Source organism: Anaerosolibacter carboniphilus (assembly GCF_014205875.1).
Lineage (GTDB): Bacteria > Bacillota > Clostridia > Peptostreptococcales > Thermotaleaceae > Anaerosolibacter > Anaerosolibacter carboniphilus.
Map to the genome: position 1 here is coordinate 57,672 of NZ_JACHEN010000015.1, position 57,671 is coordinate 115,342.

Sequence of the window (57,671 nt, forward strand, 5' to 3'; positions counted from 1 at the left end):
GGAGCATTCACTAGAACAACTGCAACAAGTTACTGTTGAGGAAGCCCTAAGGCATCCTAAATGGAATATGGGAAAGAAAATTACTATAGACTCAGCTACTCTCATGAATAAAGGTCTTGAGGTAATAGAAGCAAGATGGTTATTTGACATACCTATAGATCAAATCGAGGTAGTAGTTCATCCTCAAAGTATTATCCATTCTCTTGTAGAATATAAGGATAGCTCTATTCTTGCCCAGCTTGGTTGTCCTGATATGCGTGTACCGATTCAATATGCGTTAACATATCCTAAGCGTATTGAGAATAATTATGAGAAGATGGATTTTTATCGATTGGGTAATTTAAGCTTTGAAAAACCAAACTTAGAAAAGTTTCCGTCCCTTAGATTAGCTTATGACTCGCTAAAGGCTGGAGGAAGTATGCCTACAGTTTTAAATGGAGCCAACGAAGCGTTGGTAGAATTATTTTTACAGGGGAAAATTAATTTTTGCGATATACCAGCTATACTGGAAAAAATTCTTGAGAAACATACTATAGAGTATTCTCTAGACATAAATAAAATTATTGAGATTGATCTTTGGGCAAGATCATATGTTAAAAACATGATTAAATAGGTGGTGTGAATATGGGAACAATCATTGCAGCAGTATTGGTTTTTGGCCTGCTGGTTATATTTCATGAGTTGGGCCACTTTGCAGTAGCAAAGGCAGTAGGTATCAAAGTACATGAGTTTGCCGTAGGTATGGGACCCAAGCTATTAAGCGTGAAAGGAAAGGAAACTTCTTATTCTGTTAGGGCCCTTCCCATTGGAGGATATGTTAAAATGGAGGGGGAAGATGAAGCATCTTCTGATATAAGAAGCTTCAATAATAAGCCATTATGGGCAAGAATGTCAGTAATTTTGGCAGGTCCATTGATGAATTTTATCTTGGCCATATTACTGTTTATGATTATTTTCTATTCAATCGGGTTTCCAACTACCCAAATCGGTCAAGTTACGCCAGGGCTTCCAGCTGAATCAGCAGGAATAATTGCTGGAGATCGTATTGTTCGTATTGAAGATGAAAAAATTGATAGTTGGGATGAAATTGTTCAAATTATCAATGGAAGTAAAGATAAATCATTGAATATTGAATTGATCGATAAAGATGGAAAGCAAAAAAATATCATCGTGAAGCCGGTTATGAATCTTGAAACAAAGCAAGCAGTAATCGGGATAACGCCTATGCTGAAAAAATCCTTCGGTCAAGCAGCCAAAGCGAGTATAGATAGAACTTCCTTTGTATTAACAGGCATGTTAGACTATATTGGAAATCTCTTTAGAGGAAAAGCATCAACGGAGGATGTGGTTGGTCCTGTGGGGATTATTCATATTGTAGGGGAAGCTGCAAAGATAGGTATATTTAATGTATTACATATCGCTGCAGTCATTAGCATTAATTTGGGTATCGTTAATTTACTTCCGATACCAGCCCTTGATGGCGGACGTTTGATTTTCTTATCTTTTGAAGGCTTGAGTGGCAAACCCTTGGATCCAGAGAAAGAAGGCTTTATACATCTGGTAGGATTCATTCTCTTGATGGCTTTAATGGTTTTCATAGTATATAAGGATATCATTCGTTTTGATATTTTTTAGATAGGTGGTCGTTTTGATGTACGATAAAAGAAAAAAGACAAAAACTATACAATGTGGTAATGTTAAGATTGGTGGAGATGCACCCATAAGCATTCAATCTATGACAAATACAGATACTCGTAATGTTCAAGCAACAGTAAAACAAATTTTAGAGCTAGAAGAGGCTGGGTGTGAAATTGTAAGAGTGGCTATTCCGGATGAAGAAGCGGCGAATGCCATAAAGCAAATAAAATCACTAATACATATTCCTCTCGTTGCAGATATACATTTTGATTATCGCTTGGCCCTGTTAGCTATTGAAAATGGCATCGATAAGCTTCGATTGAATCCTGGAAATATCGGTGATATTGATCGGGTGCGTAAGGTTGTTGAACAAGGGAAGGAAAGGAATATCCCCATTAGAATTGGAGTAAACGCTGGATCTATTGACAAAAGAATCTTTGAAAAATATGGGGAAGTAAATGCTGAGGCCCTTGTTGAAAGTGCCATGGAGCATATTCAAATCTTAGAGCATTTAAATTTTGAAGATATGGTGATCTCTTTAAAGGCATCAGATATTAGACTCACTGTCGAAGCTTATAGATTGCTGTCGCAAAAGGTGAATTATCCCTTGCATATTGGTATTACAGAGGCGGGTACACTATGGGGTGGAACGGTCAAATCTTCTATCGGTATTGGCTCCCTTTTATTGGACGGGCTTGGAGATACCATAAGGGTATCCTTAACTGGAGATCCAGTGGAAGAAATAAAAGTCGCAAAGGAAATATTAAAATCGTTAAGACTAAGAAGTTTTGGTGTGAATTTAATTTCTTGTCCTACTTGTGGGAGATGCCAAATCGATCTGATTCAACTGGCCAATCGCATTGAGAAAAAGCTTATGCAAGTGGACAAGCCGATTACTGTAGCCATCATGGGTTGTGCAGTGAATGGGCCAGGAGAAGCTAGAGAGGCCGATATCGGTATCGCAGGAGGGAAATCATCAGCATTGCTCTTTAAAAAGGGAGAGATTATAAGAAAGTTGTCAGAAGATGAGATCGAGCAGGTTTTACTTGAGGAGATCGATAAATTATAATCAATAGATTTTAAAACGAATTCGAGTTTTGAGGGTGGTTTGGATGGAAAATATGCCGAATAGTGTTTTTAGTAATTTATCAGAAGATATTCAAGCAGCCGTTGATGGAAACATTGAAAAAATTAGATATAATCAAGAGAAAAAAAGGCTAGATATTGTTGTAACACCAAAGCAAATCGTCCATAAACAGAGTTTGGATAAGCTGAAAGAAAAAATTCATAGGAGTTTATCCTTTCTTGAAGAGATAAACTTCTTTACAGTATATAGGAATATAGGTATGGATCAAGAGAGTATTATCAGAGAGTATAAGGATAATATTCTTTTTGAATTGAATCAAAAACTACCATCCACTTTAGCATGGATGGAAAATGCTGAATTTCAACTAGATAATGATCTTTTATACATACGTATCGAGAGCGAATTAGGGGCCGAGAGTCTAAAAGAAAAAAAAGTGGATCAATTCATTGAGAGAATTTTTTCATACGAATTTGGTATTTCTATCAAGGCGATGCTTATCTACAAACCAGAGGAGACAATGGGAAGTAATGATGAGTATTTGAAACAAAAAGAGGAAGAAACCCAGAACTTGTTAAAAGGACTAATTCATCAGCAGGTAGAAAGAACAACTGCTCCTAAAAATACCAAAGAAAAAGGACAAAATACGGAAGGTACAATATTAGGAAAAAGAATAACTGACGGTAAAACGCCTATCTCAGAAATAACAGAAGAATCGGAGATCGCTTGTATAGAGGGGAAAATATTTAGTTTAGAAACAAGAGAACTAAAAAATAATAAGACACTGTTTACCTTATGTATTACAGATTATACAGGATCAATTGCTGCAAAAATATTTGCCAAGAAAGAACAGACCGAGGTTTTAAATGAAACGCTATCTGTAGGAAAATACATAAAGATTAAAGGGGAGGCAAGATATGACACCTTCTCAAGAGAATTGATTGTGATGGTAAATGATATCAACGAGGCATCTCCTTTAGTTAGAATGGATATGAGTGAGCATAAACGAATTGAATTACATGCCCATACCCAAATGAGTTCTATGGATGGTGTTTCATCAGCCTCTAGCCTAGTAAAAAGGGCTGCAAAATGGGGACATCCTGCCATTGCCATTACAGATCATGGCGTGGTTCAAGCTTTCCCAGAAGCCATGGAAGCTGGAAAAAAACATGGCGTTAAGGTGATCTATGGAGTAGAAGGATATTTGGTAAATGATGGAGCACCTATTGTATTGAACTGCAATGATAAATCCCTAGATCAATGTTATGTTGTCTTTGATATAGAAACAACAGGTCTATCAAGCAAACACGATAAAATAACAGAAATTGGTGCTGTAAAAGTTTTCGAGGGAAAGATTGTAGATCACTTTAATATGCTAGTAAATCCAGCTAGACCAATTCCACCAAACATTGTAGAACTTACAGGAATTACTGATGAAATGGTGAAAGATCAGCCTAAAATTGAAGAAGTACTTCCTGAGTTTTTAGAATTCGTAGGGGATAATCCTGTTGTAGCTCATAACGCAGGCTTTGATACTTCCTTTATCAAAGAAAACTGCCATGGATTAGGCATAAGTTTTGATAATCCTGTAGTGGATACATTATCCCTGGCTAAGATACTGATGCCAAAGCTTAAGAAATATAAATTAAATGTTATCGCTGCCGAGTTAGGCGTTGAACTAAAGAACCATCATCGTGCTGTAGATGACGCTGGTGCAACTGCCGAAATTTTTATTCGATTTTTGGAACTTTTGAAACAAAAGAGCATTACGATGCTCAAAGAAATAAATGAGCTATTTGCTAAGACTGCAGATATAAAAAAAATGGATACCTATCATATCATTATTCTTGTAAAGAACTACACTGGACTAAAGAATTTGTACAAAATAATATCTGCATCCCATATGGACTATTTTTATAAGCGACCACGGATTCCTAAGTCATTGTTGACACAGATGCGAGATGGTTTAATTATTGGGACAGCATGTGAAGCCGGAGAATTATATCGTGCCTTAACGAGTAATAAATCTAAGCGAGAGATAGACGAAATCGTTAAGTATTATGACTATTTGGAAATACAGCCCATTCGAAATAATACATTTCTAATCGATAAAGGCATTGTTAAAGATCAAGAAGAGTTAAAAGAAATCAATAGAAAAATTGTAGATCTAGGAACCGCGTTCCGCAAACCTGTGGTTGCCACTGGTGATGTTCATTTTCTTGATCCCCATGATGAAGCCTATCGAAGAATTCTAATGGCAGGACAAGGCTTTGATGATGCAGATGAGCAGACACCTTTGTATTTTAAGACAACCGACGAAATGCTAAAAGAATTTGAGTACTTGGGAAAGAATACAGCATTGGATGTAGTTATTAACTGTCCAAATGATATAGCGAATCAAGTCGATAGCATCATACCTATACCCGATGATACGTTTCCACCTATTATAGAAGGATCAGATGAGGACCTCAGAAGAATGTGCTATGAAAAGGCCACACGCATTTATGGTGATCCGCTTCCAGAATTGGTACAAAAAAGGTTGGATCGAGAATTAAACTCCATCATAAGTAATGGTTATGCTGTTATGTATATCATCGCACAGAAATTAGTTGCGAAGTCTCTACAAGACGGATATCTTGTAGGTTCAAGAGGTTCTGTTGGATCCTCCTTTGTGGCAACAATGAGTGATATTACAGAGGTAAACCCATTACCACCTCATTATGTCTGCCAGAACTGCAAGCATTCGGAATTTATAACCGATGGTTCCATTGGAAGTGGAGCGGATTTACCAGATAAAATTTGTCCAAATTGTCACAATCCTTATCTAAAAGACGGACATGATATACCTTTTGAAGTGTTCCTAGGATTCGAGGGTGATAAGGAGCCTGATATCGACTTAAACTTTGCTGGGGAATATCAGCCTACAGCCCACAAGTATACAGAAGAGCTCTTTGGAGAAGGCTACGTGTTCAGAGCTGGGACAATAGGTACCATTGCAGATAAGACAGCTTATGGATTTGTAAAAAAATATCATGAAGAAAAACAAATTTCACTGAATAATCGTGAAATCGAAAGATTAGCGAAGGGATGCACTGGGGTGAAAAGGACAACTGGACAACATCCGGGTGGTGTAATGGTTGTGCCAAATTATAAAGAAATCTATGATTTTTGTCCAATCCAATACCCTGCCAATGATGGATCATCTGGCATCATTACTACCCACTTTGATTATCATTCAATCAGTGGTAGGCTGCTAAAATTAGATATTTTAGGTCATGACGTACCTACAATTATTAGAATGCTTCAAGATATTACTGGGGTAGATCCTACCCAAATTCCTCTGGATGATAAGGATACAGTAAAGATATTTACAAGTCTTGAACCATTAAAAATTGTAGACGAGGAATTTGTATGTGAAGTAGGTAGTCTGGGTATTCCTGAATTTGGAACAAAATTCGTTCGACAAATGCTAGTTGACACGCAGCCATCAACCTTTGCTGAGTTGGTTCGAATAAGTGGTCTCTCTCATGGAACCGATGTGTGGTTGAACAATGCTCAAGACCTTGTCCGACAAGGCATTGCTGAGCTGAAAGATGTTATTTCAACAAGAGATGATATTATGAATTATCTCATATATAAAGGACTGCCACCCAAAACAGCTTTTAAAATTATGGAAAATGTAAGAAAAGGAAAAGGTCTTTCGCCAGAACACGAGGAAATTATGGCACAGAACAAAGTACCGAAGTGGTACATTGATTCATGTAATAAAATCAAGTATATGTTTCCTAAGGCCCATGCTGCTGCATATGTTATGATGTCCTTTAGAATTGCTTATTTTAAAGTACATCATCCATTGGCCTTTTATGCTACATATTTTACTACAAAAGCGGCAGATTTTGATGCAGATTTGATTGTAAGAGGAAAAGGAAAGATAAAAAATAAGATGAAGGAATTAGAGGCATTAGGGAACGCTATGTCACAAAAGGAAAAAGACTTGTTGACTGTACTTGAGGTGGCAAATGAGATGTATGCAAGGGATCTGCATTTTTTGCCTGTGGACATATACAAGTCCGATGCGGATCGATTTATGATTGTTGAGGATAAGCTTTTGCCTCCATTATGTGCACTGCAAGGGGTTGGAGAGAACGCTGCGAAAAGTATATGTGAAAGCCGAAGGGACGGGGAATTCATTTCTTTGGAGGACTTAAGAACGCGGGCAAAGGTAACAAAAACAGTTGTTGAAACTTTACAGAACCATGGATGCTTGAATGGACTACCGGATACTAATCAACTATCTTTATTTTAGCCTTGCATAACTTTTCTTTATATGCTATAATTTTACTGAAATAACAAGATGCGCGAAAAAGAGTGGGAGAAAACCCACTCTTTGCTATTATGCATGTACTTTTATTAGAGAATAAAGGATGTGGAATTACGGGAGAATAAAAATAATACATTTATTTATAAATAGTTCCAGTAGAGGAGGAAAATACAATGTCTAAAAAGCGAGTAGCTGATATTGTGGAAGAATTGGTGATGCCTGTAATTAAAGAAAAGAATTTAGAACTAGTTGATATAGAGTTTATTAAAGAAGGTAGAGATCGGTTTCTAAGGGTATATATTGACCATGCGGATGGAATTACTTTGGATGATTGTCAGGCAGTGAGTGAATATTTAAGTGAGCGTCTAGATGAAGTGGATCCCATCGAGGAAGCTTATTATTTAGAAGTATCATCAGCTGGTCTCGATAGAGAACTGAAGAAGGATTCAGATTTTGAAAAATTTAAAGGACGAATGGTTGAAGCCTATCTTTATCAAGCGGTGGACGGCAAAAAGGTAATTGAGGGCGAACTGCTTGGTTTGTTGGAAAATGCTGTAGCTATAAAAGTTAGTGAGCATGAAACACTTGAATTATCAAAGGATAAAATTGCGAAGGTAAAACTTGCTGTAATCATTTAATATAGGGAGGTAATAAAAAGTGAATGGAGAATTTATCGAAGCTCTTGACCAGATAGAGAAGGAGAAGGGCATATCCAAGGATATTCTTATTGATGCGATTGAAGCTGCGCTCATTTCTGGCTATAAGCGTAATTATGGTTCAGCGCAAAATGTAAAGGTGTATATCAATAGGGATACTGGGGAAGTCAGAGTGTTTTCATTAAAGGATGTCGTAGATGAAGTTGAAGATGAACTATTACATATTAGTCTCGAGGATGCAAAAAAAATAGATAGCAATTATGAGATTGGCGATGTAATAGAGAAGGAAGTAACCCCGAAAAACTTTGGTAGAATTGCTGCTCAGACTGCGAAACAGGTAGTAGTTCAAAGGATTAGAGAAGCTGAAAGAGGTATTATATTTGATGAATTTATTAACCGTGAAAGCGAAATTGTAACAGGTATCGTACAGAGAATTAGCAAAGGAAATGTCTTTGTAAATTTGGGAAAAACTGAAGCAATTTTAGCACCAGGAGAGCAAATTGAGGGTGAAACATATAAGCATAATGATCGAATTAAATCGTATATCGTTGAAGTAAAGAAAACGACAAAGGGCCCTCAAATTATGGTATCTAGAACTCATCCAGGCCTAGTGAAAAGATTATTTGAATTAGAAGTGCCTGAAATTCATGATGGTGTAGTAGAAATAAAAAGTGTAGCTAGGGAAGCCGGATCCAGATCAAAATTAGCTGTCCATTCTCATGATATGAATGTAGATCCAGTAGGAGCTTGTGTTGGACATAAGGGTGTTAGAGTACAAGCGATTGTTGATGAACTAAAAGGAGAAAAGATAGACATTATTAAATGGAGTGAAAATCCTGAGGAGTTTATTGCCAGTTCGTTAAGTCCATCAAAGGTGGTTAAGGTTGAAGTGAAAGATGACGAAAAATCTGCACTAGTTGTTGTACCTGATTTCCAATTATCACTTGCTATTGGCAAGGAAGGACAAAATGCTAGATTGGCAGCGAAGCTTACCGGTTGGAAAATTGACATAAAAAGTGAAACCCAGTATAAGGAATATATCCAACAGAAGAGTAGTAGTTAGAAAAAGGAGGTATTCCCCATGAAAGCAAGAAAAATACCCGTTAGACAGTGTATTGGTTGTATGGAGGGAAAACCCAAGAAAGAACTTATCCGCATTGTCAGAACGCCTGAAGGGGATATAAAAATTGATAAAACAGGTAAAGCAGCAGGAAGAGGGGCCTATATATGTGACAATGTAGAGTGTTTGAATAAGGTTCAGAAAAAGAAGGCATTAAATCGCGCCTTTCAACAGGACGTTGGAGATGAGATTTATAATAAGCTTCAAGAGGAGCTAAGACAAGATGGATAAAAAAATCTTATCTTTTTTCGGTTTGGCACAACGATCTGGGAACCTTATTACGGGAGAAGATACTTGCGAAATACACATCAAAAAGGGTCATGTTCGTTTGGTTATAGTTCCGCAGGATGCTTCCGAAAACACAAAAAAGAAGTTTAGAGATATGTGCGAGTTTAGAAAAATCCAGTATGTTGTTTTTGGGAGAAGAGAAGAACTTTCATCTGCTGTAGGAAAGTCAAATAGGGCAGTATATGCTATTAAAGATACTGCTTTTGCAAGTAAAATATACAGTCTAATTATGGAATCTATAGAAGATTTAAATTCTCTAGGGGGTGAATGAATATGTCAAAACTGAGAGTATATCAATTGGCCAAGGAATTGGGCATATCCAGCAAGGAAGTAATCGAAAAGTTAAGTGAATTTGGCGTGGAAGTAGCAAATCATATGAGTGCATTAGAGGAAGATGAGGCGAATATTATTATAGAACTTTATGGAGTAGACGACAAAAAAGCAAAAAAACCGAATAACAAGATGAATCATAAGCAAGATAATGAGCCGGTTGTAGAGAAGCAAAAGGAGACAATTCAAAAGGTTGAAGAGAAGAAGCATGTAGAGGATCATAAATTGATCCTAATTCCAGAAAAAGTGACAGTAAAAGATTTAGCAGAGAAGATTGGTAAGAACGTGTCTGAAGTAATGGGGAAACTTATCGCCTTGGGTGTATTTGCCACAATCAATCAAGAAATTGATTTTGACACTGCAGAACTAATCAGTACCGATTTTGGCATTGCCATTGAAAAAGAAGAAGTGAAAGAAGAAATTGAGATTGGTCTTGAGCAGGAAGAGGATAGACCAGAGGACTTAAAGGCGAGACCACCAGTTATTACAGTAATGGGACATGTTGACCATGGAAAAACATCATTATTGGATGCTATTCGAAATACAAACGTAACATCAAGAGAGGCTGGAGGTATAACACAGCACATAGGTGCTTCAGAGGTAGAAGTTCATGGAAATAAGATTGTTTTCCTTGATACCCCTGGACATGAGGCGTTTACGTCTATGAGAGCGCGGGGTGCCAGCATAACAGATATAGCAATTCTTGTGGTAGCCGCTGATGACGGGGTGATGCCTCAAACAAAGGAAGCCATCAACCATGCAAAAGCTGCAAACGTACCGATTATTGTTGCTATGAATAAGATAGATAAGCCAGGTATAAATTCAGACCGGGTGAAGCAGGAACTGTCTGACCATGGCATATTGATTGAAGAATGGGGCGGAGAAACAATTCTTGTGCCAGTTTCTGCTAAGACAGGAGAAGGCATCGAAACGCTATTGGAAATGATCTTATTAGCTGCAGAAATGCTTGAACTGAAAGCAAATCCCAAAAGGTACGCCACTGGAACGGTGATCGAAGCAAAGCTTGATAAGGGCAGAGGACCTGTGGCAACCATACTCATTCAAAATGGTACCTTAAAAGTTGGGGATTCTGTTGTGGCAGGATCATCCTACGGAAGAATAAGAGCGATGATTAATGACAAAGGAAAGCAAATAAAGAAGGCAGGTCCATCCACACCTGTAGAAATTCTAGGGCTTTCAGATGCACCTGAGGCTGGGGATTTATTCCATGCTGTAAAAGAAGATAAGATTGCAAGACAGATTGTAGAAAAGCGAAAAGCAAAAGATAGAGAAGAGAACTTAAATGCTACAGCAAAGGTGACTCTTGAAGATCTATTTAAGCATATCCAAGAGGGTAGTGTAAAAGAATTAAACATCATCGTGAAAGCAGATGTGCAAGGATCGGTTGAGGCTGTAAAACAATCATTGGTGAAGCTAAGCAATGAAGAGGTTAAAGTAAAGGTGATTCATGGTGGGGTTGGAACGATTACAGAGTCAGATATTAAGCTTGCATCTGCGTCCAATGCGATTATCATCGGTTTCAACGTACGACCTTCTACTGCTGTGGAAAACTTGGCAGAAAGGGAAAACATTGATTTAAGAACCTATAGAATTATTTATGAAGCTATTGCTGATGTTGAAGCCGCTATGAAGGGTATGCTTGATCCTGTGTATAAAGAAGTCGTATTAGGAAAAACTGAAATTAGAGCGACCTTCAAGGTACCTGGTATTGGAACCATTGGTGGGGCTTATGTGTTAGATGGGAAGATTACAAGAAATGCAAAAATCCGATTGATTAGGGATGGCATTGTTATTCATGAAGGTGAAATATCATCGTTAAAGCGATTTAAAGATGACGCCAAAGAAGTAGCAGCTGGTTACGAATGTGGTGTAGGAATCGCTAACTATAACGACCTTAAAGAAGGAGATATCGTAGAAGCCTTTATTATTGAAGAAGTGAAAAGAGTGTAATATGCTTTAGATAGGAAGGTGGCTCTGATATGGGTTATCCACGTACAAATAGAATCAGTGAAGAAATTAAGAAGTTGGTTAGTCATTTGATTATGAATGAATTAAAGGATCCAAGATTATCTCCATTGACAAGTGTTGTTGCTGTGGAGGTAACAAGAGACTTAAGGTATGCGAATATTTTCATAAGTGTATATGGGTCTCAGGAGGAGAAGGAAAATTCTTTGAAGGCTCTACAAAATGCTGGGGGATTTATTCGCAAAGAAATTGGGAAAAGTCTGAAACTTAGATACACACCGGAACCCCTATTCAAAATGGATCAATCTATTGAACAAGGAATGTATATCAACGATTTAATCAGTAAGGTAAATAAAAGGGATGCTGCAAATGACCGTGAACATGATGCGTGATAAAAAGTTTGTAGAAGCAATAGAAAAGGGAGAACATATACTCATTCTCCCTCATATTCTTCCCGATGGGGATACCATCGGATCTTCCTTGGCGCTTTTTTTGGCTTTTAAAAAAATGGGCAAAGATCCATGGATTTTATTAACAGATGATATTCCTTATAACTTAAGGTTTCTTCCTGTTCGGTATATTATAAGAGAAACAAGTAAAATACCAACACCAGATATCGTTATTAGTATTGATTGCAGTGATCTAGATCGATTAGGTACCAGAAGCCAGTATATACACAATGCAAACCGAAGTATAAATATTGATCATCATATTACCAATACATTATTTGCGGATCTCAATATTGTGGAACCTGAGGCGGCAGCCACTGGGGAAATCATTTATTCTCTTATTGAAGCAATGGGAATGGATATGGACTCCGAGATCGCTACCTGTCTGTATACTGCTATTTCTACAGATACAGGGAGCTTTAAATATAGTAATACAACATCAAGGACCCATGAGATTGCCGCAGATCTACTTAGGAATGGAATTGTTCTAAATGATATAACTACTGAGGTATATCAGAATAAGCCATCCTATCAGGTAAAGCTTCTCTCTGCCGTATTAAGCACCTTGGAATTTCATTATGAGGGACAGCTGGCAGTTTTACATGTTACTGAGGATATGCTAAACAACACAGGGGCTATCCCTGCTGATACAGATGGTCTCATTGAGTATGCACGGGACATAAAAGGGGTTGAAGTAGGCATCTTATTGAAGGAATTAAACCCTGGCGAAATCAAGGTAGGACTGCGGTCTAAATATCAAATAGATGTAAGTAAGATTGCAGGAGAGTTTGGTGGCGGTGGACATAGTAAAGCCTCCGGATGTACGATATATGGAAGTATTGAGGATGCAAAAAACAAACTAATACGTGCTTTAAACAATAAACTATAGGTGATTGAATGGACGGTATTATTAATATATTAAAACCACCCAAAATGACTTCACACGATGTTGTCTATGTTGTAAGAAAAACATTAAATATGAAAAAAGTAGGACACACAGGGACATTAGATCCTATGGCAGCTGGTGTCCTACCTGTATGCCTAGGAAAAGCCACAAGAGTTAGTCAATATTTGATGGATGATATGAAAAAATATCGTTGTGAGATGATTCTGGGACATAATACAGATACTTTAGATAGATGGGGAACTGTGATTAATTCTCGACCAGTGACCGTAGGAGAAGAGGATATTCGAAAAGCTTTTCAGCAGTTTAGGGGTGAGGTGTTACAAATTCCCCCTATGTACTCTGCCTTAAAGCAGAATGGAAAAAAACTCTATGAGCTGGCAAGAGAGGGAAAGACTGTGGATAGAGAGGCAAGGAAAATATTTATTGAGGAGATAGATATTTTACGGGTAGCTGGAGATACTATTCTGTTTGATGTAGTATGCTCTAAAGGGACATATGTAAGAACGTTGTGTGAGGATATTGGAAATTACTTAGAGTGTGGGGGATATATGTCTTTTCTGCTTCGCACAGGAAGTGGTCGTTTTAACCTTGCAAATGCGATGACATTGGAAACATTGCAAAAAGTAGAGACTGAAAAGATTAAAAGTGAGTATTTATTTGATGTTGACTATCCACTTACTCACATGTCTAGAATTGATGTAAGGACATCTTCGCTAAAATACCTTTTGAACGGAAATCATATTTATAGAAAAAACATGGTTGGTAATCCACAATTGATAGAGGATGCCATGGTAAGATTATATGTGGATAATCGGTTTATTGCCTTAGGAAGAGTAAAGCGTGATAGCGACCTTTATATTGATATTGATCGAGTTTTTAACTAAAGGGGAAAAAATATGGAAATTATCACTTCTCTAGAGAGAATAGATTTAAAATCTTATAAATGTGGTGTAGCGTTAGGAAGCTTTGATGGTATTCACATTGGACATCAGACACTACTCATGAACCTTGTGGATGTTTGTAGGAAGAACAAATTAAAGAGTGTTGTATATACCTTTACCAATCATCCCAGGAGCTTGACATCTAGTAATGGTGCTCCAAGTAGGATCTTGTCTGAGAAAAATAAATTTGATGTTTTTAGGGAATTTGATATTGATTATGTGATTTCCGTTGAATTTGACGACTTGCATAGAAATTTAGCTCCGGGAAAATTCATAGAAGATATTTTAATGAACAAGTTAAATATGGTATATGGGATTGTTGGATTTGATTATCGATTTGGATATAAAGCCCAGGGGGATATCAACCTATTGCTGGATTATCAGCGGCAATTCAAATATGAATTAAAGATCGTTGATGCTGTTAAGATTGAGGACGAGATCATCAGCAGTACAGCAATTAGAAAATTCATTAGTGATGGATTGATAAATAAAGCAAACCTTTTTTTAGGACGAAAATATAGTGTCCTTGGAAAGATCGTGAGAGGAAAGGGACTAGGACATCAATTGGGGTTTCCTACAGCAAATCTAAGTATTGATGAAGGCGTAGTTCTTCCAAAACCAGGTGTTTATTATACAAAGTGTATTATTGATCAAAAAATCTATTATAGTATTACCAGTGTAGGTTACAACCCTACGTTTGGAGAAAATCCCATAACGGTTGAGTCTCATATATTAGATTTTAATGATAATTTATATGGAAAAGAAATGGAGATTCAATTTTATCACTGTTGTAGGGGAGAAATGAAGTTTTCTGGTGTAGATGCTCTGGTGAAGCAAGTACAACATGATATCAAAACAGCCAAAATATACTTCAATATATAATTTTGTGTTTACATTTCTATTTGAATATGCTACCATTATATATTGTGAAGAACCATATGCTACGTAGTTCGAGACTCCGACGTATTACTTGGCTTATGGGGATAAAAAATAAGGAGGTGAAAATCATGGCTATGAATAAAGAAAACAAAATGGCGGTTATTAATTCTTATAAAGTCCATGAAAATGACACTGGTTCTCCAGAGGTTCAAATCGCATTATTGACTACAAGAATTAATGAGTTAAATGAACACTTGAAAATTCACAAGAAGGATCATCACTCACGTCGAGGTCTTTTAAAGATGGTTGGTAACAGAAGAAATCTTCTTAACTATCTAAAGGATAAGGATATCGCAAGATATAGAACAGTTATTGAAAAGTTAGGTTTAAGAAAGTAGTAATAATTGAGCGGGTTTATGTCCCGCTCTATTATTTTATAATACATAGTTTTATAATTTAAAAGGATTTTTCATATCAGTGTAGGAAATAATATTATTTGTGTAGAATATATTTCCTGTACTTATAAAATAAACATGTAAGGAGGTAAATAATGGAGAAGATTTTTAAAACAACAATTGGTAACAGACCCTTCGAAGTGACAATCGGTAAATATGCTGAGCAAGCCAGCGGGGCAGCCTTTGTTAGATATGGAGATACCGTTGTTTTAGTAACCGCGGTTGCTTCTTCTCAGCCCAAGGAAGGAATTGACTTTTTCCCTCTTAGTGTAGACTATGAAGAAAGATTATATTCTGTAGGCAAAATTCCAGGGGGATTTGTTAAAAGAGAAGGTAGACCTACAGAAAAGGCTATTTTAACATCGAGATTGATAGATCGACCGATTCGCCCACTTTTCCCAAAAGGGTACAGGAATGATGTACAGGTTGTGGCTACGGTTTTATCTGTTGATCAGGATTGTACGCCTGACGTTGTAGCAATGATTGGTTCTTCTATTGCCTTATCTATTTCTGACATACCTTTCAAAGGACCTACGGGCTCTGCAATCATTGGAATGGTCGATGGACAAATGGTGATTAATCCAACTGCTAAAGAAAGAGAAAAAAGCCAAATGCATTTGGTCGTTTCTGGTACTAAGGATGCTATTATGATGGTAGAAGCCGGAGCCAATGAGCTTTCAGAAGAGGTAATGCTAAATGCCATCATGTTTGCCCATGAAGAAATCAAAAAAGTCGTCAATTTTATCGAGGAGATTGTAGCAGAAGTAGGAAAGCCAAAGCAAGAACTTGTTCTTTTGGAAATAGATGCTGCAATTGAAGAAGAGGTAAGGTCTTTTGCTACGGAAAAAATGCTTCAGGCGATAAAAACAGTAGATAAAGTTGAACGAAATGAGAATATGGAAAATGTGAAGCAAGAAACTATGGAATATTTCCTGGAGAAGTACCCTGATAATGGAAAGGATATTTCTCAAACCTTATATCAAATTACAAAAGAACAAGTACGTAAAATGATTATAGAAGAAAAAATTAGACCTGATAATAGAAAGCCAGAGGAAATTCGTGAAATCACATGTGATGTTGGTATTCTACCAAGAACTCATGGAACAGGCTTATTTAAGAGAGGGCAAACACAAGTATTAACCGTTGCAACATTGGGTGCCATAGGAGATGCGCAAATTTTAGATGGTTTAGGCGAGGAAGAATCGAAGCGTTATATGCATCATTACAACTTCCCACCTTATAGTGTTGGGGAAGCAAGGTTCATGAGAGGACCAGGAAGAAGAGAAATAGGACATGGTGCTTTAGCAGAAAGAGCATTAGAACCTGTTATTCCTTCAGAATCAGATTTTCCTTATACAATTCGTTTAGTTTCTGAGGTTCTCAGTTCTAATGGAAGTACATCTCAAGGTTCGGTTTGCGGGAGTACACTGGCTTTACTAGATGCAGGGGTACCAATCAAATCTCCAGTTGCTGGGATTGCCATGGGTTTGATTAAAGATGATGATCAAATCTCAATTTTAAGTGATATTCAGGGGATGGAGGACTTCCTCGGAGATATGGACTTTAAAGTTGCTGGAACAGCGGAAGGAATTACTGCGATTCAGATGGATATTAAGATTGAAGGCATTAACAAGGAGATTTTAGAGAAAGCCTTAAAGCAGGCAAGAGATGGAAGATTCTACATTCTTGATAAGATGAATGCTACTATTTCTAAGCCAAGAGATGAAATCTCACCATATGCACCAAGAATTATCAAGACGATGATTCATCCAGATAAGATTCGAGAATTAATAGGTCCTGGTGGAAAAACAATCAATAAAATTATTGATGAAACTGGTGTTAAGATTGACATTGAAGATGATGGTAGAGTATTTATCACGGCTTCAAATGTTGAAGATGGAAATAAGGCATTAAAGATGGTAGAAGGTATTGTTAAGGAAGCTCAGGTTGGAGAGATTTATATGGGCAAAGTAATGCGCATTATGAATTTTGGAGCCTTTGTTGAAATCCTACCAGGAAAAGAAGGATTGGTACATATATCAAATATTGCAAAAGAGCGAACTGCAAAGGTAGAAGATGTATTAAATATTGGAGATGAAGTGCTTGTAAAGGTAATTGAAATTGACAAGCAGGGTAGAATTAACCTTTCTAGAAAAGATGCACTTCCTGATACTGAACAGCCTGAAACTCAAGACAAATAAAAAAACATAAACCAAATAGGTTTATGTTTTTTTTCTAGAAGTATGATTGATATGACTGCTAATTTGATAGAACAGTGTTTTTTCTTGATTATTTCGGAATACTAAATTATAATAATTAATATGTTTCTCAGAAAAGAACGCAGGAGGATAAGATGGTTGAAAGATATAGATTAAGTAATGGTGTAAGAGTCATTGTTGAACAAATTCCCCATGTTAAATCTGTTTCATTAGGGTTCTGGATTGGAGTAGGATCTATCCATGAAAATAGTAATAACAATGGTATTACGCATTTTATCGAGCATATGCTTTTCAAAGGTACGTCGAATAGAACAGCAAAACAAATTGCTGAGAGTATAGACAGCATCGGAGGCCAACTCAATGCTTTTACAAGCAAGGAGTGTACCTGTTATTATGCGAAGGTTTTGGATAGTCATCTGCCAATTGCTGTAGATGTATTGTCAGACATGTTATTCAATTCAACCTTCAGTGATGTAGAAATTGAAAAAGAGAAAAGTGTTGTATTAGAAGAAATCAATATGTATGAGGATTCACCAGAAGATCTTGTACATGATCTATTGGCAAAGGTGACATTTAATAACCATTCTTTAGGCTCCCCTATATTGGGAACGAGTCAAACTGTTAGCGAGTTTCAGCGTGAAATGCTTCTTGAATATATACAAAACAATTATACATCTGATAATATTGTTGTATCTGTGGCAGGAAACTTTGACCAAGAATTACTTTTCAGTTTATTGGAAGAAAAATTTATGAAGTATTCTAATCATATAAAAAAGCCTAATATACTTGAAGCACCTAGTTTTGGAAAGAATAGCGGACATCGATACAAGGATATTGAACAGTTACATTTTTGCATTGGATTCAAGGGCATACCCCAGGGGCATAGGGATTTATATCCATTATTAGTAATGAATAATGTTTTTGGCGGAAGTATGAGTTCAAGGCTATTTCAGAACATTAGAGAAGATAAGGGACTTGCATATTCTGTATTTTCATATCCGTCATCCTATAGTCAAATTGGTATGATGACAATTTATGCCGGTATAAACCCGAGTCAACTAATTGAGGTCACAAAGCTAATAAATGAAGAGATCTGCCATATAAAAGAAAAGGGATTGACTGAGGAAGAATTCTATAAATCAAAAGAACAACTTAAAGGAAATTATATTTTAGGATTGGAAAGCACCAGCAGTAGAATGACGTCCATAGGAAAATCAGAGCTACTTATGAACAGAGTTTATACGCAAAAAGAAGTCTTAGAGAAGATAGATGCTGTAACAATGGAAGATGTCTATCGTGTAACCCATGATATTTTTGATTCAGCATATGCTTCTGTTGCACTTGTTGGAAAAGTTGAGAGTGATAACGGCGTTTGTGAAATGCTTAAATTTTAAAGATATTAGCCTGTGCTAATGTCTTTTTCATATCTGTATAAACGATTTATATTGAATTTTAATATATGTTAGGGGGAGAACAAATGCATCAAATAAAAATTAAGATAAAGAGGGATGGAATAGCATTGCCGAAATATGAGACCAATAATGCATCAGGTATGGATCTACAAGCAGATTTATCAAGTGAAATAATCTTGAGACCAGGGGAACGAGCCCTTATACCCACAGGTATACATATAGAGCTTCCTGAGGGCCTTGAGGCCCAGGTTAGAGCAAGAAGCGGGTTGGCCATAAAGCACGGCATTGGTTTAATTAATGGGATCGGAACGATAGATAGTGACTATAGAGGGGAAATTAAGGTTCCAATAATCAATTGGGGAAATGAGGATTTTACGATTCAGAATGGTGATAGGATTGCCCAGCTGGTAATCTGTAAATATGAGAGGATTAATTGGATTCCAGTAGAGGACTTAAGTGAAACGAAAAGAGGCACAGGTGGCTTTGGTCATACAGGCAAATAAAAAGTGAATATTACCTCCAGCCATGCAATAAACATATAGTAAGGGCTTGTATTTAGAAAATTTTATTTTAAGCAGGCGAGTCGATATTTGAACGATTGTCGCATGGGAGATTAGAAGGAGGGAGAACCATGAAATTAAGCAAGCTTGGTGGAAAAGAAATCGTTAATTTAACAGATGGCGGTAGATTAGGAATTGTTGCTGAGTCTGATTTATTAATAGACGAGCGAAACGGGAAAATTAGATCTTTGCTAGTGCCAGATTTTAGGAATCAGTTATCGCTTTTTTCAGATCGAGGTTATATAGAAATTCCATGGAATTGTGTTAAGAAGATTGGCAATGATATGATTATCATCGAATTAGAAGAAGAAAAGCAAAATAGAAGAAAGTTTTCCCTATAATTAGATTTTCTTTCGGTCATACACCACCCCATTTTCCTCAACATAAAATATATATATAACAATATGTGCTCAAATTAAGTAGAAATTTTTATTAATATGTGCTAATATTAAGGTATATATTTGGTAAGGAGGAGGAAAATGAATATCATTATCCAAAAATTTGGTGGAACCTCTGTGGCAACAAAAGAACTAAGAGAAAAAGTAGCAAAAAAAGTAATTCTAAGCAAACAGGAAGGGAAAATACCCGTAGTAGTGGTCTCCGCCATAGGACGCAGTGGTGATCCTTATGCAACAGATACATTAATTGGATTAGCCAATCATGCGTTTAAAGAGCAGAGTAGTAGGGAACTTGATATGATTATGGCTTGTGGAGAAATAATTTCTGCTGTAATCATGGCAAATACGATAAAGGCTACAGGTTATGATGCCGTGGCGTTAACAGGCTTTCAAGCAGGTATTATTACAGATGAATACCATGGTGATGCAGAAGTAACCCGTGTGGATTGTGAGCCTATACTCAGTTTGTTAAAAGAGGGAAAGATTCCTGTGGTAACAGGGTTTCAAGGAGCAACTTTGACAGGAGACATTACAACGCTAGGCAGAGGAGGCAGTGATACAACGGCAGCACTTCTAGGAGAAGCTTTAGAAGCAGATGTTGTAGAAATCTACACAGATGTTGATGGTGTAATGACTGCAGATCCAAGACTTGTACCCGAGGCAAAAGTAATCGATACTATTTGCTATGACGAAATATATCAGATGGCTGAAGATGGGGCGAAAGTTGTACATCCGCGGGCTGTTGAAATAGCCCGAAGAGGTAATATAACTTTAAAAATCAAAAATACCTTCTCCGATGCACCAGGGACGATTATTAATGGAAAAATTGGATCCAAAGGGAACTCATACAGAAGTGGTAATGAAGGTGATTTGCTAACAGCTATAGCTCATAAAAATGGTATTACTCAGTTTACGGTTTTCTTTAATGGAGATTCAGTGGAAGAAAGTGAAAGATTTATGAATGAGTTGACTGATAATCATATCAGCATCGATTTGATTAACTTTTTCACAGATAGGAAAGTATTTACAGTTGAAGAGAAAAATGTAGAAAAGTTGGAGCAAATTCTAAATAAATTAGAATATAAATTCCAAGTAGCAAAGGATTGTAGTAAGATTACTGCCATAGGACATAAAATCCGTGGTGTGCCAGGTGTAATGGCTCGAATTGTCAAAGCCTTAGCTGGCCAAGGTGTTAAGATACTACAATCTTCAGACTCTCATACAACAATCTCATGTTTGGTCAGCCGGAAAGACATGGAAAAAGCAGTAAATGCACTGCATCAGGAATTTAATTTATCAAGATAAGGCAAAAAAACTACTATACGCAAAGTTTTCGTATAGTAGTTTTTTTTATGGTAAAAATATATATGAAAACAGTTAGCGTATCAATCTATCATTTATTATTATGTCCTCAACAGGCGTTCCAGATCATTTGTTTGTATACTTAATTATAGGAGTGTGAAATAATGTTTGAAAATGAAGAGAAAACACCAGCTGCACCTCCTGAAGTTTTGCCTGAGACTGAAGCTCCAATTACAGGACGTCCAAAGCTGAAGATAAAATCTACTTTAGAAAATGTCAAGAGTTTAGGAAACCATAATATACCTGAAATGCCTGGGAATATACATTATTTAACAATTATTGGGCATATTGAAGGCCATATGGTAGCACCGCCACAGAACAAATCTACAAAATATGAGCATATTATTCCACAATTAATCGCTGTGGAGGAGAATCCTAAGATACAAGGTCTTTTAACCATATTAAATACAGTAGGTGGAGATGTAGAAGCTGGACTTGCACTGGCTGAAATGATTTCTAGCTTAACGAAGCCTACTGTATCCATCGTATTAGGTGGAGGCCATAGCATTGGTGTTCCGCTAGCAACAGCGAGTAATTATTCTTTTATTGTCCCTACAGCTACAATGACGATTCACCCCATTCGAATGAATGGACTAGTCATTGGGGTGCCTCAAACCTTTAAATATTTTCAAAAAATGCAAGAAAGGATTATTCAATTTGTGACAAGAACCTCAAAGGTGTCCAGAGAAACATTCATTCAACTCATGAATGAGACAGATGAGATTGCAAATGACATTGGTACTATTTTAATTGGAAATGAAGCTGTTGATATAGGATTGATAGACGAAGTAGGGGGAATAAAAGAAGCCATGGCAAAGCTACAGGAATTAATTGAAGCAAGTAATGCGCAGAGAGTTGAATTAGCGGAAAGTCCTACGAATTTGCAATAGAATAATTCAATAGCATATGTTATAATATCAATGGTAAAGTGTTAATATCTAAGATTAGCACTTTATTTTTTTCGTTTCTGATCTAGATATTTGTAATTCTCTTGTCATGGATGTCTATTTTACGATTGAATCCTAGGGATCGTATTTCTGTACTTTTTCTAACAAATAACTGAGGTGAGTAAAGATGTCAAGAAAACAACGGAAAAAGGAACAAAACAAATCCCCTATTCCACATGAAATTTTTTCATTATTTATTATTTCTATTGGTATTTTAGTACTTATAAGTTTGCAAACGGAGTCTTCCGGAGAAATTGGCAAAATTATTAAATATACGCTGAAGGGGCTTCTGGCACAGCCTGCAAATTTATTGCCTTTTGTGATCATAGCTTTCGGATTATTTACGATGGCTGGAAAGTTGAAGTCTTTTGATCGGAAGCTGCGTTTTACAGTATTGGTTTTGTATTTATCTTATGTAATTCTTTACGGGGTGAATCATGTTGACCCTACGATTAAAGATCAATTAAGCTTTTCTAATCTTGGAAATGCATACGTTCAAGGAATTGAGGATCGGGGCAGCGGATTTATAGGAACCATATTAGGTTTGACTTTTCTTAAGCTGTTTGGTTTGAGCGGGAGCTATGTGATTGTCATTACCATTATGATGGCTTCTTTACTCATGTTGACAAACGTGTCTTTAGTAACAGTACTGGGGAATATAAAAAAGGGTGTGGTTGCTTTTTTCGTTACTTTAGGACAAGCAATTCTTGAATTTATACAGATTCATCCAGAAAAAGAAAAAAAGTCTAGTGGAAACAAAGAGAAAGCTATAATAGAAAAACAAAAGGAAGTTTTTATAAATGATCATGAAGAGCTTCCGATTGCAAAGAATGAGACGATGGATGCAAAAATAAAAATACTTGATTTTACAAGAAGGACAGAGCCAGAAGAGCGGGAAGTAGAAGGCCAGCAAATCCCCATGACTACGATAGAAAAAGTTGCGCAAAAACCTTCTGAAGAACTTAACGAGGAATCAATTGATCTACATATTCATCAGGCGGCAAAGGCGCCTATAGCTTATAAAATGCCTAGTCTGAATTTACTAGAAAATGGGAATTCAAGCAATAATAAAAATGATAAAAAAGAAATTCTAAATAAAGCGAAAGTATTAGAGGATACTTTACAAAATTTCGGGGTAGATGCAAAGGTAATGCAGGTGAGTAAAGGACCTACAATCACGAGATATGAAATCCAGCCTAGTCCTGGAGTGAAGGTAAGTAAGATTGTGAGTTTATCTGATGATATCGCCCTCAACCTAGCTGCTTCTCATATTCGAATCGAAGCCCCTATCCCAGGGAAAGCTGCGGTAGGGATAGAAATTCCTAATGATTCTGTTACTACCGTTACCGTAAAAGAGGTATTGGTGAGCGAACCTTTCTCAGAAAATGAATCGAAACTAACCTTTGTTCTGGGTAAGGACATTGCTGGAAACCCTATGGTATCTGATCTTGCCAAAATGCCCCACTTACTAATCGCTGGATCTACTGGTTCAGGGAAGAGTGTATGTGTAAATACGCTTATTACTAGCATATTATACAAAGCCTTACCAGATGAGGTGAAATTTTTGTTAATTGATCCGAAGGTTGTTGAACTGAATAATTATAATGGCATTCCCCACTTACTAATTCCTGTAGTGACAGATCCAAAGAAGGCGTCTACAGCACTTAATTGGGCAGTACAGGAAATGACCAATCGATATAAATCCTTTGCTCAAAATGGTGTTAGAGATATAACTGGTTATAATGAAAAAATGATGAAGGAAGGTAGAGAAAAGCTATCGAAGATTGTGATTATCATTGATGAGCTTGCAGATCTCATGATGGTGGCTCCTGGTCAAGTAGAAGATGCTATTTGTCGATTGGCACAGATGGCTAGAGCAGCCGGGATGCATCTCATTGTGGCGACTCAGAGGCCTTCTGTAGATGTTATCACAGGTGTGATTAAAGCGAATATACCTTCTAGAATTGCCTTTGCAGTATCCTCCCAAGCAGATTCAAGGACCATTCTTGACATGGGTGGTGCTGAAAAATTATTGGGTAAGGGCGACATGTTATTTTATCCTGTTGGGGCTTCTAAACCAAAACGTATTCAAGGAGCTTTTATATCAGACGCTGAAGTGGAAAGAGTTGTTTCGTTTGTTAAGGAACAAGCTGTAGAAGAAAACAATTATGAATTAGATATCATAGAAAAGATTGAAAATGATGATCCTGGTGAAGAAGATGTAGCAGATGAATTGCTAAAGGATGCCATAGAACTTGTTGTTCAAACGGAGCAGGCCTCCATATCCATGCTTCAGAGAAGATTTAGAATAGGATACAACAGAGCAGCCAGATTAATTGACGCTATGGAAGAGCGTGGAATTGTAGGACAGCATGAAGGAAGTAAGCCGAGACAGGTGCTTGTATCAAAAGAGGAGTTTGAAGATATTAAGAGTAGAAGCTAAGATTCTACTCTTAATATCTGTTCTATATTTTACCAAATTGGTACATAATACTTAAATGAAGAATGATAAGAAAATGAGGAATGTGTATGTTGAAACCAGTAACAGTAGAAAATGCATTGAATATGACCAATAGACTATTTATTGATGTAAGATCTCCTTCAGAATTTGCTGAGGCCACCATTCCAGGAGCAATAAATATCCCAATTTTAGACGATTATGAAAGAGCAAAAGTTGGCACAGTTTATCGGAAAGATAGTAAGGAAGATGCTACAACCGTTGGGCTCGATTTCGTAGCTTCAAAGCTCACAGGGATATATGAAAGGATAAAATATTATTCTGATATATATGATTCTATTATAATATTTTGTTGGCGAGGTGGAATGCGTAGCAAATCTGTGTGCAATTTTCTGAATATGATGAGTATTTCTAACACATATCAGTTGGCAGGCGGGTATAAAGCTTATCGTAAGCATGTGGTTGATTTTATCGATCATTCCATAGAAAAATATAAATTTATAATGATTCACGGGCTTACGGGTGTAGGGAAAACCCATATCCTAGAGCTACTACATCAATATGGACAGCCTGTATTGGATTTGGAAAGATTGGCGCAAAATAGTGGTTCTGTCTTTGGCGATATTGTTTTTGAAGGTTCTCCTCCCACACAGAAAAATTTTGAAGCTTTCATTTTTGATAATCTTTCTAAGCTTTGCAATAATTATGTTTTTGTGGAAAGTGAAAGCAAACGAATTGGAGGGGTTCATGTTCCAGAGTCTTTATACACTAGAATGTTGAGCGGTGCCCATGTGCTAATTGAAACATCTTTGCAAAATCGAGTAGACATTATATTAAGTGATTATGTGAATCAATTAGCCCATAAAAATGAAAAGATTATTGCAGCGATTCAGAATCTAAATAAAAGACTAGGAAATGATGTGGTAGCGGATTTGGTTCATAGGGTGAAAGCTAAGGAATACACATATGTAATTGAATATCTTATTGAATATTACTATGATCCTTTATATAAATACTCGATTGAAAAATATAGACCATATGATTTGACCATTGAATATGAAAATATTGAAGAAGTAGTACCGAAGCTAGAGCATTTTGTAACATATATTTAGTATTTAATATGAGAGGAGTTTTTATATGCCATTAAAAGTTTCCATAGAATCTTTAGGATGTGCTAAAAATTTAGTAGATTCAGAGATCATGATGGGTTTATTAAATAAGTACAACTATGAATTGACTGATAAAAAAGAAGTTGCTGAGATCATTATTGTAAATACCTGCGGATTTATTGAAGCAGCAAAGCAAGAATCTATTGATACAATCATAGCGTTAGGAAAATATAAAGAAGAAGGGAATTGTAAGATTCTTGTGGTGGCAGGCTGTTTAGGTGAGCGCTATGCAGACGAACTATTAGAAGAACTGCCAGAAGTAGATGCAATCATTGGAACAGGTAATTATCCAGAAATCATACAAATTATTGATGAAGCTTTAAGAGGAAATCGAGTTGCTAAATCTGGAAATATTAATGTTAAAATTTCAGAGGATTTGCCTAGGCTACTCGCAACCCCTAGATATTCTGCTTATCTTAAAATTGCAGATGGGTGCGATAATTGCTGTACCTATTGTATTATACCTAAATTGAGAGGCTCATACAGAAGCAGAGATATGGAAAGCATTATAAAAGAGGCTCAAGCGATGGTAGAGAGCGGGGTAAAAGAACTGATAATCATTGCTCAGGATACAACAAGATATGGTATTGATTTGTATGGTGAGTATAAGCTCACGGGGCTGCTCAGCCAGTTATGTACAATAGAGAATCTTAAATGGATTCGGATTTTATATTGCTATCCCGATGAAATCAGTGAAGAATTGATCGATATTATTGCAAGTGAAGAAAAAATCTGCAAATATCTCGACCTACCTATTCAACACTGCAGCAACGAAGTTCTTAAGCGAATGAATCGTAAAACAACGAAGGAACATATCATAACCGTTATTGAAAGGTTAAGAAAAAAAATTCCAGATATCGCATTAAGAACTTCTTTGATCGTAGGCTTCCCTGGAGAAACAGAAGAGCAATTTAGAGAGTTAGCATCCTTTGTTAGAGATATGGAATTTGATAAGCTTGGGGTATTTACTTATTCACAAGAGGAAGATACGCCAGCTGCAAAACTTAAAGATCAATTGGATGAAGCCATCAAGGAAACTAGACGAGATGAGATCATGCTTATTCAAAAAGATATATCATTGAAAAAAAATAGAGAGAAAATCGGTAAAATTTGTGATATACTTGTAGAAGAGAAACTTGAGGAAGAAAATGTTTATATCGGAAGAACTATTTATGATGCGCCAGAAATTGATGGAATTGTTTACTTTTCTTCAGCACTCCTCTTGAATCCTGGTGATTTTGTAAAGGTTAGAATCACGGATGCGCTTGAATACGATTTAACGGGAGAGATGATACTCAATGAATCTTGCAAATAAGCTTACAATTGCCAGAATTTTTTTAGTTCCAGTTTTTATGATTGTATTATTGAATAAGATTCCCTATGGGATGTATATTGCTGCAGCAATTTTCATGATTGCTGCTATTACAGATACTCTTGATGGCTATATAGCTAGAAGCAGGAATCAAATAACCAAGTTTGGAAAATTCATGGATCCATTAGCAGATAAGCTTTTAGTTACAGCGGCTTTGGTTTCTCTGGTGCAAATGGATAAACTGCCTGCATGGATTGTTGTTGTGATTATTTCAAGGGAATATATCATTAGTATATTTAGGGCAATTGCTGCTGCAGAGGGTATTGTTATTGCAGCCAGTTGGTGGGGAAAGCTGAAAACAATAAGCCAGATTGTTGCAATTATTGCGATACTTCTGGATAATTTTCCTTTTAGTCTTATCCACTTTCCATTTAGTAGCATAGCATTATGGGCAGCAGTACTGTTAACCATCATTTCAGGTGTAGACTATATTTATCTTAATCGTCAAGTATTAAAACAATAAATTAAAAAGCAGCATGGCTGCTTTTTTGCTATTTACAATAAACTTAAAGGAGACATGCATATGAATTGTTCAATTATTAGTATAGGCACAGAGCTTCTAATGGGACAAATCACGAATAGTAATTCTGTTTTCTTATCCCAAAAGCTTAATGAAATTGGGATAGATGTTTACTATCATTTTACTGTAGGCGATAATGCCAGCAGACTCAAGGAAACTTTAAAGTATGCTATGCAGTGGTCCGATATTATCATAACGACAGGGGGCCTTGGACCTACCCAGGACGACCTTACAAAAGAAACGATCGCCGAATTGTTTGACAAAAAAATGATATTACACAAACCAAGCTACGATAGACTATGTAGCTTCTTTACAAAAATTAATAGATATATGACTGAAAATAATCTAAAACAGGTATCTTTTCCTGAGGGTGCCGTTGTCTTACCAAATGATTTTGGTACAGCTCCTGGATTCATTGTTGAACATGAAGGAACTATTATCATATCTTTTCCAGGACCACCAAAAGAAATGACAAATATGTATGTTAATTATGCGGAAGCGCATTTACTTTCGAAAACAAAGGAAATTTTTTATTCAAAAATGTTAAGATTTTTTGGTATTGGCGAGTCCCAATTGGAGACAGAACTGATCGACTTGATTTCTAATCAAACAAATCCTACCATTGCGCCCTATGCAAAGGAGGGTGAAGTTGCTCTTAGGGTGACTGCGAAGGCTGGCGATAGACAACAAGCCATAGAACTGGTAGAAATGATGATTAAGCAGATTCGTGAGAAGGTGGGTAAATATATCTATAGCTATGATGATGAAGAAATGGTAGATGTAGTAGGTAAAGAATTAATGCGTAGAGATATTTCTATTTCGTTAGCAGAGTCATGCACTGGGGGGCTCATATGTTCTCAACTCACCGGTGTAGCTGGCATATCTCAGAGTTTTGACAGAGGAATTGTTACCTACAGCAATAAAGCGAAGGAAGAAGAATTAGGAGTTCAACTAGAGACCTTAAAAAAATATGGTGCAGTGAGCGAAGAAACGGCAAAGGAAATGGTTCTGGGATTACAGCGAATTACAGGTAGTGATATTTGCCTGGCTATTACAGGCATTGCAGGACCTGGCGGCGGAACAGAAGAAAAACCAGTAGGACTTGTTTACATTGCAGCTATGTATGGTGATCGCTTTATAACCCAGAAGTTAACGCTGGCTGGAGATCGAGACCGAATAAGAAAGTTGTCATTATTGCACGCCCTGGATATGATTAGAAAACTTATAAAATCCTAACATTCCTATTGACCCTAATATAGTTATCATGTATAATCGTATTAGAACATTTGTTCGTTAACATTTGAAAGGCAGGTGAAAACCAGATTTTGTATCTGGGATAGATATGCAAGAGAAATTAAAAGCATTGGAAATTGCAATGGGTCAGATAGAAAAACAGTTCGGTAAAGGTTCTATTATGAAGCTAGGTGAGGATACGTCAAGATTAAATGTAGAATCTATTTCTACTGGTTCACTAGATTTAGATATTGCTATTGGAATTGGTGGTATTCCAAGGGGAAGAATTATTGAGATTTATGGACCTGAGTCTTCTGGTAAAACGACAGTTGCACTTCATGTGATTGCTGAAGCACAGAAAAATGGTGGTGTTGCAGCTTTTATTGATGCAGAACATGCTTTAGATCCTGTATATGCCAAAAATCTAGGCGTGAATATAGATGATTTAATCGTGTCTCAGCCTGATACAGGAGAGCAGGCTTTGGAAATTTGTGAGGCATTAGTTCGAAGTGGTGCAATTGATGTCATTGTTATAGATTCTGTTGCCGCTTTGGTGCCTAAAGCAGAAATTGAAGGCGACATGGGAGATAGCCATGTGGGTTTACAGGCTAGATTAATGTCTCAGGCTCTTCGAAAGTTAGCAGGAGCAATCAATAAATCAAAAACTTCGGCTATATTCATCAATCAGCTAAGGGAAAAAGTAGGTGTAATGTTCGGAAATCCAGAAACAACCACAGGCGGAAAAGCGTTGAAATTCTATGCATCCGTTCGTTTAGATGTAAGAAGAATAGAATCTATCAAGCAGGGAGACGCTGTAACTGGTAGCAGAACAAGGGTGAAAGTAGTAAAAAATAAGGTTGCGCCGCCTTTTAGACAGGCAGAGTTCGATATTATGTATGGAACAGGGATCTCAAGAGAGGGAAGTGTTTTAGATTGTGCAGCGAATGCAGATATCGTAAAAAAATCAGGTGCATGGTACAGCTATGGAGAGCATCGATTAGGTCAGGGAAGAGAGAATGCAAAGCAGTTCCTTGTTGAAAATAAGGAGATTGCATTAGAAATTGAGAATCAAGTAAGAAAAGCTAACAATTTACCATTGTCAAAAATCTCTTCAGATAATACGGAAATTAGCGAATAATCCCCTTTCAGGGGATTATTTATTTTGAGAATGTACTGTATTAAAAGATATATAAATATTTTGAAAAACAATTTATAAAAGCTTATGAGATAGCAAAAAATGGTTATAATACTCTAGTGTACTGAATATCAACTTGACAGTGCAATAAAAAAGATATAAAATAAAAACAACTAATGGTGTATCATTGAATAATACAAGAAGCCCAGCAAGTTTTTTAAATTTTACTCTATAATATCATAGTGAAAGATTTAAAAACCGAGGCTTCTCGGTTTTATTAGTTTGTATTCTTTTATTAGGGGAGGTGTTTAAGTATTAATAGTTTAAACTTCATAGCTATCATTCTCGTTATAGCAGTAATTAGCTTTGTAGTAGGATATTTTCTGAGAAGGAATATTGCCGAAGGCAAATTAAATAGTGCAGAGCAAAGAGCAAAAGAAATTGTCAGCGAAGCGCAAAAAGATGCCGAAACAGCAAAAAAGGAAATTCTGCTAGAAGCAAAGGAAGAAGTTCACAGGTTAAGAAGTGACTTTGAGAAAGACAGTAGGGAAAGACGAAACGAAATTCAAAGATTAGAAAGAAGACTTGTTCAAAAAGAAGAAACTTTGGATAGAAAATCTGAAAATCTTGAGAAGAAAGAAGACATGTATAACAAGAAACTAAAGGAAGTTGCAGAAAAAGAAGAGGAAATAGAAGAGCTTTATCAAAAGGAACTTCTAGAACTTGAAAAAATTTCTGGTCTTACCTCAGAAGATGCAAAAGAGTTGCTTTTAAACGATATACAAAAAGAGATTAAGCATGAAGCTGCTATGATGATTAAAGAGATAGAACAAAAAGCAAAAGAAGAAGGCGAGAAAAAGGCAAAAGAAATTATTTCTTATGCAATACAAAAATGTGCAGCGGATCACGTAGCAGAAACAACAGTATCTGTTGTTGCTCTTCCTAACGATGAAATGAAGGGAAGAATAATTGGTAGAGAAGGTAGAAATATAAGGGCTTTAGAAACTCTGACAGGAATAGACTTAATTATTGACGATACACCAGAGGCAGTGATACTTTCAGGTTTCGATCCGATTCGGCGAGAGGTTGCAAGAATTGCCCTTGAAAAATTAATTGTAGACGGAAGAATTCATCCCGCTAGAATTGAAGAAATGGTAGAAAAAGCTAAAAAAGAAGTGAACAATATGATCAAAGAGGAAGGCGAACAGGCTACCTTTGAGACAGGGGTACATGGACTACATCCAGAATTGATTAAGTTGCTTGGAAGATTAAAATTTAGAACAAGCTATGGGCAAAATGTATTAAAGCATTCTATAGAAGTTTCTCATTTAGCAGGTTTAATGGCTACTGAGTTGGGAGCAGATGTGAAGCTTGCAAAAAGAGCAGGTTTGCTGCACGATATTGGAAAGGCTGTTGACCATGAAATTGAGGGAACCCACGTAGAAATTGGTATGGACTTGTTGAAGAAGTATAAAGAGTCTAATGAAGTAATCCATGCCATGTCAACCCATCATGGTGATTATGAGCCTCAGACGATTGAAGCCGTTTTAGTCACAGCAGCTGATGCGATTTCTGCTGCGAGACCAGGTGCAAGGAGAGAGACTTTAGAGACATATATTAAGCGTCTTGAGAAACTAGAAGAAATTGCAAGTGCATATGATGGCGTTGAAAAATCATTTGCAATTCAGGCTGGTCGTGAAATAAGAATTATGGTGAAGCCGGAAGAAATGGCAGATGCAGATATCATTTATTTAGCCCGAGATATAACGAAGAAAATTGAAAGCGAACTGGAATATCCAGGTCAAATTAAAGTAAATGTAATTCGAGAAACGCGAGCAATAGAATATGCAAAATAATAAAGCACACTAAGTGTGCTTCTATTATTTTTTGAGAAGATAGGATAAGGCGATTAAATATTAACAAGTCCAGACTAGGATAATCATCATGCTGAAAAGTAAAATCGTTGTGTTTGGATGATTTGTTTAAATTTTCTTATTTCTTTTTTAGAAAAAAAAGGATTTGCAGGATATATGTAGAATATAGTAATTTGATATAATATATCATTCTTTTAAATGAGTCAATTCAACTCTATTATTAAAGGGGGCTTTCATCATGGAAGTATTAAAAGTATCAGCAAAATCAAATCCAAACTCTGTTGCAGGAGCATTAGCTGGCGTTTTAAGAGAACGCGGTGGTGCAGAAATCCAAGCAATTGGTGCGGGTGCTCTGAATCAAGCAGTGAAAGCAGTAGCTATTGCGCGAGGATTCGTTGCTCCTAGTGGTGTTGACCTAATATGTATTCCTGCCTTCACAGATATTCAGATAGATGGCGAAGAAAGAACTGCCATTAAGCTTATTGTTGAACCAAGATAGTTTATTACTAGAAGAAGACCTGTTTTTACGGGTCTTTTGCTTTTTTACATATTTTAAAGAAATTTGTGCAAATATATATTTTAGTGTGAGAGTAATGATTCATTCAATTGTTCGCGCAAGGGGGTAGAGGCTTGAAAATAGATATGCATATTCATTCCACGGCATCGGATGGAATATTAAAGCCTTCAGAAATTATTGATTGGGCTGTTAAACTGGGATTAAAGGGTGTTGCCATCACAGATCATGACACTGTTGACGGTTTAGATGAGGCCGATCGATCTGCTAAAGCATATAAAGATTTTTTATTTATACCTGGTATAGAGTTTAGTACACAATTCATGGATCATGAAGTACACATATTAGGTTATTGGATTGATTATGGGGATCCTGGAATCATTAAATTAACTGAAAAAATTAAGGATGATAGAGCACAAAGGGGAAGGCGAATCATAGAGAAGCTGGTTGAATTAGGTTACCATATAACCTTTGAAGAAGTTTTATCATCGTCAAAGGGAGGTGCCATAGGTAGGCCCCATATCGGGAGATTACTCGTAGAGAAAGGTTATAGACGAACGATACAAGATACGTTTGAAACACTGCTTGGAAAAGGAAAACCTGCTTATATAGAGCGATTCAAACTGTCTCCTGAAGAAGCCATTGCTACTATCATTAATGCAAAAGGAGTTCCTGTATTGGCACATCCAGGACTGTTAAATAAGGAAATAGACATTATGGAAATCATTAGTAAAGGAATAAGGGGAATAGAAGTATACCATAGTAAGCACGAAAGAAAAGATTGGCAGCGATTCTTAGCGATAGCGAAGGAGCATGGACTTTTTGTTACAGGAGGATCTGATTACCATGATACTTTTCTAAACACAAGACCTACAATAGGAAGTGTAGGGATATCCTTTGATGAAATTTATGAATTTGTAGATAAGTAAAGTAATGATAGCAGATAAAAAAGATATGGACGAACTTCCATATCTTTTTTTATAAAAATAGACATATTAATATGAACATAAACTGATTAATTTATGATAATGTTTGTGATTTTTAACTTGTTATTGTATAATACTAATGTAAACAATTTAAAGGAGTGGAAGCAATGTCATCAACATATGAGAATCCTTTGATTACAAGATATGCCAGCCGAGAAATGACAGAACTATTCTCATCTGATACAAAGTTCAAAACATGGAGAAGTCTTTGGATAGCTTTGGCAGAAGCGGAAAAAGAACTAGGGTTGGACATCTCTGATGAGCAAATTGAAGAGATGAAGAGATACAAGAATGATATTAATTATGAAGTGGCAATGAAAAGAGAAAAAGAGACAAGACATGATGTAATGTCTCATGTATATGCCTTTGGTGTTCAGTGCCCAAAGGCTAAGCCGATTATCCACTTAGGCGCTACCAGTGCATATGTTGGAGATAATACAGATATCATTGTGATGGACCAGGCGTTAAAGCTTATTCAGAAAAAGTTGATTAATTTTATGGACAATATGGCTACCTTTGCGTTAAAGTATAAAGATTTACCAACCCTTGGCTTTACCCATTTTCAGCCTGCTCAGCTGACAACCGTAGGAAAGAGAGCAACCCTATGGCTAATGGATTTTTTAATGGACTATGAAGACTTAGAATATGTATTAAGCACTATCTCCCTTAGGGGTGTTAAAGGAACCACAGGAACTCAAGCCAGTTTCCTAAGCTTGTTTGATGGGGACCATCAAAAGGTCAAGGAATTGGATAAACTTGTGACAGAAAAGATGGGATACCAAAAAATATTTCCGGTAACAGGACAAACATACTCAAGAAAGCTTGACTATAGGATATTATCTGTCTTGAGCAGCATTGCACAAAGTGCTCATAAAATGACAAATGACCTTCGCTTATTGCAACATTTGAAGGAAGTAGAAGAACCTTTTGAAACAAATCAGATAGGATCTTCAGCTATGGCATACAAGAGAAACCCTATGCGAAGTGAAAGAGTCGCATCCCTAGCCAGATATGTGATTTCCAATATCATGAATCCTGCTATGACGGTGTCAACTCAATGGTTTGAGAGAACTTTAGATGATTCTGCAAATAGAAGAATATCCATTCCAGAAGCTTTTTTGGCTGTTGATGCAATACTTGAGATCTGTATTAATGTTTCTTCTGGGTTGGTTGTTTATGAAAAGGTAATCCAGCAGCATGTGATGAGTGAGTTGCCTTTTATGGCAACAGAAAACATAATGATGGAAGCTGTCAAGCAAGGCGGAGATAGGCAAGAACTACATGAAAAAATAAGAAGCCATTCCATGGAAGCTGCGAAACAAGTTAAGATGGAAGGAAAGCCAAATGATTTATTAATGAGGATTGCAGAGGATGAAACATTTAAGTTGACTAAAGATAATATTGATAGGCTTGTGAACCCCACACTCTACATTGGTCGTGGACCGCAACAGGTAGTAGAGTTCATTGAAGAACATATTCGACCTATCATAGAACGTAATAAGGAAATTCTAGGATTAGAGATTGATTTAAAAGTATAGAATGATAGAAAATGCAAGATTGAGTTCTTGCATTTTTCTTTTGTCCATATTTGCAGGAAAACAGATACTATATGTAGTATTAAAAGATTATGAAAGTTCAATTAATTTTTCAGCAGAAAGAATATATTCTTTTGGATATATAAAATATCTATATACTATTGAAAAGGGGGGAGAATTTTGCTTGAAAATAAAATGCAATATTATAGGGTCAATGAAATATTTTCCAAAGACTATATTAGTGTAGAACCCCATATGAAGCTTTCGGAAGTCATTTATTTTGTTCTAAGAGAAAATATGCAAGAAGCATTGATTATGGACGGAGACAAAAAACTTTTGGGAATGATTACTTTGGCAGATATTTCAGTCTTCTTAAAAGGGCGTTATGATCTTTCCCTGCCTGTTTCTCAATACATGAAGACTGATGTTCTTACAACCCAAGGAGATGAGCTTATCAGTAAAGCGCGAAAGATATTAATTGAAAAAAAAATAGGGCGTTTGCCTGTATGTGATGGTGGTCAGGTAATTGGTATTTTAAGAAGTGATAATATTCGTGACAGCTACTATATGAAGCTAGAGATGATCAATAAACAGTATAGGCATATTATTAATAATATGCATGAAGGTGTCACTGTTACAGATGCCACTGGTTACGTTATTTTTTGGAATAAAAGTGCGGAAAAGATTTATGGAATAAAAGCTACAGATATTCTTTATCAAAAACTTATAGATTTTTTTCCCAATGCTCTTACCCAATCGGTTATTGAAAGTCGTATACCCATAGAGAATGTATATCATTCTCCAAAGCCAAATTATTATGTAATTATCAGTGCGTTACCTATATTTATTGAGGATGAATTTATGGGTGTAGTGGCAACGGAAAGGGATGTAACGGAATATAGAAACCTATCTGTCAGTTTAGAAAAAGCAAATTCTCAAATTAACCTTCTGAAAGAAGAAGTAGAAAAAATTACGCAGGGTGGTTTTTCTTTAGGAAATATTATAGGTAAAAGTCCAGTTATCCAGGGTAAAATTCAACTAGCAAAGCACGTATCTCAGACAGATACCAGTGTTTTGATCACAGGGGAAAGTGGAACAGGAAAAGAGGTTTTTGCAAGAGCCATCCACCATCATAGTAAAAGACAAGGGCATTTTGTTCCAGTAAACTGCAGTGCAATTCCTCAAAGTCTTTTTGAGAGTGAGTTTTTTGGATATGTAGGAGGTGCTTTTACAGGCGCACTAAAGAGAGGGAAATTAGGATATTTTGAATTGGCAAACAATGGAACGATTTTTCTTGATGAAATAGGAGATTTGCCTATAGAGCTTCAAGCGAAATTGCTTCGGGTTCTTCAAGAGGGAAATGTCTTACGTATCGGATCAGAAAAATCGATATCCATCGATGTTCGTATTATCTCAGCTACCAATAGAAATCTTAAAGATATGGTAAAGAAAGGTTATTTTAGAGAAGATTTATACTATCGGTTAAACGTGGTGGAAATGGAATTGCCACCTCTAAGAGACCGAAAAGAGGATATCGTTTTGCTATTTGATTACTTTTTACAGGAAATATGTCGCAAAAACAATATAAAAATTCATCATATAGAGAAAGAAGTCTTTGATATTTTATATAAATATGAATGGAAGGGTAATATACGCGAGTTAAGAAATACCGTGGAATGTATGGTAGTACTGAGTTATGATCATCGCATTACAATGTCATCTATACCCCAGTATATCATTGAAGGAACCCTAGACAAGATAGATAAAAGGACCAAACCTTCAAGTCTTGAGGACATGGTGAAATCATCTGAGATCGATATGATTCGGAATGCATTAGCTGAAGCAAAGGGAAATAAAGCAAAGGCAGCGAAATTATTAAATATTCCAAGAAGTACCTTATATTATAAGTTAAGTCAATATGGAATGTAATGTCAGAAAACCGACACGCGTCAAAAAATTGACGGATCGTTGAAGTCTTTAATTATTAATGGTAAACGGGTATGCAATTAAAAACTACATTACAATATATGTCAATTAATTGACACCGCTAAAAGGTGCCAGGCCTATAAATGAATGATGACAGGCCTGGCATCTTTTATTTATATAGAATTTGCTTGTTGGCTTTAGTCATGAAATTATTTGAAAATTTTGGCATGTTAATTGCTTAATAAGTAGTAGGAATATAGTATTTTATCTTTCTTTGGATTCCGCGGCGCTTCATAGCTCCATCTAGAAGAATAAAGGTATTGAATATTATTCAGAAATGAAAGGAGGATAGAATTTTACAAATATTGATTAAAGGAGGGTTTGTATGAGTCAGCAAAAAGAACAATGGGCTAGTAGATGGGGATTCATTGCAGCATCGATAGGTATGGCAATAGGTACAGGAAATGTATGGAGATTTCCAAGGGTAGCGGCTGCAAACGGAGGAGGGCCTTTCATTATTGCATGGACGATTGCCTTGTTTGTTTGGTCTATACCGCTACTTATGGGTGAAATGGTCATGGGTAGAAGAACAGGACTTGGAACGATTGGTGCTTTCCGTGACTATGTAGGAAAGAAGTATACCTGGATGGGTACTTGGATTGCAGCAGTATGTTTATTGATTATGTTTTACTATTCCGTAATCATGGGCTGGTGTGTTAAATATTTTACCCTGGCAGTAACAGGCGCATTTAGTAAACCAGTGGGTACAGAAGTAACGGAAGCGATTTGGAAAACATTTACTACTACACCTTCACAGACGATTCTTTTTCATTTCATTTCTATGGCTGTAGCAGGTTTCATTATTTACAAAGGTGTAACAAACGGAATTGAAAAGGCATCAAAAATCATGATTCCCACATTGTTTGCTCTAATAATTTTTGCTGCTTTAAGATCCATAACACTCCCAGGTGCATCAAAAGGACTGGAATTTTTATTTAGTCCGAAGCTTCATATGCTTGCTACTCCCAAGATTTGGCTAGAGGCCTTTACCCAGGCAGCGTGGTCAACAGGGGCAGGATGGGGTTTTATTATTACATATGCAGTATATACAAAGAAAAAAGAGGATGTTGCAGGAAATTGTATGATTATGGGCTTTAGCGATAATGTAGGTGCTTTAATTTGCGGGATGGCGGTGCTACCAGCGATCTTTGCCCTCTCTCCAGCACCAGAAGCTGCAATTTCTGCAGGGAATACTGGGATTACTTTCATTTATTTGGCGCAATTATTTACAACCATGCCATTTGGTTCTGTCTTATCGGCACTCTTTTTCTTGGCGATGTCCATCGCTGCCTTAACTTCGCTACTACCCATGATTGAGGTGGGTGTTAGGAACTTTATGGATGCAGGCTTAGATAGACAAAAAGCAACTTTAATTGTTGTAATTGGAGGATTTTTAGCAGGTATTCCATCTGCCTATAGCTTAAATATCAATGATAATCAAGATTGGGTATGGGGCGTAGGATTACTTTTTAGTGGACTTTTTGTTGCTATTGCTCTTATGAAACGCGGACTTGAGAAGATCAGAAATAACGACATCAATACACCTTGGTCAGATTTCAAAGTTAATAAATGGTGGACAGTCAGTGTGGCATTGTTCCCTGCATTCGTGACAATCATTATAGGCTGGTGGTTATGGCAAGCGATTACTTGGTATCCAGATAATTGGTGGGATCCAACAGAAACCTTTAGTGTAGGTACGATCGCTCTTCAATTTGGTATCTTGCTTGCATTTGCAGGATTATCAAACAATTGGCTAGCAAATAGGATAGGGAGAGGCAGAGACATAATGGAATCAACAGAGGAGGCGAAGTAATATGTCATCAACTTCCATTATTATGATGGTTATAACTTTGGGATTCTATTTTTGTGGATTTTTGTATTTATTAAATAGAGCTTTTAAATCACAGAACAATAAGTAGGAATAATGATTGGATTCTTCCCCGAACAGGGGAAGAATCCAAATAAATCATGATGGAGGTGTCACCATGAGAATACAGGAGCATCCAATCGTAAGCTTTGAAAGAGGAAGAACTGTACAATTCACGTACAATGGACAAATACTAGAAGGATATGAAGGAGAGACCATTGCCGCTGCATTGCATGCAGCAGGAATAAAAGTATTAAGTCATAGTCATGAAAAGCAAAGACCTAGAGGTTTCTACTGCGCCATAGGAAATTGTTCCTCTTGTTTAATGGTTGTAAACGGGGAACCAAATGTAAGAATTTGTGTTGAAATGCTCCAAGAAGGAATGCATATAGATACACAAACAGGGAAAGGAGATATTCTGCGATGAAATATACAGATGTCCTCATTATCGGAGGTGGCCCCGCAGGTCTCTGTGCAGCCATTAGTGCTGCGGAAGCAGGATGTAAAGTTCTTCTAGTTGATAGAAATAAATCTTTAGGTGGTCAGTTGGTAAAGCAAACTCATATGTTTTTTGGTTCAGAAAAACAGTATGCATCGGTGCGAGGAATTGATATTTGTAGAATACTTCTTGATCAGATTCGTTCCAAGGAGAGCATTGAAATATTAAATGATACAACAATATTAGGAATATATGAGGATGGAGTAATTACTGCAGAAACATCGGGAAAATATATTAAAATTATAGCCAAATCTACAATCGTGGCAACAGGAGCCAGTGAGAAAACATTGGCATTCCCAAACAACGATCTGCCAGGAATCTACGGTGCAGGTGCTGTTCAAACTTTAATGAATGAATATGGCATTAAACCAGGAAATTGCGTTTTGATGGTTGGCGCAGGAAATATTGGGTTGATCGTTAGTTATCAATTATTGCAGGCAGGTGTTAAAGTGGCAGCAATAATTGATGCTGCACCTAAAATTGGAGGTTATTTGGTCCATGCGTCAAAGGTTCGCAGAGCTGGAGTTCCAATCTATACGAGCTATACTGTAAAGAAAGCTCATGGAAAAAATGAGCTTCAGGGGGCGACGATATGCAAGTTAGATGAAAATTGGAATCCGATAGAAGAAAGCGAGATGGATCTTGACATAGATGTAATGTGTATAGCTGTAGGATTATCACCTCTAGGGGAACTATTATGGCAAGCTGGATGTGAAATGAAATATGTGAACGAGTTAGGTGGTTATGTACCATTGCGGAATGAAAATATGGAGACCTCCGTTCCACGAATTTTTGTCGCTGGGGATGTAGGAGGCGTGGAAGAGGCAAGTAGTGCAATGGTAGAGGGATATTTAGCTGGCATGAATGCAGCACAAAGTATAGGTCATACTGTATACAATATGGAGGAGAAGAAGAAGGACTTGCATGATCAATTACATGCCTTAAGATCAGGTCCAGTAGGAATTAAAATTAGAGAAGGAATCGCACAGCTACAAACAATCTTAGAAGCTGCAGCAAGCAGCGATATATAAGCAAATATTGTTGGGAGGTGTAAAAATGTTATCAAGTACGGGAGTTCCCTTAAAAGAAGATTTAGAAAAGGTTTTTCCAAATAGTGTTCGATTGAGTCAGGGGGCCGTAGCTGTGATTGAATGCTTTCAAAACATACCATGCAATCCCTGCTATACAGCCTGTAATAGAAATGCTATAAAAGAATTTCAAGATATAAATGATTTGCCTATCATGGATCATGAGTTGTGCAATGGATGCGGGTTATGTATTAGCAAATGCCCAGGTTTAGCGATTATGGTTGTGGATATGACCTATTCAGACCATGAGGCGTTGCTAAAGATTCCTTATGAGTTTCTTCCTCTGCCATCGGAAGGTGATATCGTAAAGGGCTTGGATAGATCTGGTGAATATGTGTGTGATGTAAGGGTTATAAAGGCACTCCATACAAAGGCATTAGATAGAACGCCCATCATTTCAATTGCTATTCCTAAGGCGTATGTTCATACCATAAGAAATATAGGAATGGGGGATTAATATGGATGACAATACAATCGTTTGTCGCTGCTCGGATTTAACAGTAAAAGAAGTAAGGGCTTTAATCGCACAGGGCTTTACTACTTTCGATGAGTTGAAAAGAATTAGTAGAATAGGAATGGGTCCTTGCCAAGGAAGAACATGTACACAGCTCGTTCTTAGGGAATTGTTGATTGCAACAGGCAAACCTATAGCTGCGTTAAAGCCTGGAACCTACAGACCCCCAGTGAAAGGAATAAAGCTTGGAGCAATATGTGAATGCGCTGCAGGAGGTGGGGTACATGATTAAAACAGCAGATGTAGTAATCATCGGTGGGGGAATCTCAGGATGTGCCATTGCTTATAATTTGTTAAAAAAAGGTGTTAGAGATATTGTGGTTATAGAAAAAGCGTATTTAGCCAGTGGTGCGACAGGAAGATGCGGTGCAGGAATTCGACAGCAATGGGGAACAGAAATGAATTGTAGGATTTCTAAACTATCCTCTGATTTCTTTGAGCATGCAAATGAAGAGTTAGCTTATGAAGGGGACATAGAATTCAAGCAAGGCGGGTATTTGATTGTTTCCAGTACAGAGAAGGAACATGAACAATTTAAAAAGAACGTTGCGTTGCAAAATAGCTTAGGGATCCAATCAAAACTGTTAGACCTTGATGAAGCAAAGGAAATTGTACCATTCTTAAATACAGAAGGATTGATAAGTGCGACCTTTCATCAAAAAGACGGTCATCTCAACCCTTTTCATACTACTCAGGCCTTTGCGAATGCAGCCAAAAGACTAGGTGCTCATATTTATACCTACACGGAAGTAATAGATATCATCGTCGAAGAGGGAAAAATAAGAGGAGTCAAAACAAACAAGGGAGATATTTCTACCAATGTGGTTGTAAATGCGGCAGGAGGGTATTCTCAGCTTATTGGTAATATGGTGGGATTAGATTTACCAGTTTATTCAGAAAGACATCAGATACTGGTTACAGAACCTGTTGAACCTGTCTTAGGACCTATGGTTATGTCTTTTTCTTTAAACCTCTATTGTCAGCAAGTTCCCCATGGAAGTATCATTATGGGACGCGGTGACGAGGGTGAACCACGGGATCTACGAATTACTTCTGGATGGCATTTCTTGGAGGAAATGACAAAAACGATTACCAAGGTACTTCCACCACTGAAAGATGTACGCTTACTAAGACAATGGGCTGGTCTATATAATATGACACCGGATAGACAACCGATTTATGGACCTGTGGATGAGGTGGAGGGATTCTATTTAGCCATAGGATATAGCGGTCATGGATTCATGTTTGGTCCGGCTACTGGCTTGTTGATGGCTGAATCTATTTTAGGAGAAGAGACTACATTGCCAATAGATATGCTTCATCTAAACCGATTCAAAAAAGGTGAGCTAATCTTTGAACCATCTGTTGTTTAGAATGAATAGTGTCGTTTTTAATTCTTCACAAAATAAAAGATTTTGAATAAAATACTACAATATTTTGAATAAAATACTACAATATTAAGCAAATGTGGAGGTGAAAAATATTGAAGAGACTAGGCAAAAAAGAAGAATTATGTATTGGATGTAATAAGTGTGAGGAAATCTGTTCAAGTGTATATTTCAAGGAGTCACTGAAGGAGAAGTCTAGTATTTACATCAATATGAAATCACAGGGAGGATATGGCATCAATATATGTAATCAATGTGGGGAATGTATTGAAATATGCCAAGTGGAGGCTCTCTATAGAGATAAAAATCGAGTAGTTAGAATCAAAAAACAAGATTGTGTAGGATGCTTCATGTGCGTAGGATTCTGTCCAGAGGAAGCAATGAGACAACATGATGATTTCATTGAACCTTTTAAATGTGTAGCCTGTGGCTTATGTGCGAAAAATTGCCCGACGGGAGCAATCTTTATTGAGAATGTAGACGAATTAGAAATAGAAGCTATGGGGGAAACCGCAACTGCCGGAGAACAATAATCACATATTGTAAAGGGGGACGAAAGCACATGGATGTAAAAGAATTACGAAAAGAGCATAAACCACTGACTGAATTTCGATATGAGCTAGGTCAAGCTGAAAAAGGCTATACCAATAGATCATTATATATTAATTTATCTGATAATAGAATTGAGTCAAAGCCTGTGACAGATATGATGAAAGAAAAATTTACTGGGGGAAAGGGTTTTGGTTTATGGTATCTTTGGAATGCTGTAAAGCCAGAGACAAAATGGAACGATCCAGAAAATGAAATTGTTATCTCTAGTGGACCATTGGGGGGAATTACTCAATATCCTGGATCAGGAAAATCACTGGTTGTAACAATATCTCCATTAACTGGTCTTGTCATTGACAGTAATGTGGGAGGATACTTTGGACCATTGCTTAAGTTTTCAGGCTGGGATGCTTTGGAGGTTCAAGGAAAAGCTGATAAAGATGTTATTATCTTTATAGATGGAAATGAGGGAACGATTCGAATTGAAGAAACTCCCATTCCTGAAAAGGATGGACACATTCTAGGGGAAATGTTAACAGAAATGTATGCAGATTCTGAAGAAGATAAAAGAAATATCTCTGTTGTAACCGCTGGATCTGCCGGGGAACATACGTTAATTGGCTTATTGAACTTTACTTTCTATGATGTACGGAGAAAGGTCGTGCGATTAAAGCAAGCGGGAAGAGGAGGTATTGGCACTGTATTTAAGGATAAGCGTATTAAGGCTATTGTAGTCAGATTTAGAGGTGTGAAAGGAGATTTGAATCATCCTAGTGATATTTCGAGTATTAATAAAGCAGGAATTAGGTTGCACAAGGAAATCTGTAAATTTGACGCAGTGCAGAATAGAATGAGGCAAATTGGTACTGCAAATATTATAGAGGTTATGGATGAATATGATTTACTTCCAGTACACAACTATAAATTTGGAAGTCACTCCGATACATATAAGATTGCATCCAATGTTTTTATTGATAAATATATTACTCAGGGAAAACCTGATGGGTGCTGGTATGGTTGTTCATTATCTTGTGCCAAGGCAGCCGACAATTTTGAAATAAAAACGGGTCCATACAAAGGACATCTTGTAACAGTAGATGGGCCAGAGTATGAAAATGCAGCAGGCCTAGGTGCCAATTGCGGCATTTTCGATCCACAATATATATTGGAGAGTAATTTTTATTGTGATACCTATGGGATTGATACAATTTCCTTTGGTACAATTACAGCCTTTGCCATGGAGTGTTATGAAAATGGTATTATCAATAAAGAGATCACCGGCGGCCTAGAGTTGAACTTTGGGAATGCTGAAGCGGCAATAGAACTCCTACATCAGATGTCAAGAGGAGAAGGGTTTGGCTTGGTTGCTGGCCAAGGAGTTAGAAAGATGAAAAAACTCTTTGTAGAAAAATATGGTGCAGATCCTAAATTCCTTCAAGATATTGGCATGGAGCAAAAGGGCTTGGAGTATTCTGAATACCTTCCTAAGGAATCATTGGCGCAACAGGGCGGCTATGGTTTAACCAATAAGGGACCACAGCATGATGAAGCATGGCTTATCTTTATGGATATGGTAAACAATCAGATTCCAACATTTGAGGATAAAGCGGAAGCATTACATTATTTCCCTATGTTTAGAACATGGTTTGGACTCAATGGACTATGCAAGCTACCATGGAATGATATCATTCCAGAGAGTAATTCATCTGCATCAGAACCAGCAAAAATTCCTGAGCATGTGCAGAATTATGTGGATCTGTTCAACGGTGTAACAGGAAAGTCTATTGATAAGGAAGAGTTGATTCTTCAATCAGAGAGAGTATATAATTTCCAAAGAGTATTTAATATTAGAATGGGTTATGGCAAGCGTGAGAATGACAAAATCCCTTACCGTTCAGCTGGTCCTGTAACGGTGGAAGAATATGAATCCAGACAAGAGCGATATGATCAACAGTTAAGAGAACTGTTAGGCTATAATCCTGAGGGAAAAAAGACAGAAGAAAAATTGGATGTGTTAAGAAAGTATAGGGAGGATCAATATGAAAAATTAGTTGATGCCGTTTATGCGAGAAGAGGATGGAATAATAATGGAATTCCAAAGCTAGATACACTACAAAAGTTGGGGATAGATTTCCCAGAGATAGTAGGTGTCGTAAAACCATATTTATAAAATACTGTCTATAGGGAGGAGGTATATCTGATGATAAAGGTGAATGGCAGAGATTTTGAATGGGAAGATGGATTAACCGTAGAAAAACTGTTGGAAAAGAAACGATATACCTATCCAAAAATCATCGTAAGAATAAATGAAAAACTTATTCTAAAGGAGCAGTATAGGTCAACGTCTATCTATGATGGGGATGATGTAAAAGTTATACATTTGTTGGCTGGAGGATAAAGAATTATTCCCGTCTATATCGAAAGGGTAGGGCTAAATTAGCTCTATCCTTTTAATATTGTTTATTTCAGCAACGGATAAAAAGAAATTTAATAAGATAGATTCCTCAAAAAACATATTGACATAAAGAAAAAGCTTATGTATAATCAGGGATAAATATAAATACAAAAATACAGTGATGGAGAATAGTAAAAAAGTGATGTTTCACAGAGAGCATGGAAACGATGAGAACCTTGCAGACTAACTTTTAGAACCCACTCCGGAGTATAATGATGAACAAATCATTACGTTTAAATCACGTTACGATTGCTTAAGGGAGCCGTTTGGCTAACTAGGGTGGTACCGCGGGTTATATCTCGTCCCTTTTGGGACGGGATTTTTTTATTTTTTTTTACATTAGCGAAAGAAGAAAGTAGACATAATAATATTATGTTAATTTCAATCAAAGAATATTAGTATAGAGGAGTGAATGAAGATGACATATTTAGTGGATAAATGTAAAAGATTACATGAAGCGGCACAAGAATTAGCAATCATAAATACAAAGGCGAAAAATGAGGCGTTGAAGAAAGTCGCTGATAGCTTAACAGAACATAAAAATTTTATATTGGAAGAAAATGCAAAAGATATTGTGAATGCAAAAGAAGAAAATATGAAAGAGAGCTTAATTGATCGATTAAAATTGGATTCAAAACGAATCGATGATATGGTAGACGGAATCCATACAATCATCGAGTTAAAGGACCCCATATGGAGAAGTAATGACGTGTGGACACTGGAGAATGGGTTGACGATTAGTAAAATGACAGTACCATTGGGTGTGATAGGAATTATTTATGAATCACGACCGAATGTTACGATTGATGCTTTTTCATTGGCACTAAAAAGTGGGAACAGTATACTATTACGAGGTAGCGCATCCTCGATTCATTCAAATAGAGCTTTGGTATATGCTGTAAAAGAAGGGTTGAAAAAAAGCTTGATATCCGAAAGCGTCATTGAATTCATTGATAATCCAGATCGTGCTATCGTAAAAGAGATGTTAACCTTAAATGAATATATCGACTTAATTATTCCTCGGGGTGGAAAGGACTTAATTGAATTCGTTGTTAAAAATGCCACTGTGCCTACCATCGAAACAGGGGTTGGTAATTGCCATATATTTGTTGATGAAACAGCTCAATTTTCAATGGCGCTAGATATTGTTGAAAATGCAAAAGTTCAACGGCCGGGTGTGTGCAACGCTTGTGAAACTGTGCTGGTTCACAAAAACATAGCAAAGGAGTTCTTACCAAAGTTGTATGATCGCCTAAGGAATCGGGTAGAAATTCGTGGATGTGATGAAACACAAAGCATTATACCAGCAAGCAATGCAACGGAGCAAGATTGGCAGGAGGAGTTTCTTGATTATATACTTGCAGTGAAAATTGTTGAGGATGTTCAGGAAGCAATTGCCCACATTCGAAAATATGGTACGAAACATTCCGAGTCTATCTTAACAGAGAATATGACAAATGCAAATCTGTTTAGTCGACAAGTAGATGCAGCAGCAGTATATGTAAATGCTTCAACCAGGTTTACAGATGGTGGCCAGTTTGGCTATGGAGGAGAAATGGGAATTAGCACACAAAAAATCCATGCAAGAGGTCCTATTGGACTAAGCGAGCTTGTAAGTTCAAAATATACGATTATAGGAAATGGACAAATTCGAGAATAGAGGGGTCATATGATTAGTGAAATTATGTCTAAAAGTAAGAAAATAGTTATTAAGATTGGAAGTAATACATTAGCAAACGAAAATGGAACAATAAATAAAGATTTCCTAAAGAAACTGTGTGCTCAAGTATGTCATCTGATTCGTGAAGGAAAGCAAATTGTGATTGTGTCATCTGGTGCTAGGATTGCAGGTGTTGCTACCATCGATAAATGGATGAGAAAAGAGGATATTCATTATAAACAGGCTCTTTGTGCCATTGGTCAAGTTGAGCTCATGGATGCCTATAGAAAAGCTTTTTGGGAGAATCACATTCATATCGCACAAATGCTTTTAACAAGGGACGATTTCTTTGATAGAAATAGAACACTGAATATTAGAAATACGTTATTTACCTTAGTTGATGAAGGCGTAATCCCTATTATTAATGAAAATGATACGGTCAGTGTAGAAGAGATCAAAATTGGTGACAATGATACATTGGCTGCATTGACTGCAAATCTTTGGAATGCAGATGTACTGATCCTGTTTAGCGACGTAGATGGTATCTATGATAAAAATCCTAAAATTTACCAGGGCGCTTCACTAATTGAGGAAGTAGCTGATATAGATGAATTACTGGAAAACATCACGATTGGAGAATCAAACTCTTTCGGAACGGGTGGAATCGCAACAAAAATCGAGGCTGCCAGAAAAGTAAATAACTATGGGATACCGATGATTTTAACAAATGGAAGCAAAGAAAATATTTTATTGAAATTATTGGATGGAACAGAGAAAGCGACCCTTTTTGAAGCACCATAGACAAGACAACAAAAAGAATCGATTTCTTTAGAATGAATAATAATATTGAGGTGGTAAAATGAACAGCAAAATTGGGTTTATAGGTGCAGGGAATATGACTTATGCAATCGTTAGCGGGCTAGTAAACAGTTATCCCGATGATAAACAGAATATATATGTAAGCAGTAGAACAGTTGAAAAAGCAGAAATTTTTTGTAAAGAATTTGATGTTTCTCTAGCAGTAAATAACCGTGATTTGGTTAAAAACTGTGAAATTATTGTTTTAGCCGTTAAACCTGTAAAATACGAGGAAGTATTGAATGAGATTAAAGATATAGTTACATCTAAGCATGTTATTGTCTCATTAGCTGCTGGGATCGAAATAAAATATATTGAGCAATTCTTTGATGAACCAACCAAGATTGTTAGAACGATGCCTAATACACCTGTGCTGGTGGGTGCAGGTATGACTGCAGTTACAAAAAATGATCACCTTAGTCAAGAGGATTTAGAAGCGGTTTTAAACTTGTTTGAGAGCATTGGAAGGGTAGATGTTATCGATGAAAGTTTAATGGATAGTATACCTGCCATCAGTGGAAGCAGTCCAGCCTATGTCTATATATTTATTGAAGCCCTGGCCGACGGTGGGGTACTCCAAGGTTTGTCCCGAGAAAAGGCTTACAAATATGCAGCTCAAGCTGTATTAGGGGCAGCTAAAATGGTACTGGAAAAAGAAAAGCATCCCGGAGAGTTGAAAGATATGGTGTGTTCGCCTGCCGGCGCAACCATTGAAGCCGTATATTCCTTAGAAAAAAGCAATTTCCGAGGAGCGGTCATTCGAGCTATGAATGCATGCACTGAGAAGGTAAAGCAAATGGGTAAAATGAAAGATTAAAAGGTAGGGTGGAATAAATGATTCGTGTAAATGGAAAAGAAATGCAATGTATGCCATTACATTCGATTTTAACGCAATTTAAAACATCCCTGCCAGTGATTGCCATAATGCTTAACGGCAACATGATCTTACAGGATGCATATAATGATACAACTATTCAAGACGGAGATGAAATAAAAATAATCTACCCTATTATTGGTGGATAAGAAGCTTATGTAAAGGGCCATGAAAACGCAATGATTTTCATGACCCTTTACTATTAAAAAATATTTTCATATTTCGAAAGAAGCGTCACTAATGAAATGAATGTTTTCAAAGTTCTTTAAATCAGCCATAAGCTGCAAAAGCGCTTTGTCTTTATTTTTGGCTTCGATCATAACATCAAAATCTTGGTTTGTTTTTTTCGCGATCCTGAGAAAGTTGTAAAAGAAATTTATATCTACATAGTCAGCGTGGGCTCGTACATTTTTCTCACATTTAGGACTTGATATATGAATCTTTGGCGGTAAATCCTGCCTATTCCAAGTACTGAAAATATCCTCAAGTAAACCGTCTATGTGCTCTCCATTATTATTACACCAGTGATGATGAATGTCTAATACCATGGGGGCTTCGATTTGTTTACATATATCTAACACTTCGCGGGCGGTATAGACCTTATCATCATTTTCTAAAATGATTCTATCCCGAATATGGAAGGGGAGATTCATAAAGTTTTCAGTAAATCGATCAATTGCCTTAAGCTTACTATCATAGACTCCGCCTATATGTAGCACCAATTTACCCATTTTGGTGGAAAGGCCCATGGCATCCATGATACGTCCATGATACTCCAGGTCTTTGATAGAGGAAGCAAGAATTTCTTTTTTAGGACTATTTAGAATTGTGAAATGGTCTGGGTGTGCGCTGATACGCATACCATTTTTTTTGATAAAATCTCCAATATCAAGAAATTCATCATGAAAATCAGCTATATAATCCCATTGCATCACATCGGGATGGGTTGCTAATGGGATTAGTTTGGAGGTTAATCGATAAATTTTTATATCATGGGCATTAGCATGAATTAGTATTCTTTTCGTGTTATTCAAATTTTTTCTCACCAAGGAATGTAAACGATACAACCTAATTTCAGGATCTGCCGGTAGGTTGGTGTAGCTTTTATAAGTAAGGGTTTTATTAGGTGAAGCATCATGGAGTAATAGAGAGAGTGCAACAAAGCCAAGACGAACCAACATATCCAATATTCCTTTCGTTGTAATATTATTAATATCAAAATGAAGATGACACAGAAAACGACAAGAAACAGCAAAACATCCGATGTATCAAATGAGATGTATTATCAAATAAGAGATAGAAAAATGTCGATCAATTTACGAAGATTTTCGTATAAGGATAAACATAAGAATTTTAGCATATCATTTTTTATCTGTTTAAGCGATGATTCTTTTACGATTTCTAAGATACGCGTCTATAGATATATTACTAGCATAGCATGTGCATATTTAGATAAATTATGAATATAGTATTTAAAATTACTCTAAAGTTCAGATGTAAACAACAAAAAAAGTTCAGGATATTACAGGATATTAAACGAATCATTTAAATAATTTAATGGGTTGTGCTAGTTGATTTTATTTGCTAGTTTTACAAGCCTAGAGTTTGTAAGCTTATTGCAAATTGAATCAAACTAGCACAACATGTTAGCTTAGCTTAATGATTTTTATTGAAGAATTTGTGCCTGTTATGTTGCCCACGGATGTAGTATATGCAGGCAACAGAACAGTATCGGGTCCTGTATTTCTGATCCTAATGGTTGCAGGTGCATTCGTGACTGTAAAAATTGTTTGAAGTGTTAAGATGCTATCTTCTGCTCTATGGGTGGCACCTGGGATTGAAAGATTCTCTAAATATACGGATACTGTCATGTTGTTATTGGTAGGAAAGGTTATGAATGTTAATTCATAGACACCAGGCTGTAGAATAACGATTTGATCTGTATCTGTAGTAGTTGAATGTTGATATACATCTGTAGATATAGGCCCATTTGTATTGAAAAGAATATAGGAACCACTGGCTACTTCTTGACTAGTAGTTTTGTATATATACGCGTATTTGTTTAATCCTGGAGGTCCTGCTGGTCCTTGAGGTCCTTGAGGTCCTGGAGGACCAGCGGGGCCTGGAGGGCATTTCTTGCAGCAGTTCTTGCGACAAGGGTCTTGTCTAGAGCCTTGACTTGAAAGAGACTGAAAATATTTTTCTTTGCTCATATTATGCACCCCGTTTCATTTCTTGATTTATAAGCTATTTCGGCAATAGATTGTACAATTCATGCAAATCGTATTTATGCAAACTGTTTTGGCTTACTTACACTATCATTTTCAGGACCTACTATAATATATTAAGCTTGGCAACAATTGGTTACTGCGCTCATATTAGAATAGAAAGATTATCTGACAGAACTCATTTCAATAGAACACGTAGTAGATTACATGCAATATGGAATTTAAGCTCTGGCTGTGACACCTTACAAGGAAACTGTCTGAATATTTACATTTTAATTCTATATTGATATTATATAATCAGAAATAATGCAAAAAGTGGAATACACTCTAAAGGGAGAGTTCCTATTAGGATTCATAAGCTTGAATAAAAATCAAGATGGAGGAATACTAAAAAAGGGTGAGGGAGATGTAATTATGCCAAGAAAAATATCTTTATTCTTTGGTGCGGGAGCAGAGCTTTCTTATGGATTGCCGTCTGGAGGTAAATTTGCACTAGATATTTTTAGAATGGATTCTAACCCAGATAAGCAAAACTTTAGAGAAATTAGAGACAATTTAAATAAAACTTCTTTTTATGCGACCACTTGGTTGCCTGAGAGCTTTTGGACGAAAAATATACAATCATTCGGAAAGCCACATTATGAAGCTTTAGTTAAGGGTAGCTTGGAGAATAAGGGGTATAAAATATTACAATACTTAGATAACTTCGATGAGAATGTTGGTAGAATAATTGAAAGAATGAGGAGTTCGGCAATAGATATTAATGAAAAATTTGCAGAGGTTACAGGCATTGAAGTAGGACAAGTTATCTATTCACACAATATTAGGTTATCTAATTTGATGGGGGATCACAATGGACTATTTGGTAGTCATTATTTTTCAGCTTTTATAAAGGTTCTGGAAACAGAAGGTATGGAGCATAGTTTTAAAATGAATATGCAAAAAATAGTTAAATCAATACTGGAATTGTTAATAGGTTCTTGTGGAGAAAATCTTATCAGATGCCTAAATGAAGGCATCTTTGAGAGAAATATCGATACTATTGATGTATTTGATGATATAGGTGGAATTTTTTCATTAGATTATAAAAGAGTAGGTATTAGTGGTTTGGAATATATTATTGATTCTGAAGAAGTTACTCTAGATCATACAACTAATTCCAAAACGGTTATTATTGAATTTGGTAAGATGATTTTGGAAGATATATTTTCCCAAGCATTAGATTATCAAGAATTGATAGATAATAACTGGCGATACGTGTATTCACCTAAAACAGATTGGGCCAAGTTCTGTAGGATAATAATCTTTTTAAATACAGCAAAACGATATATTCAAAGCATAGCAGATGAGCACAGAGAGAGATGTCTAAGTGGGCCCGGTTATTATCATGATGTAGCTGCCCTAATAGGAGTGTTTGACATAAAATCGGTTGGGACTACGAACTATAATACATTTATCCAAGATGTGATTGGAACTGAGGTACACTTTCTTAATGGCTGTATTAATGATATGTATGATCCATACTTAAACCAGATTGTAAGTAGTCAGGATAATACACATATTACTGTCCCATTTTTATTTACTCAAAGTGGAATAAAACCGCTTACTTCAATAACTATGTCAAAGAGATATGTAAACTTATACGATGAGTTTTCACAGTCGGACATAATTTGCGTAATTGGCTACGGTTTTAATTCTGATGATGGACATATTAATGGCATTTTCCGCTCCCTTATTGAAGAAGAAGGAAAAGAAATTGTTATACTGCATCATTCAAGACACCTTATACAAAATATTGAATCAGTAAAAAGAGAGTATCAAAAAAAGCTAAGATTAAACTCAATACAGGGTATAAATATTATGGTGGTAGACGATGACCGAAGAATACTAAGTGATCAGTACTGGTTTGAGAAACTAATAGAAACGTATGATTTATAACATTGGAGAGGAGTGGAGGACTGCTCCTTTAAATCTTGCTCAATTATAATATGATATTTGAAAAGAGAACATAGCTATTATAGATGGCAATATTTTAAGACTAGTAAAGGAAAATGATGGATATTACTAGCAATCCATTTATAAATAAGCACTGCCTATTATATAACTGTATCAAGCATAGCCTTGATTGGCGGAGGGAGAATGCCTAAGCCCGGAAAAGTGTTACTTATCCATTATGGGGTTCTTTTTTAGATGAACTTCCTGAATTAAAAAAGGAATATATTGGAAGTGTTGCGGCAACCCATTGAGGATGAAATTGTAACTATATCTAGGGTAAATGGAACATTTACGTATCCCTCTAAATTCATTCTAGCAGCCAGCATAAATCCTTGTGCATGCGGGACAAAACAGAGTCTTTCATCGTGCTTAATACTTTCATTGATCAAGATACAATGATAGTCTCCATCATCATAATAATACCCAAGGGTGGACTCTGGTAAGGGATAAAAGCTTTTAATTATATGACATTTTGTTATAATGTTCTCTAGTTTTTCTGTTGCAATCATAGTAGCATCTTCTAATAGAACATACGTTGTAATTATAACACATTTTTCCAAGTTTCAATATGGACTTATTTAACGTTTATTTAAAGAAAGAACTATCAGCTTATATCCAAAATGTAGGTCCATAGTCTCAAACTAGATAAATATGCCAAGATGTGTAGGAAAATAGAATTAACAATAGAATATAGATTGGTACTTAAATAAATTACAACTAAAGGAGGACAAAAGTTTGAAGAATTTAAAACAAAACTTAGCTTTAATGTTAACACTAGCTCTATTAATATCATTTGTGCCAGTGACTGATGTTAACGCTGCATCTGCGAAGCTACCATTAGGTGTGGAGGAAAAGTTGAAGGATGCGATAGTATTATTTCTTGGAAGCTCAAAAGCTATAGTAAACGGACAAGATGCAAATGTTGATTCTACAAATCCAGAAGTAAAACCGGTTATGATTAACAGTAGAACCTTGGTGCCAGTAAGATTCATTTCTGAAGCCTTAGGTGCGAAAGTAGATTGGGATGGAAGCACTTCTACCATTACAGTTAGCTCTGATGATAAAGTAATCAAACTAAAACTAGGAAATAAGTCTATAAATATTAATGGTAAAAATGAAGCGTTAGAAGTAGCAGCGCAGTCTATTAACAATAGGTCTTTTATTCCATTGAGAGCGCTAACAAATGCTTTAGGAAAGCAATTGTTCTATGATAGAGGATTAATTATTATTAGTAATGTAGATAAGATTTTAGATACTACGAAAGATAAAGCCGTTATTGATGAGATTATTGCATTATTTACTGGGCAAGTTAGTGAAAACAATAATTCTAATAGTTTAAAGAGCAACAATTCAGCAGCTGCTAATAATACAAATAAAATAACGAACGGCAGATTTGCTGTACAGCAAGGGGAATGGATATACTATGTAACCCGTGATAAATTTACATTTAAGCTATATAAAATGAAGGATGATGGATCAGATAAAACCAGCTTAAAGAATGAGCGAACTTCAGGCATCGTAGTCGCAGGAGACTGGATTTACTTTCCACATGGCGCGGATAGCAACTTATATAAGATTAAGACAGATGGTACTGATTTAACAAAGCTAAGTGATGATAAAGCTCAGTATATTAGCGTATATAACGGCTGGATATATTATTGTAATCGGAGCGATGAGTATAAGCTATATAAAATCAAAACTGATGGGACTCAAAGAACTAAGGTAAGTGATGATGATAGCAGCTATATTACAGTTGCAGGTGACTGGGTATATTACTCAACTGGTAGCAGTCATAATTCTAAAATTTATAGAATAAAGACTGATGGAACTAGCAAAGAAATCATCAATGAAAATGGTGTAAGGGAATTCAAGGTTGATGGAGAATGGATATACTATATAGACACCTCTAACAATAGATTTTATGGGGATATTGCCAAAATGAAATTAGATGGCTCACAAAAAACCATAATAACCAAGACTTATGCATTTGACATTAGGGTATCTGGAGATTGGGTGTATTATACACAGTACGATGAAAGCAAGAAATCGGATGATGGAGGTGCTATTTATAAGGTTAAGAAAGATGGGTCAGATAAAACTTTAGTAGTAGATGCGACATGTAGACTTGAGGATATAACAGATAATTGGATTTACTATATGATAATGCAGAGAATTGATGGTGCTAATATATACTCAGTGCTGCATCGTGTGAAGCTTGATGGTTCAAATGCACAAGAAATTGGATTTTAGTCAAACAGCTCCTAGACGTGTCTAGGAGCTGTTTCAATTCTCTAGTAATTTGTTATGATAAGCTCTTCAAATCCAAATCTATAGAATTATTTACACTCTCAAACAGTTGTAAAACAGGCTTCTTCTAATTATTATATTGCCTTTGAATTTCTTCATCTCCGTAGACATTAAGATTTTCTATTAAAAGCATTTCTTGTTTTGAATAGGCCAACTGGTCCTTTCTTAATTCCAAACTATAGCCTAATCCCCCTTTATCTTTACTATTATGTTCACGGTAATCAAATATATATTCATCTATAGTAAACCCCTTTTCTTTAAGGGTTTCCTTTGCAGTGTAGCAAAGCTCAACAAACTCATGTTTAAATATCTGTTCTCCTTCAAAATTTAGGATGACAGAATAGGGCTCATCTACTTGAGAAGAATATTCGGTATCTATTGGGTATTTATCTTTTTCAATATATATAACCACAGTAACTTCAGATAATTGTGGTATCTTTTCACTTAAGACCTCAGTTATGCTAGTTCTTAAACTATTAGCAAATCTTTCACTTAATTCATGATCTTTAGCATATTTGTCAATGTACTGATCAAAAAAAATCTTTCTACCTCCTTTTTTTATTCCTATTTGAAAGCCTATATCCTCATTGCCCTGTGAATAAATATTTGCTACATACAGTTTAGATTTAAATTCAAAATTTACACTATCAATTTCGAGATGTTTTCCAGGATACTGGTTACTAATATAATTATTGATTCTTGACGTTGCAAGATACTTAGTTATGGGATCACCATAAAATTCACTGCGAGTATAATATACTACTATAAATAGAAGAGTGATTATAAAAATAAGAAAAATTCTGGTTTTTATTTTCATTTTCAGTGCCTCCTACATTTAATGGTAAATATGAAGCATAACAATTATACCATTTTTTACTATATATGAAATTGCATAAAATCTATAAATATATCTAATAGTGAAGATAGCTATATGTTTCATCCTAATCCATCATGAGGGAAATGAGAATGAACACTGCGTTTTCCTAGATATGAAGATATAATTTATAAAATCTAGAGGGAAAAATGAGTTAGGCCTTGTGAGTGAGTGTATTTCTTAGACTTTAAAATAATTTTGTGGCAAGTTAAATAGAACTCCTATCTGCATAGAAACCACCGCAGATAGGAGTTTTCCATATAGCTTGAATTTAATGCTTAAGGTACTTTTTTTATTTTGATGACAGAATACGACAATGCTTCAGCCTCATACAAGCTAAAATAGAAATTGAATGAAGAATTCGTGGTACTAGAGGGCTTGGAAGAGTTGTGTGGCATTAACGATCATCATAGGGATATTAAGCTACAGCAGCTTAATGATCACTAAAGTTGTTTAACGATCACCCAGAATGAGATCAATGATGCCTATATAGAGCTGAATCATGAGGGGGAGAAGATAATGAGGATGATATCAAAATCTACATTGCAAACTATAAACAATATAGTAAGTTGGATAATTAGTATTTTATTAACAGGGTTAGGCATTTTTCATTTTTTTGTTCATAAAATTTCATTGGGCGGATCAAATTTTATTATTCTCTGGTCCCTTATAGGGTTGAGTAGATTATCTAATATTATTGATGCAAAATTCTTCAAAAATAACTTTTCGCTTAAAAGCAACTGGTATTCTGTTTTTGGAGTTGTAACGTCAATTATCTTTATAATTGCTGGATTTTTATTATAAGAACTATATACCAAATTCAATTCTAGAGAATAACTAACTCTTTTGCTGAGATTAAGAGTCGATTATAAGACTGCCGAAATTCGTAGACGAATAAAATAGAACTCCTATCTGCATAGCAACCACTGCAGATAGGAGTTTTCTCATATCAATTTCATAAAGTTGGAATTAATATTCAGTGCTTAAGGCACTTTAGCAGAGACGAATATAGACCAAGTAAAATAAAATCTGAATGGGTGGATATATTAACATTTATCCTAAAGTTCTCAAGACTAACTTGTACATTTTGAAACATTGACCATTAGTAACATCAAACAGGTTACTATAAAAAAGCCTAAATTTTTTATAAACCAGTTAAGAGAAAAAATTATAGAAGGTATTGAAAAATATAAATGAAACGCTGACAATCATATGGCAGAGTTTATGGATTATAATGGTTCTGGAGGTGTGCAAAATGAATATAGCGATTTATTTGTACGATGGGTATTATGAAACAGAACTATGTATTCCTGCTATGCTATTTGCTAAAGAGAATTTATTTACGATAGCTAGTAATCAAGAGATTGTTAATTGCATGGATGGAAGACGTATAATCATTGATTGTCAATTAAAAGATGTAAAGGCAGAAATGATTGATGTATTAATTATTCCTGGAGGTAAACCTATTCTTAAGGATGACATTTTCAAGCTAATTCGAGATTGTGAAAAAAGAGGTGTAATTATTGGAGGAATTTGCGGTGGTGTAGATTATCTTGCTTATGCAGGGATACTTGAAAACCGTAAATATACAAGTTATTATGAGAAGGGAGAAAAATATGATTTTCTACCTGCCTCTGGGGGGGATGACAGGAGAGATGTACGAAAGTGATAGAAACGTTGTTTCTGCTAAGCCGGAGGCTTATTTGGAGTTTGCACTTGAACTCTATAAGTTAAGTGGGAAGCTTTCACCAGACGATGTTTCAAATTATCTAGAATGGTTT

Annotated in this window: 54 protein-coding genes and 1 other annotated feature (2 of these 55 cut by a window edge); of the genes, 50 read left to right on the forward strand and 4 right to left on the reverse strand. The window is 36.2% G+C overall.

Going from position 1 to position 57,671, the window contains the following annotated elements; genetic code table 11:
- The 44 genes from HNQ80_RS12750 to thiS (HNQ80_RS12965) all read left to right on the forward strand — a co-directional run.
- Positions 1-613 carry the 3' portion of a 1-deoxy-D-xylulose-5-phosphate reductoisomerase gene (locus HNQ80_RS12750; RefSeq protein WP_184311048.1) on the forward strand. The gene continues 536 nt to the left of window position 1, outside the view, so only the last 613 of its 1,149 coding nucleotides appear in the window; its start codon lies beyond the left edge, outside the window; its stop codon occupies positions 611-613.
- Positions 614-624: 11 nt separating this feature from the next.
- Positions 625-1,635: an RIP metalloprotease RseP gene (rseP, locus tag HNQ80_RS12755; protein WP_184311049.1), complete on the forward strand. Its 1,011-nt coding sequence runs from the start codon at positions 625-627 to the stop codon at positions 1,633-1,635.
- A 16-nt stretch (positions 1,636-1,651) separates the two neighbouring features.
- Complete coding sequence (gene ispG / locus HNQ80_RS12760) at positions 1,652-2,707, forward strand: flavodoxin-dependent (E)-4-hydroxy-3-methylbut-2-enyl-diphosphate synthase (RefSeq protein ID WP_184311050.1); 1,056 nt, start codon at positions 1,652-1,654, stop codon at positions 2,705-2,707.
- A 43-nt stretch (positions 2,708-2,750) separates the two neighbouring features.
- Positions 2,751-7,028, forward strand: coding sequence for a PolC-type DNA polymerase III (locus HNQ80_RS12765; RefSeq protein WP_330602862.1), 4,278 nt, complete (start codon positions 2,751-2,753; stop codon positions 7,026-7,028).
- Positions 7,029-7,216: 188 nt separating this feature from the next.
- Entirely contained in the window at positions 7,217-7,681 is a 465-nt protein-coding gene (locus HNQ80_RS12770) for a ribosome maturation factor RimP (protein WP_184311051.1), read from the forward strand.
- 19 nt (positions 7,682-7,700) lie between these two features.
- Positions 7,701-8,762 (forward strand): transcription termination factor NusA, encoded by a 1,062-nt coding sequence (gene nusA / locus HNQ80_RS12775; RefSeq protein ID WP_184311052.1) that lies wholly within the window; start codon positions 7,701-7,703, stop codon positions 8,760-8,762.
- A gap of 18 nt (positions 8,763-8,780) precedes the next feature.
- Entirely contained in the window at positions 8,781-9,050 is a 270-nt protein-coding gene (gene rnpM, locus HNQ80_RS12780; protein ID WP_184311053.1) for an RNase P modulator RnpM, read from the forward strand.
- A complete protein-coding gene (locus tag HNQ80_RS12785) occupies positions 9,043-9,378 on the forward strand; it encodes a L7Ae/L30e/S12e/Gadd45 family ribosomal protein (RefSeq protein WP_184311054.1) in 336 nt (111 codons plus the stop codon). The genes rnpM and HNQ80_RS12785 overlap by 8 nt, the downstream gene beginning before the upstream one ends.
- A gap of 2 nt (positions 9,379-9,380) precedes the next feature.
- A complete protein-coding gene (infB, locus tag HNQ80_RS12790) occupies positions 9,381-11,408 on the forward strand; it encodes a translation initiation factor IF-2 (RefSeq protein WP_184311055.1) in 2,028 nt (675 codons plus the stop codon).
- A 29-nt stretch (positions 11,409-11,437) separates the two neighbouring features.
- Positions 11,438-11,815 carry a 30S ribosome-binding factor RbfA gene (gene rbfA, locus HNQ80_RS12795; RefSeq protein WP_184311056.1) on the forward strand — a complete coding sequence of 126 codons (378 nt, stop codon included), beginning with the start codon at positions 11,438-11,440 and terminating at the stop codon, positions 11,813-11,815.
- The gene (locus tag HNQ80_RS25945) at positions 11,793-12,761 is read left to right on the forward strand and encodes a DHH family phosphoesterase (RefSeq protein WP_279288993.1); all 969 of its coding nucleotides are present in this window, start codon (positions 11,793-11,795) and stop codon (positions 12,759-12,761) included. Before rbfA ends, HNQ80_RS25945 begins: the two co-directional genes overlap by 23 nt.
- Positions 12,762-12,769: 8 nt before the next feature.
- Positions 12,770-13,663, forward strand: coding sequence for a tRNA pseudouridine(55) synthase TruB (gene truB, locus HNQ80_RS12805; RefSeq protein WP_184311057.1), 894 nt, complete (start codon positions 12,770-12,772; stop codon positions 13,661-13,663).
- A gap of 12 nt (positions 13,664-13,675) precedes the next feature.
- Positions 13,676-14,602 (forward strand): bifunctional riboflavin kinase/FAD synthetase, encoded by a 927-nt coding sequence (locus tag HNQ80_RS12810; RefSeq protein WP_184311058.1) that lies wholly within the window; start codon positions 13,676-13,678, stop codon positions 14,600-14,602.
- Between the two features lie 131 nt (positions 14,603-14,733).
- Complete coding sequence (rpsO, locus tag HNQ80_RS12815) at positions 14,734-14,997, forward strand: 30S ribosomal protein S15 (RefSeq protein WP_207727003.1); 264 nt, start codon at positions 14,734-14,736, stop codon at positions 14,995-14,997.
- A gap of 152 nt (positions 14,998-15,149) precedes the next feature.
- The gene (locus tag HNQ80_RS12820; RefSeq protein WP_184311060.1) at positions 15,150-17,255 is read left to right on the forward strand and encodes a polyribonucleotide nucleotidyltransferase; all 2,106 of its coding nucleotides are present in this window, start codon (positions 15,150-15,152) and stop codon (positions 17,253-17,255) included.
- Positions 17,256-17,407: 152 nt separating this feature from the next.
- The gene (locus HNQ80_RS12825) at positions 17,408-18,667 is read left to right on the forward strand and encodes a M16 family metallopeptidase (protein ID WP_184311061.1); all 1,260 of its coding nucleotides are present in this window, start codon (positions 17,408-17,410) and stop codon (positions 18,665-18,667) included.
- An 83-nt stretch (positions 18,668-18,750) separates the two neighbouring features.
- Positions 18,751-19,188 (forward strand): dUTP diphosphatase, encoded by a 438-nt coding sequence (gene dut, locus HNQ80_RS12830; protein WP_184311062.1) that lies wholly within the window; start codon positions 18,751-18,753, stop codon positions 19,186-19,188.
- Between the two features lie 128 nt (positions 19,189-19,316).
- A complete protein-coding gene (locus HNQ80_RS12835) occupies positions 19,317-19,586 on the forward strand; it encodes a YlmC/YmxH family sporulation protein (protein WP_184311063.1) in 270 nt (89 codons plus the stop codon).
- A gap of 138 nt (positions 19,587-19,724) precedes the next feature.
- Positions 19,725-20,948: an aspartate kinase gene (gene dapG, locus HNQ80_RS12840; protein WP_184311064.1), complete on the forward strand. Its 1,224-nt coding sequence runs from the start codon at positions 19,725-19,727 to the stop codon at positions 20,946-20,948.
- A gap of 161 nt (positions 20,949-21,109) precedes the next feature.
- Positions 21,110-21,895 (forward strand): ClpP family protease, encoded by a 786-nt coding sequence (locus HNQ80_RS12845; RefSeq protein ID WP_184311065.1) that lies wholly within the window; start codon positions 21,110-21,112, stop codon positions 21,893-21,895.
- 184 nt (positions 21,896-22,079) lie between these two features.
- On the forward strand, positions 22,080-24,395 hold the full coding sequence (locus HNQ80_RS12850; protein ID WP_184311066.1) for an FtsK/SpoIIIE family DNA translocase: 2,316 nt from the start codon (positions 22,080-22,082) through the stop codon (positions 24,393-24,395).
- A gap of 86 nt (positions 24,396-24,481) precedes the next feature.
- Positions 24,482-25,522 carry a tRNA 2-selenouridine(34) synthase MnmH gene (gene mnmH / locus HNQ80_RS12855; protein ID WP_184311067.1) on the forward strand — a complete coding sequence of 347 codons (1,041 nt, stop codon included), beginning with the start codon at positions 24,482-24,484 and terminating at the stop codon, positions 25,520-25,522.
- A gap of 25 nt (positions 25,523-25,547) precedes the next feature.
- Positions 25,548-26,894: a 30S ribosomal protein S12 methylthiotransferase RimO gene (rimO, locus tag HNQ80_RS12860; RefSeq protein ID WP_184311068.1), complete on the forward strand. Its 1,347-nt coding sequence runs from the start codon at positions 25,548-25,550 to the stop codon at positions 26,892-26,894.
- Positions 26,878-27,414, forward strand: a complete 537-nt coding sequence (pgsA, locus tag HNQ80_RS12865; protein ID WP_184311069.1) for a CDP-diacylglycerol--glycerol-3-phosphate 3-phosphatidyltransferase — start codon at positions 26,878-26,880, stop codon at positions 27,412-27,414. The genes rimO and pgsA overlap by 17 nt, the downstream gene beginning before the upstream one ends.
- A gap of 60 nt (positions 27,415-27,474) precedes the next feature.
- Entirely contained in the window at positions 27,475-28,707 is a 1,233-nt protein-coding gene (locus HNQ80_RS12870; protein ID WP_184311070.1) for a competence/damage-inducible protein A, read from the forward strand.
- Between the two features lie 106 nt (positions 28,708-28,813).
- A complete protein-coding gene (recA, locus tag HNQ80_RS12875; RefSeq protein ID WP_184311071.1) occupies positions 28,814-29,842 on the forward strand; it encodes a recombinase RecA in 1,029 nt (342 codons plus the stop codon).
- Between the two features lie 311 nt (positions 29,843-30,153).
- Positions 30,154-31,695: a ribonuclease Y gene (gene rny, locus HNQ80_RS12880; protein WP_184311104.1), complete on the forward strand. Its 1,542-nt coding sequence runs from the start codon at positions 30,154-30,156 to the stop codon at positions 31,693-31,695.
- A gap of 256 nt (positions 31,696-31,951) precedes the next feature.
- The gene (gene spoVS, locus HNQ80_RS12885; protein ID WP_068556162.1) at positions 31,952-32,212 is read left to right on the forward strand and encodes a stage V sporulation protein SpoVS; all 261 of its coding nucleotides are present in this window, start codon (positions 31,952-31,954) and stop codon (positions 32,210-32,212) included.
- A gap of 131 nt (positions 32,213-32,343) precedes the next feature.
- Entirely contained in the window at positions 32,344-33,156 is an 813-nt protein-coding gene (locus HNQ80_RS12890) for a PHP domain-containing protein (protein ID WP_184311072.1), read from the forward strand.
- A 164-nt stretch (positions 33,157-33,320) separates the two neighbouring features.
- Positions 33,321-34,751 (forward strand): adenylosuccinate lyase, encoded by a 1,431-nt coding sequence (gene purB / locus HNQ80_RS12895; RefSeq protein ID WP_184311073.1) that lies wholly within the window; start codon positions 33,321-33,323, stop codon positions 34,749-34,751.
- Between the two features lie 177 nt (positions 34,752-34,928).
- Positions 34,929-36,677, forward strand: a complete 1,749-nt coding sequence (prdR, locus tag HNQ80_RS12900; protein WP_184311074.1) for a sigma-54 dependent transcriptional regulator PrdR — start codon at positions 34,929-34,931, stop codon at positions 36,675-36,677.
- 382 nt (positions 36,678-37,059) lie between these two features.
- Positions 37,060-38,547 (forward strand): sodium-dependent transporter, encoded by a 1,488-nt coding sequence (locus HNQ80_RS12905; protein WP_184311075.1) that lies wholly within the window; start codon positions 37,060-37,062, stop codon positions 38,545-38,547.
- Between the two features lie 172 nt (positions 38,548-38,719).
- On the forward strand, positions 38,720-39,028 hold the full coding sequence (locus HNQ80_RS12910; protein WP_184311076.1) for a (2Fe-2S)-binding protein: 309 nt from the start codon (positions 38,720-38,722) through the stop codon (positions 39,026-39,028).
- Complete coding sequence (locus HNQ80_RS12915) at positions 39,025-40,131, forward strand: NAD(P)/FAD-dependent oxidoreductase (protein ID WP_184311077.1); 1,107 nt, start codon at positions 39,025-39,027, stop codon at positions 40,129-40,131. The genes HNQ80_RS12910 and HNQ80_RS12915 overlap by 4 nt, the downstream gene beginning before the upstream one ends.
- A 25-nt stretch (positions 40,132-40,156) precedes the next feature.
- Complete coding sequence (locus HNQ80_RS12920) at positions 40,157-40,645, forward strand: 4Fe-4S binding protein (protein ID WP_184311078.1); 489 nt, start codon at positions 40,157-40,159, stop codon at positions 40,643-40,645.
- A gap of 1 nt (position 40,646) precedes the next feature.
- Positions 40,647-40,934: a (2Fe-2S)-binding protein gene (locus tag HNQ80_RS12925; protein WP_184311079.1), complete on the forward strand. Its 288-nt coding sequence runs from the start codon at positions 40,647-40,649 to the stop codon at positions 40,932-40,934.
- Positions 40,927-42,075 carry an NAD(P)/FAD-dependent oxidoreductase gene (locus HNQ80_RS12930; protein ID WP_184311080.1) on the forward strand — a complete coding sequence of 383 codons (1,149 nt, stop codon included), beginning with the start codon at positions 40,927-40,929 and terminating at the stop codon, positions 42,073-42,075. Before HNQ80_RS12925 ends, HNQ80_RS12930 begins: the two co-directional genes overlap by 8 nt.
- A 110-nt stretch (positions 42,076-42,185) precedes the next feature.
- Positions 42,186-42,623: a 4Fe-4S dicluster domain-containing protein gene (locus HNQ80_RS12935; protein ID WP_184311081.1), complete on the forward strand. Its 438-nt coding sequence runs from the start codon at positions 42,186-42,188 to the stop codon at positions 42,621-42,623.
- Positions 42,624-42,652: 29 nt separating this feature from the next.
- Entirely contained in the window at positions 42,653-44,809 is a 2,157-nt protein-coding gene (locus HNQ80_RS12940; protein WP_184311082.1) for an aldehyde ferredoxin oxidoreductase family protein, read from the forward strand.
- Positions 44,810-44,839: 30 nt separating this feature from the next.
- The gene (thiS, locus tag HNQ80_RS12945) at positions 44,840-45,037 is read left to right on the forward strand and encodes a sulfur carrier protein ThiS (RefSeq protein WP_184311083.1); all 198 of its coding nucleotides are present in this window, start codon (positions 44,840-44,842) and stop codon (positions 45,035-45,037) included.
- Positions 45,038-45,203: 166 nt separating this feature from the next.
- Positions 45,204-45,404 (forward strand) — a binding site (T-box leader).
- A 108-nt stretch (positions 45,405-45,512) separates the two neighbouring features.
- On the forward strand, positions 45,513-46,754 hold the full coding sequence (locus HNQ80_RS12950) for a glutamate-5-semialdehyde dehydrogenase (protein ID WP_184311084.1): 1,242 nt from the start codon (positions 45,513-45,515) through the stop codon (positions 46,752-46,754).
- A gap of 24 nt (positions 46,755-46,778) precedes the next feature.
- On the forward strand, positions 46,779-47,555 hold the full coding sequence (proB, locus tag HNQ80_RS12955; RefSeq protein WP_330602864.1) for a glutamate 5-kinase: 777 nt from the start codon (positions 46,779-46,781) through the stop codon (positions 47,553-47,555).
- Positions 47,556-47,613: 58 nt separating this feature from the next.
- A complete protein-coding gene (proC, locus tag HNQ80_RS12960; protein WP_184311086.1) occupies positions 47,614-48,429 on the forward strand; it encodes a pyrroline-5-carboxylate reductase in 816 nt (271 codons plus the stop codon).
- 17 nt (positions 48,430-48,446) lie between these two features.
- Positions 48,447-48,635, forward strand: coding sequence for a sulfur carrier protein ThiS (gene thiS / locus HNQ80_RS12965; RefSeq protein ID WP_184311087.1), 189 nt, complete (start codon positions 48,447-48,449; stop codon positions 48,633-48,635).
- 66 nt (positions 48,636-48,701) lie between these two features.
- On the opposite strand, the gene uvsE is transcribed toward thiS (HNQ80_RS12965), so the two are convergent.
- Both uvsE and HNQ80_RS12975 read right to left on the reverse strand, forming a co-directional pair.
- Complete coding sequence (gene uvsE / locus HNQ80_RS12970; RefSeq protein ID WP_184311088.1) at positions 48,702-49,667, reverse strand: UV DNA damage repair endonuclease UvsE; 966 nt, start codon at positions 49,665-49,667, stop codon at positions 48,702-48,704.
- Positions 49,668-50,132: 465 nt separating this feature from the next.
- Complete coding sequence (locus HNQ80_RS12975; protein WP_184311089.1) at positions 50,133-50,699, reverse strand: hypothetical protein; 567 nt, start codon at positions 50,697-50,699, stop codon at positions 50,133-50,135.
- Between the two features lie 375 nt (positions 50,700-51,074).
- Between HNQ80_RS12975 and HNQ80_RS12980 the strand changes: the two genes are divergently transcribed.
- Together HNQ80_RS12980 and HNQ80_RS26775 are read left to right on the forward strand one after the other, a co-directional pair.
- Positions 51,075-52,652: a hypothetical protein gene (locus HNQ80_RS12980; RefSeq protein ID WP_243183227.1), complete on the forward strand. Its 1,578-nt coding sequence runs from the start codon at positions 51,075-51,077 to the stop codon at positions 52,650-52,652.
- A gap of 162 nt (positions 52,653-52,814) precedes the next feature.
- Entirely contained in the window at positions 52,815-52,904 is a 90-nt protein-coding gene (locus HNQ80_RS26775; RefSeq protein ID WP_456298211.1) for an ATP-binding protein, read from the forward strand.
- 14 nt (positions 52,905-52,918) lie between these two features.
- On the opposite strand, the gene HNQ80_RS26780 is transcribed toward HNQ80_RS26775, so the two are convergent.
- Positions 52,919-53,218: a hypothetical protein gene (locus HNQ80_RS26780; RefSeq protein WP_330602865.1), complete on the reverse strand. Its 300-nt coding sequence runs from the start codon at positions 53,216-53,218 to the stop codon at positions 52,919-52,921.
- Between the two features lie 226 nt (positions 53,219-53,444).
- Here HNQ80_RS26780 and HNQ80_RS12995 point away from each other — a divergent pair, with 226 nt between their 5' ends.
- The gene (locus tag HNQ80_RS12995) at positions 53,445-54,959 is read left to right on the forward strand and encodes a DUF5050 domain-containing protein (protein ID WP_184311090.1); all 1,515 of its coding nucleotides are present in this window, start codon (positions 53,445-53,447) and stop codon (positions 54,957-54,959) included.
- Positions 54,960-55,083: 124 nt separating this feature from the next.
- Here HNQ80_RS12995 and HNQ80_RS13000 read toward each other — a convergent pair whose 3' ends face one another.
- A complete protein-coding gene (locus tag HNQ80_RS13000; RefSeq protein ID WP_184311091.1) occupies positions 55,084-55,833 on the reverse strand; it encodes a YfjL-like protein in 750 nt (249 codons plus the stop codon).
- Between the two features lie 576 nt (positions 55,834-56,409).
- Between HNQ80_RS13000 and HNQ80_RS13005 the strand changes: the two genes are divergently transcribed.
- The 3 genes from HNQ80_RS13005 to HNQ80_RS13015 form a co-directional block, all read left to right on the forward strand.
- The gene (locus HNQ80_RS13005) at positions 56,410-56,694 is read left to right on the forward strand and encodes a hypothetical protein (protein ID WP_184311092.1); all 285 of its coding nucleotides are present in this window, start codon (positions 56,410-56,412) and stop codon (positions 56,692-56,694) included.
- 451 nt (positions 56,695-57,145) lie between these two features.
- A complete protein-coding gene (locus tag HNQ80_RS13010; RefSeq protein ID WP_184311093.1) occupies positions 57,146-57,559 on the forward strand; it encodes a DJ-1/PfpI family protein in 414 nt (137 codons plus the stop codon).
- Positions 57,534-57,671, forward strand: partial view of a hypothetical protein gene (locus HNQ80_RS13015; RefSeq protein WP_207727000.1) — the 5' portion only. The gene runs 27 nt beyond the window's last position; the window shows 138 of its 165 coding nt (coding positions 1-138); it begins with the start codon at positions 57,534-57,536; the stop codon falls past the right edge of the window. The genes HNQ80_RS13010 and HNQ80_RS13015 overlap by 26 nt, the downstream gene beginning before the upstream one ends.

Coding starts and splice junctions, on each gene's coding strand:
- rseP (WP_184311049.1), top strand. CDS start 625: ATGGGAACAATCATTGCAGCAGTATTGGTTTTTGGCCTGCTGGTTATA.
- ispG (WP_184311050.1), top strand. CDS start 1,652: ATGTACGATAAAAGAAAAAAGACAAAAACTATACAATGTGGTAATGTT.
- HNQ80_RS12765 (WP_330602862.1), top strand. CDS start 2,751: ATGGAAAATATGCCGAATAGTGTTTTTAGTAATTTATCAGAAGATATT.
- HNQ80_RS12770 (WP_184311051.1), top strand. CDS start 7,217: ATGTCTAAAAAGCGAGTAGCTGATATTGTGGAAGAATTGGTGATGCCT.
- rnpM (WP_184311053.1), top strand. CDS start 8,781: ATGAAAGCAAGAAAAATACCCGTTAGACAGTGTATTGGTTGTATGGAG.
- HNQ80_RS12785 (WP_184311054.1), top strand. CDS start 9,043: ATGGATAAAAAAATCTTATCTTTTTTCGGTTTGGCACAACGATCTGGG.
- infB (WP_184311055.1), top strand. CDS start 9,381: ATGTCAAAACTGAGAGTATATCAATTGGCCAAGGAATTGGGCATATCC.
- rbfA (WP_184311056.1), top strand. CDS start 11,438: ATGGGTTATCCACGTACAAATAGAATCAGTGAAGAAATTAAGAAGTTG.
- HNQ80_RS25945 (WP_279288993.1), top strand. CDS start 11,793: ATGACCGTGAACATGATGCGTGATAAAAAGTTTGTAGAAGCAATAGAA.
- truB (WP_184311057.1), top strand. CDS start 12,770: ATGGACGGTATTATTAATATATTAAAACCACCCAAAATGACTTCACAC.
- HNQ80_RS12810 (WP_184311058.1), top strand. CDS start 13,676: ATGGAAATTATCACTTCTCTAGAGAGAATAGATTTAAAATCTTATAAA.
- rpsO (WP_207727003.1), top strand. CDS start 14,734: ATGAATAAAGAAAACAAAATGGCGGTTATTAATTCTTATAAAGTCCAT.
- HNQ80_RS12820 (WP_184311060.1), top strand. CDS start 15,150: ATGGAGAAGATTTTTAAAACAACAATTGGTAACAGACCCTTCGAAGTG.
- HNQ80_RS12825 (WP_184311061.1), top strand. CDS start 17,408: ATGGTTGAAAGATATAGATTAAGTAATGGTGTAAGAGTCATTGTTGAA.
- dut (WP_184311062.1), top strand. CDS start 18,751: ATGCATCAAATAAAAATTAAGATAAAGAGGGATGGAATAGCATTGCCG.
- HNQ80_RS12835 (WP_184311063.1), top strand. CDS start 19,317: ATGAAATTAAGCAAGCTTGGTGGAAAAGAAATCGTTAATTTAACAGAT.
- dapG (WP_184311064.1), top strand. CDS start 19,725: ATGAATATCATTATCCAAAAATTTGGTGGAACCTCTGTGGCAACAAAA.
- HNQ80_RS12845 (WP_184311065.1), top strand. CDS start 21,110: ATGTTTGAAAATGAAGAGAAAACACCAGCTGCACCTCCTGAAGTTTTG.
- HNQ80_RS12850 (WP_184311066.1), top strand. CDS start 22,080: ATGTCAAGAAAACAACGGAAAAAGGAACAAAACAAATCCCCTATTCCA.
- mnmH (WP_184311067.1), top strand. CDS start 24,482: ATGTTGAAACCAGTAACAGTAGAAAATGCATTGAATATGACCAATAGA.
- rimO (WP_184311068.1), top strand. CDS start 25,548: ATGCCATTAAAAGTTTCCATAGAATCTTTAGGATGTGCTAAAAATTTA.
- pgsA (WP_184311069.1), top strand. CDS start 26,878: ATGAATCTTGCAAATAAGCTTACAATTGCCAGAATTTTTTTAGTTCCA.
- HNQ80_RS12870 (WP_184311070.1), top strand. CDS start 27,475: ATGAATTGTTCAATTATTAGTATAGGCACAGAGCTTCTAATGGGACAA.
- recA (WP_184311071.1), top strand. CDS start 28,814: ATGCAAGAGAAATTAAAAGCATTGGAAATTGCAATGGGTCAGATAGAA.
- spoVS (WP_068556162.1), top strand. CDS start 31,952: ATGGAAGTATTAAAAGTATCAGCAAAATCAAATCCAAACTCTGTTGCA.
- purB (WP_184311073.1), top strand. CDS start 33,321: ATGTCATCAACATATGAGAATCCTTTGATTACAAGATATGCCAGCCGA.
- HNQ80_RS12905 (WP_184311075.1), top strand. CDS start 37,060: ATGAGTCAGCAAAAAGAACAATGGGCTAGTAGATGGGGATTCATTGCA.
- HNQ80_RS12910 (WP_184311076.1), top strand. CDS start 38,720: ATGAGAATACAGGAGCATCCAATCGTAAGCTTTGAAAGAGGAAGAACT.
- HNQ80_RS12915 (WP_184311077.1), top strand. CDS start 39,025: ATGAAATATACAGATGTCCTCATTATCGGAGGTGGCCCCGCAGGTCTC.
- HNQ80_RS12920 (WP_184311078.1), top strand. CDS start 40,157: ATGTTATCAAGTACGGGAGTTCCCTTAAAAGAAGATTTAGAAAAGGTT.
- HNQ80_RS12925 (WP_184311079.1), top strand. CDS start 40,647: ATGGATGACAATACAATCGTTTGTCGCTGCTCGGATTTAACAGTAAAA.
- HNQ80_RS12930 (WP_184311080.1), top strand. CDS start 40,927: ATGATTAAAACAGCAGATGTAGTAATCATCGGTGGGGGAATCTCAGGA.
- HNQ80_RS12940 (WP_184311082.1), top strand. CDS start 42,653: ATGGATGTAAAAGAATTACGAAAAGAGCATAAACCACTGACTGAATTT.
- thiS (WP_184311083.1), top strand. CDS start 44,840: ATGATAAAGGTGAATGGCAGAGATTTTGAATGGGAAGATGGATTAACC.
- HNQ80_RS12950 (WP_184311084.1), top strand. CDS start 45,513: ATGACATATTTAGTGGATAAATGTAAAAGATTACATGAAGCGGCACAA.
- proB (WP_330602864.1), top strand. CDS start 46,779: ATGTCTAAAAGTAAGAAAATAGTTATTAAGATTGGAAGTAATACATTA.
- proC (WP_184311086.1), top strand. CDS start 47,614: ATGAACAGCAAAATTGGGTTTATAGGTGCAGGGAATATGACTTATGCA.
- thiS (WP_184311087.1), top strand. CDS start 48,447: ATGATTCGTGTAAATGGAAAAGAAATGCAATGTATGCCATTACATTCG.
- uvsE (WP_184311088.1), bottom strand. CDS start 49,667: ATGTTGGTTCGTCTTGGCTTTGTTGCACTCTCTCTATTACTCCATGAT.
- HNQ80_RS12975 (WP_184311089.1), bottom strand. CDS start 50,699: ATGAGCAAAGAAAAATATTTTCAGTCTCTTTCAAGTCAAGGCTCTAGA.
- HNQ80_RS26780 (WP_330602865.1), bottom strand. CDS start 53,218: ATGATTGCAACAGAAAAACTAGAGAACATTATAACAAAATGTCATATA.
- HNQ80_RS13000 (WP_184311091.1), bottom strand. CDS start 55,833: ATGAAAATAAAAACCAGAATTTTTCTTATTTTTATAATCACTCTTCTA.
- HNQ80_RS13005 (WP_184311092.1), top strand. CDS start 56,410: ATGAGGATGATATCAAAATCTACATTGCAAACTATAAACAATATAGTA.
- HNQ80_RS13010 (WP_184311093.1), top strand. CDS start 57,146: ATGAATATAGCGATTTATTTGTACGATGGGTATTATGAAACAGAACTA.